The 57,671-nt window shown below is 57.8% G+C and carries 48 protein-coding genes, 2 tRNA genes and 1 pseudogene (1 of these 51 running past the window's edge); 18 read left to right on the top strand and 33 right to left on the bottom strand.

Annotated features, from left to right (window positions below):
- Positions 1–127: 127 nt before the first annotated feature.
- From msrQ to mrcB, 9 genes are all read right to left on the bottom strand, one after another.
- Entirely contained in the window at positions 128–742 is a 615-nt protein-coding gene (msrQ, locus tag FHL07_RS19120; protein ID WP_095020691.1) for a protein-methionine-sulfoxide reductase heme-binding subunit MsrQ, read from the bottom strand.
- Positions 742–1,755, bottom strand: coding sequence for a protein-methionine-sulfoxide reductase catalytic subunit MsrP (gene msrP / locus FHL07_RS19125; RefSeq protein WP_095002582.1), 1,014 nt, complete (start codon positions 1,753–1,755; stop codon positions 742–744). The genes msrQ and msrP overlap by 1 nt, the downstream gene beginning before the upstream one ends.
- Before the next feature lie 63 nt (positions 1,756–1,818).
- Positions 1,819–2,676, bottom strand: a complete 858-nt coding sequence (gene pssA / locus FHL07_RS19130; RefSeq protein ID WP_095002581.1) for a CDP-diacylglycerol--serine O-phosphatidyltransferase — start codon at positions 2,674–2,676, stop codon at positions 1,819–1,821.
- 144 nt (positions 2,677–2,820) lie between these two features.
- Positions 2,821–3,837, bottom strand: a complete 1,017-nt coding sequence (gene ilvC / locus FHL07_RS19135) for a ketol-acid reductoisomerase (protein ID WP_095002580.1) — start codon at positions 3,835–3,837, stop codon at positions 2,821–2,823.
- A gap of 49 nt (positions 3,838–3,886) precedes the next feature.
- Positions 3,887–4,378 carry an acetolactate synthase small subunit gene (gene ilvN / locus FHL07_RS19140; protein ID WP_016783407.1) on the bottom strand — a complete coding sequence of 164 codons (492 nt, stop codon included), beginning with the start codon at positions 4,376–4,378 and terminating at the stop codon, positions 3,887–3,889.
- Between the two features lie 2 nt (positions 4,379–4,380).
- A complete protein-coding gene (locus FHL07_RS19145; RefSeq protein ID WP_095018783.1) occupies positions 4,381–6,105 on the bottom strand; it encodes an acetolactate synthase 3 large subunit in 1,725 nt (574 codons plus the stop codon).
- A gap of 409 nt (positions 6,106–6,514) precedes the next feature.
- Positions 6,515–6,844: a YqcC family protein gene (locus FHL07_RS19150; protein WP_095002592.1), complete on the bottom strand. Its 330-nt coding sequence runs from the start codon at positions 6,842–6,844 to the stop codon at positions 6,515–6,517.
- A gap of 5 nt (positions 6,845–6,849) precedes the next feature.
- Positions 6,850–7,587 carry a tetratricopeptide repeat protein gene (locus FHL07_RS19155; RefSeq protein WP_095002579.1) on the bottom strand — a complete coding sequence of 246 codons (738 nt, stop codon included), beginning with the start codon at positions 7,585–7,587 and terminating at the stop codon, positions 6,850–6,852.
- A 16-nt stretch (positions 7,588–7,603) separates the two neighbouring features.
- On the bottom strand, positions 7,604–9,928 hold the full coding sequence (mrcB, locus tag FHL07_RS19160) for a penicillin-binding protein 1B (protein ID WP_095020690.1): 2,325 nt from the start codon (positions 9,926–9,928) through the stop codon (positions 7,604–7,606).
- A gap of 116 nt (positions 9,929–10,044) precedes the next feature.
- Here mrcB and FHL07_RS19165 point away from each other — a divergent pair, with 116 nt between their 5' ends.
- Both FHL07_RS19165 and FHL07_RS19170 read left to right on the top strand, forming a co-directional pair.
- On the top strand, positions 10,045–11,601 hold the full coding sequence (locus FHL07_RS19165; protein ID WP_095018776.1) for a bifunctional aminoglycoside phosphotransferase/ATP-binding protein: 1,557 nt from the start codon (positions 10,045–10,047) through the stop codon (positions 11,599–11,601).
- A 312-nt stretch (positions 11,602–11,913) separates the two neighbouring features.
- Positions 11,914–12,186 (top strand): TfoX/Sxy family protein, encoded by a 273-nt coding sequence (locus tag FHL07_RS19170; RefSeq protein WP_095002576.1) that lies wholly within the window; start codon positions 11,914–11,916, stop codon positions 12,184–12,186.
- A gap of 221 nt (positions 12,187–12,407) precedes the next feature.
- Here FHL07_RS19170 and FHL07_RS19175 read toward each other — a convergent pair.
- The 3 genes and pseudogenes from FHL07_RS19175 to FHL07_RS19185 all read right to left on the bottom strand — a co-directional run.
- Positions 12,408–13,127: pseudogene (locus FHL07_RS19175) on the bottom strand (heme ABC transporter ATP-binding protein); the annotation flags it as partial.
- Between the two features lie 47 nt (positions 13,128–13,174).
- The gene (locus FHL07_RS19180; RefSeq protein WP_169917069.1) at positions 13,175–14,158 is read right to left on the bottom strand and encodes a FecCD family ABC transporter permease; all 984 of its coding nucleotides are present in this window, start codon (positions 14,156–14,158) and stop codon (positions 13,175–13,177) included.
- 50 nt (positions 14,159–14,208) lie between these two features.
- Positions 14,209–15,084: a heme/hemin ABC transporter substrate-binding protein gene (locus FHL07_RS19185; protein WP_138738790.1), complete on the bottom strand. Its 876-nt coding sequence runs from the start codon at positions 15,082–15,084 to the stop codon at positions 14,209–14,211.
- A gap of 166 nt (positions 15,085–15,250) precedes the next feature.
- Between FHL07_RS19185 and FHL07_RS19190 the strand changes: the two genes are divergently transcribed.
- Entirely contained in the window at positions 15,251–15,589 is a 339-nt protein-coding gene (locus FHL07_RS19190; protein ID WP_138738791.1) for a Rieske (2Fe-2S) protein, read from the top strand.
- Here FHL07_RS19190 and sfsA read toward each other — a convergent pair.
- Positions 15,572–16,279, bottom strand: coding sequence for a DNA/RNA nuclease SfsA (gene sfsA, locus FHL07_RS19195; RefSeq protein ID WP_133144029.1), 708 nt, complete (start codon positions 16,277–16,279; stop codon positions 15,572–15,574). The genes FHL07_RS19190 and sfsA overlap by 18 nt on opposite strands.
- A complete protein-coding gene (locus FHL07_RS19200; RefSeq protein WP_095002570.1) occupies positions 16,279–17,451 on the bottom strand; it encodes a pyridoxal phosphate-dependent aminotransferase in 1,173 nt (390 codons plus the stop codon). Before FHL07_RS19200 ends, sfsA begins: the two co-directional genes overlap by 1 nt.
- 322 nt (positions 17,452–17,773) lie before the next feature.
- Between FHL07_RS19200 and dksA the strand changes: the two genes are divergently transcribed.
- The 14 genes from dksA to FHL07_RS19270 all read left to right on the top strand — a co-directional run bounded on the left by dksA (position 17,774) and on the right by FHL07_RS19270 (position 36,802).
- A complete protein-coding gene (gene dksA, locus FHL07_RS19205) occupies positions 17,774–18,214 on the top strand; it encodes an RNA polymerase-binding protein DksA (RefSeq protein ID WP_016783419.1) in 441 nt (146 codons plus the stop codon).
- Between the two features lie 169 nt (positions 18,215–18,383).
- Positions 18,384–19,271 carry a tRNA glutamyl-Q(34) synthetase GluQRS gene (gene gluQRS / locus FHL07_RS19210; protein ID WP_095025613.1) on the top strand — a complete coding sequence of 296 codons (888 nt, stop codon included), beginning with the start codon at positions 18,384–18,386 and terminating at the stop codon, positions 19,269–19,271.
- Positions 19,272–19,349: 78 nt separating this feature from the next.
- Positions 19,350–19,526, top strand: a complete 177-nt coding sequence (locus FHL07_RS19215; protein ID WP_003176118.1) for a hypothetical protein — start codon at positions 19,350–19,352, stop codon at positions 19,524–19,526.
- Positions 19,510–22,464: a sensor histidine kinase gene (locus tag FHL07_RS19220; protein WP_165446546.1), complete on the top strand. Its 2,955-nt coding sequence runs from the start codon at positions 19,510–19,512 to the stop codon at positions 22,462–22,464. The genes FHL07_RS19215 and FHL07_RS19220 overlap by 17 nt, the downstream gene beginning before the upstream one ends.
- A gap of 22 nt (positions 22,465–22,486) precedes the next feature.
- On the top strand, positions 22,487–23,920 hold the full coding sequence (locus tag FHL07_RS19225) for a sigma-54-dependent transcriptional regulator (RefSeq protein ID WP_095002567.1): 1,434 nt from the start codon (positions 22,487–22,489) through the stop codon (positions 23,918–23,920).
- 735 nt (positions 23,921–24,655) lie between these two features.
- Positions 24,656–26,050: a polynucleotide adenylyltransferase PcnB gene (locus FHL07_RS19230; RefSeq protein ID WP_095002566.1), complete on the top strand. Its 1,395-nt coding sequence runs from the start codon at positions 24,656–24,658 to the stop codon at positions 26,048–26,050.
- Positions 26,051–26,053: 3 nt separating this feature from the next.
- Complete coding sequence (gene folK / locus FHL07_RS19235) at positions 26,054–26,536, top strand: 2-amino-4-hydroxy-6-hydroxymethyldihydropteridine diphosphokinase (protein WP_095002565.1); 483 nt, start codon at positions 26,054–26,056, stop codon at positions 26,534–26,536.
- A gap of 222 nt (positions 26,537–26,758) precedes the next feature.
- Complete coding sequence (gene panB, locus FHL07_RS19240; protein ID WP_095018772.1) at positions 26,759–27,559, top strand: 3-methyl-2-oxobutanoate hydroxymethyltransferase; 801 nt, start codon at positions 26,759–26,761, stop codon at positions 27,557–27,559.
- Complete coding sequence (panC, locus tag FHL07_RS19245; RefSeq protein ID WP_095002563.1) at positions 27,556–28,416, top strand: pantoate--beta-alanine ligase; 861 nt, start codon at positions 27,556–27,558, stop codon at positions 28,414–28,416. Before panB ends, panC begins: the two co-directional genes overlap by 4 nt.
- A gap of 265 nt (positions 28,417–28,681) precedes the next feature.
- On the top strand, positions 28,682–30,346 hold the full coding sequence (gene pgi / locus FHL07_RS19250; protein ID WP_130872502.1) for a glucose-6-phosphate isomerase: 1,665 nt from the start codon (positions 28,682–28,684) through the stop codon (positions 30,344–30,346).
- A gap of 52 nt (positions 30,347–30,398) precedes the next feature.
- Complete coding sequence (locus tag FHL07_RS19255) at positions 30,399–31,268, top strand: oxygenase MpaB family protein (protein WP_138738792.1); 870 nt, start codon at positions 30,399–30,401, stop codon at positions 31,266–31,268.
- A 157-nt stretch (positions 31,269–31,425) separates the two neighbouring features.
- Positions 31,426–32,607 (top strand): acetyl-CoA C-acetyltransferase, encoded by a 1,182-nt coding sequence (locus FHL07_RS19260; RefSeq protein WP_095002560.1) that lies wholly within the window; start codon positions 31,426–31,428, stop codon positions 32,605–32,607.
- A 177-nt stretch (positions 32,608–32,784) separates the two neighbouring features.
- Entirely contained in the window at positions 32,785–33,798 is a 1,014-nt protein-coding gene (locus tag FHL07_RS19265) for a class I SAM-dependent rRNA methyltransferase (RefSeq protein ID WP_095002559.1), read from the top strand.
- 88 nt (positions 33,799–33,886) lie between these two features.
- The gene (locus tag FHL07_RS19270; protein ID WP_138738793.1) at positions 33,887–36,802 is read left to right on the top strand and encodes a DUF748 domain-containing protein; all 2,916 of its coding nucleotides are present in this window, start codon (positions 33,887–33,889) and stop codon (positions 36,800–36,802) included.
- A 253-nt stretch (positions 36,803–37,055) separates the two neighbouring features.
- Here FHL07_RS19270 and FHL07_RS19275 read toward each other — a convergent pair whose 3' ends face one another.
- The 16 genes from FHL07_RS19275 to rlmE form a co-directional block, all read right to left on the bottom strand.
- Complete coding sequence (locus FHL07_RS19275) at positions 37,056–37,409, bottom strand: BON domain-containing protein (RefSeq protein WP_095002557.1); 354 nt, start codon at positions 37,407–37,409, stop codon at positions 37,056–37,058.
- A 287-nt stretch (positions 37,410–37,696) separates the two neighbouring features.
- Positions 37,697–39,802, bottom strand: coding sequence for a polyribonucleotide nucleotidyltransferase (pnp, locus tag FHL07_RS19280; RefSeq protein ID WP_095002556.1), 2,106 nt, complete (start codon positions 39,800–39,802; stop codon positions 37,697–37,699).
- Between the two features lie 224 nt (positions 39,803–40,026).
- Entirely contained in the window at positions 40,027–40,296 is a 270-nt protein-coding gene (gene rpsO, locus FHL07_RS19285) for a 30S ribosomal protein S15 (RefSeq protein WP_016783433.1), read from the bottom strand.
- Between the two features lie 161 nt (positions 40,297–40,457).
- On the bottom strand, positions 40,458–41,375 hold the full coding sequence (gene truB / locus FHL07_RS19290; RefSeq protein WP_095018769.1) for a tRNA pseudouridine(55) synthase TruB: 918 nt from the start codon (positions 41,373–41,375) through the stop codon (positions 40,458–40,460).
- Positions 41,376–41,378: 3 nt separating this feature from the next.
- Positions 41,379–41,780 carry a 30S ribosome-binding factor RbfA gene (rbfA, locus tag FHL07_RS19295; protein ID WP_016783435.1) on the bottom strand — a complete coding sequence of 134 codons (402 nt, stop codon included), beginning with the start codon at positions 41,778–41,780 and terminating at the stop codon, positions 41,379–41,381.
- Positions 41,781–41,938: 158 nt separating this feature from the next.
- Complete coding sequence (infB, locus tag FHL07_RS19300; protein WP_095002554.1) at positions 41,939–44,443, bottom strand: translation initiation factor IF-2; 2,505 nt, start codon at positions 44,441–44,443, stop codon at positions 41,939–41,941.
- Positions 44,444–44,470: 27 nt separating this feature from the next.
- The gene (gene nusA, locus FHL07_RS19305; RefSeq protein ID WP_016783437.1) at positions 44,471–45,952 is read right to left on the bottom strand and encodes a transcription termination factor NusA; all 1,482 of its coding nucleotides are present in this window, start codon (positions 45,950–45,952) and stop codon (positions 44,471–44,473) included.
- Between the two features lie 47 nt (positions 45,953–45,999).
- On the bottom strand, positions 46,000–46,458 hold the full coding sequence (gene rimP, locus FHL07_RS19310; RefSeq protein WP_016783438.1) for a ribosome maturation factor RimP: 459 nt from the start codon (positions 46,456–46,458) through the stop codon (positions 46,000–46,002).
- A 141-nt stretch (positions 46,459–46,599) separates the two neighbouring features.
- Positions 46,600–46,676: transfer RNA gene (locus FHL07_RS19315), tRNA-Met, on the bottom strand.
- Positions 46,677–46,772: 96 nt separating this feature from the next.
- Positions 46,773–46,858 (bottom strand) — tRNA-Leu (locus FHL07_RS19320).
- 29 nt (positions 46,859–46,887) lie between these two features.
- Positions 46,888–47,271, bottom strand: coding sequence for a preprotein translocase subunit SecG (gene secG / locus FHL07_RS19325; RefSeq protein ID WP_003439612.1), 384 nt, complete (start codon positions 47,269–47,271; stop codon positions 46,888–46,890).
- Between the two features lie 2 nt (positions 47,272–47,273).
- Entirely contained in the window at positions 47,274–48,029 is a 756-nt protein-coding gene (gene tpiA / locus FHL07_RS19330) for a triose-phosphate isomerase (protein WP_095002552.1), read from the bottom strand.
- Between the two features lie 65 nt (positions 48,030–48,094).
- A complete protein-coding gene (glmM, locus tag FHL07_RS19335; RefSeq protein WP_095002551.1) occupies positions 48,095–49,432 on the bottom strand; it encodes a phosphoglucosamine mutase in 1,338 nt (445 codons plus the stop codon).
- A gap of 16 nt (positions 49,433–49,448) precedes the next feature.
- Entirely contained in the window at positions 49,449–50,300 is an 852-nt protein-coding gene (gene folP / locus FHL07_RS19340) for a dihydropteroate synthase (RefSeq protein ID WP_095002550.1), read from the bottom strand.
- Between the two features lie 8 nt (positions 50,301–50,308).
- On the bottom strand, positions 50,309–52,216 hold the full coding sequence (gene ftsH, locus FHL07_RS19345) for an ATP-dependent zinc metalloprotease FtsH (RefSeq protein WP_016783442.1): 1,908 nt from the start codon (positions 52,214–52,216) through the stop codon (positions 50,309–50,311).
- 193 nt (positions 52,217–52,409) lie between these two features.
- Positions 52,410–53,060, bottom strand: coding sequence for a 23S rRNA (uridine(2552)-2'-O)-methyltransferase RlmE (gene rlmE / locus FHL07_RS19350; RefSeq protein WP_016783443.1), 651 nt, complete (start codon positions 53,058–53,060; stop codon positions 52,410–52,412).
- Between the two features lie 107 nt (positions 53,061–53,167).
- Between rlmE and yhbY the strand changes: the two genes are divergently transcribed.
- Complete coding sequence (gene yhbY, locus FHL07_RS19355; RefSeq protein ID WP_003439595.1) at positions 53,168–53,476, top strand: ribosome assembly RNA-binding protein YhbY; 309 nt, start codon at positions 53,168–53,170, stop codon at positions 53,474–53,476.
- Positions 53,477–53,755: 279 nt separating this feature from the next.
- Here yhbY and greA read toward each other — a convergent pair whose 3' ends face one another.
- The 3 genes from greA to carA form a co-directional block, all read right to left on the bottom strand.
- Positions 53,756–54,232: a transcription elongation factor GreA gene (gene greA / locus FHL07_RS19360; RefSeq protein WP_016783444.1), complete on the bottom strand. Its 477-nt coding sequence runs from the start codon at positions 54,230–54,232 to the stop codon at positions 53,756–53,758.
- A complete protein-coding gene (gene carB / locus FHL07_RS19365; protein ID WP_095002549.1) occupies positions 54,229–57,450 on the bottom strand; it encodes a carbamoyl-phosphate synthase large subunit in 3,222 nt (1,073 codons plus the stop codon). The genes greA and carB overlap by 4 nt, the downstream gene beginning before the upstream one ends.
- Positions 57,451–57,564: 114 nt before the next feature.
- A protein-coding gene (gene carA, locus FHL07_RS19370) for a glutamine-hydrolyzing carbamoyl-phosphate synthase small subunit (RefSeq protein ID WP_016783446.1) crosses the window boundary here: on the bottom strand, positions 57,565–57,671 show its 3' end. The gene runs 1,030 nt beyond the window's last position; only the last 107 of its 1,137 coding nucleotides appear in the window; the start codon falls outside the window, past its right edge; it ends in the stop codon at positions 57,565–57,567.

Consider the following 57,671-nt stretch of genomic DNA (forward strand, 5'->3'; position numbering starts at 1 on the left):
GACTTGAAGCTGACACCGCCGAAAACCGTCCAACTCATTGAAACTCAAGGAGTTTTCCGTTTCGACTGCGCCGGAAGTGGGGCGAATTATAGGCCGTTTGAATCTAGGGTCAAGCACTAATTTGAACTTAAATCGCAGAAGCTGATTTCTTCTTATATAGACGCGGAATCCGGCTCTTCACCATCGGTATGCGCAGTGCCAGCAGACCTGCACCTATACAGGCATAAATCGACCATTCCTTGAGGTCCGCCCGCACTATCCAGAGCATATGCAGCAACCCCAAGCCCACTACCACATACACCAGACGATGGAGCTTCTTCCAGCGCGTGCCCAAGCGTCGCTGACTGTAGCGATTCGACGTCACCGCCAACGCCAGTAAACACAAGAACCCCAGGCTGCCGACAATAATGTAGGGACGCTTGCTTAGCTCAACACCCAACTGCGACCAGTCAAACCCCAGCACGAAAGTCAGGTAGGCACACAGATGCAGCACCACATAGGCAAAACACCACAAGCCGAGCTGTCGACGCACCGTGACCCAGCCCGACCAGCTCGTCAGTCTATGCATCGGCGTCATGCTCAACGTCACCAACAGCAGTATCAACGTTCCCAGCCCCAGACGATCGACCAACACCTTTCCCGGGTCTGGCCCCAAGGCAAAGATCCAGGCCTCGTACAACCAATACAAAGGCCAGATGGCCACCACGATAAAGACGCCAAGGCGCCAAGGTAGATGCTTCATCAGTAGTTCTTCCGCAGATCCAGGCCTGTATATAAAGAAGCAACCTCATCGGCGTAACCGTTGAACATCTGCGTATCGCGCACATTGGGACTGAACAGACCGCTCGGCAAGCGTCGCTCACGCGCCTGTGTCCAACGCGGATGATCAACTTGCGGATTCACGTTGGCATAGAAGCCGTACTCATCCGCAGCAATGCTTTGCCAGGTGGTTTTTGGCTGATCCTCGACCAGACTGATACGCACGATGGATTTCACGCTTTTGAAACCATACTTCCAGGGCACCACCAACCGTAGCGGCGCGCCATTTTGATTGGGCAATTCGCGGCCATACATGCCCACCGCCAAAATCGCCAACGGATTCATCGCCTCATCCAGCCGTAACCCTTCTACATACGGCCAGTCAATCAATGCAAAACCCGAACGCTGCCCCGGCATGACCTTAGGATCCTGCAATGTTTCAAAACGGATGTACCTGGCTTTGGAGGTTGGCTCCACCTGCTTGAGCAATGCCGAAATGGGAAATCCCATCCACGGGATCACCATCGACCAGGCCTCTACACAACGCAGACGATAAATCCGCTCCTCCAACTGATAAGGCTTCATGAAGTCTTCCAGCGCGTAACGACCCGGTTTGCCCACCTCCCCGTCGACTACCACAGTCCAGGGCTCGGTTTTCAAGGCACCAGCATTTTGCGCCGGATCCCCCTTGTCAGTGCCGAACTCATAGAAGTTGTTGTAGTGGGTCGCATCCTTGAAAGGCGTGATCGCCTCCCCCTTCACCGTGACGGCCTGCCATTTGGTTTGCGCTAGCTTGTCGGCAAACCAGGCTGGAGCCTTGCCCGGCTCAACATCTGCATAGCGCACCGCATCTTCGGCACTGGCCAAACGTGGAAGCGCGCCCACAGCCAATCCGGCAAGCGAACTGCCCAACAATGCACGACGGGATAAATAGAAGGATTCAGGCGTAACGTCCGACTCTTTGCAGTCGGACGCTTTAGGCAGCTTGATGAGCATGACAACTCCGCAGTATTGGAGGGCTGATGCACCAATAGACTACGGAGTATGGGAGAAATTACATCACTCGGCGTTTTTGTTACGACGCAAACGCAGCAAGTACTGGATCGGCCCCGATGCCGCATATGCCAGGAAGGCCAGCAACAGAATGCGCGGCGGATCGCTGAACACAACCGCGAAGACCAGCACCACAGCCAGAATCGCCACAAAAGGAACACGCCCTTTCAAGTCCAGTTCCTTGAAGCTGTTGTACTTGATATTGCTGACCATCAGCATGCCGGCAGCCGCTACGAGCAAGGCAACCAGGAACGACATTTTCGAACCCTGAATACCGTAATCACTGAATGCCCATACGATACCCGCCACCACACCAGCCGCCGCCGGGCTGGCCAGGCCGATAAAGTAGCGTTTGTCCGCTGTACCTACCTGGGTATTGAAACGCGCCAGACGCAACGCCGCGCCCGCAACATAGATGAAGGCAACCATCCAGCCGACCTTGCCCATGTCCCCCAGTGCCCAGCCAAAAGCCAGCAACGCAGGGGCAACACCAAAGGCAACCATGTCCGACAAGGAATCGTACTCGGCACCAAAGGCACTTTCGGTATTGGTCATGCGGGCTACACGGCCATCAAGACCGTCGAGCACCATGGCGACAAAAATGGCGATGGCTGCAAAGGCAAAGTATTTGCTGGCCCCAGCAGTATCACCCGCACTCATGGCACTTTGCGCACTCATGGAACTGATGATGGAGTAAAAACCGGCGAACAGGTTCGCAGTGGTGAAAAGGTTCGGCAGCAGATAGATACCACGATGCCGGACTTTTCGGCCTTCGGCGTCATGCCCTTCTTCGACATGCTCATCGATAGGCAGCAGGCTATCGGCGTCTGAAGCCGCTTTTGGCTCTTCGGGACGTTCGCTCATGGACATTACCTTGCAACGATATGGAAAGTTTCGGTAGAAGCTTGGGGCCAACACGCACCCGCAAACGATCCTGCTTTATACCAGAAGCCGCCGCTTAAACGAAAAAACGCGGCCTAGGCCGCGTTTTCTCTACAGGCTGGGAACTTAGTTCTTTGCCTGGTCAACGATTTTGTTGGCGCCGATCCAAGGCATCATCGAGCGCAGTTGCCCGCCAATGACTTCGATACCGTGAGCGGCGTTGTTGCGACGCTTGGCAGTCATCGAAGGGTAGCCGGTAGCACCCTCGCTGATGAACATTTTCGCGTATTCACCGTCCTGGATGCGTTTCAGAGCGTTACGCATTGCCTGACGGGATTCAGCGTTGATGACCTCAGGGCCAGTCACGTACTCGCCGTATTCGGCGTTGTTGGAGATCGAGTAGTTCATGTTGGCGATACCGCCTTCGTACATGAGGTCAACGATCAACTTCAATTCGTGCAGGCACTCGAAGTAAGCCATTTCTGGCGCGTAACCGGCTTCAACCAGAGTTTCAAAGCCAGCCTTAACCAGTTCAACAGTACCGCCACACAGAACTGCCTGCTCGCCGAACAGGTCGGTTTCGGTTTCGTCCTTGAACGTGGTTTCGATGATGCCGGTACGACCGCCGCCTACGCCCGAAGCATAAGACAGGGCCAGGTTCTTGGCGTTGCCCGACGCATCCTGGTAGATAGCGATCAGGTCAGGGATACCACCGCCACGTACGAACTCGGAACGAACGGTGTGACCTGGCGCTTTTGGCGCGATCATGATCACGTCGAGGTCGGCACGCGGCACAACCTGGTTGTAGTGAATCGCGAAACCGTGGGAGAAGGCCAGGGTGGCGCCCTTCTTGATGTTCGGTTCGATTTCATTTTTGTACAGCGCGGACTGGAACTCGTCCGGGGTCAGAATCATGACCAGGTCCGCAGCGGCAACAGCGCTGGCAACGTCAGTTACTTTCAGGCCATGAGCTTCAGCCTTGGCGACAGTGGCCGAACCCTTGCGCAGGCCAACGGTAACGTCAACGCCGGAATCTTTCAGGTTGCAGGCTTGAGCGTGACCCTGGGAGCCGTAACCGATGATGGCTACTTTTTTGCCCTGGATGATCGAAAGGTCGCAGTCTTTGTCGTAATAAACTTTCATGATTTTCCCTTATATCCAGGCCATTCAGGCCAATTAGCACTTGTTAGTTTTAGATGCTGAGTACTTTGTCGCCACGGGCAATCCCGGTGACGCCACTGCGAACTGTTTCCAGGATCGAGGCGGTTCCAATCGACTGAATGAAACTGTCGAGCTTCTCACTGGTGCCTGTCAACTGCACGGTATACACACTGGCGCTGACATCAACGATCTGCCCACGGAAAATATCCGTGGTGCGTTTGATTTCTGCGCGCTGTGCACCCGTTGCCTTGACCTTGACCAACATCAGTTCGCGCTCGATGTGAGCGCTTTCCGACAGATCCACCAGCTTGACCACTTCGATCAGCTTGTTCAGGTTTTTGGTGATCTGCTCGATCACTTCATCATGCCCCACCGTGGTCAGGGTCAGACGCGACAGGGTCGGGTCTTCTGTTGGTGCCACGGTCAGGCTTTCGATGTTGTAGTTGCGTTGCGAAAAAAGCCCGACAACGCGAGACAATGCGCCCGGTTCGTTTTCAAGAAGCAAGGAAATAATGTGCCGCATGATTAAGTACGCTCCGTCTTGCTCAGCCACATGTCGCGCATGGAGCCATCTTTGATCTGCATCGGATAAACGTGCTCACTGGTATCAACCTGAATATCCAGGAACACCAGGCGATCCTTCATGGCAAAGGCTTCTTCCATTTTCGGCTTGAGGTCTTTCAGATCGGTGATCCGGATACCTACATGCCCGTAAGCTTCAGCCAGCTTGACGAAATCAGGCAGCGATTCCATATACGAATGGGAGTGACGACTGCCGTAGTTCATGTCCTGCCACTGACGCACCATCCCCAGCACTCCGTTGTTGAGGCTGACGATTTTGACGGGCAAGCCGTACTGCAGACAGGTGGACAATTCCTGAATGTTCATCTGAATACTGCCCTCGCCTGTCACGCAGGCAACGTCAGCATCAGGGAAGCTCAGTTTTACCCCCATCGCAGCCGGGAAACCGAAGCCCATGGTGCCCAGGCCTCCGGAGTTGATCCAGCGGTTGGGCTTATTGAAGCGGTAGTACTGGGCCGCGAACATCTGGTGCTGCCCCACATCGGACGTTACATAGGCATCGCCCTTGGTCACTTCGCAGAGCATCTCGATAACAGCCTGAGGCTTGATCTGGCTGCCGTCGCCCTTGTTGTAAGGGAACAGGTCACCGTCTCCGCGCCACTCGTCGATTTGCTTCCACCAGCTGGCAACCGCTTCCGGGTTTGGCTTGTCGCCGATGTCCTTGAGGATGGCGACCATTTCGGTCAGCACGCTCTCAACAGGGCCTACGATCGGCACGTCCGCCTTGATGGTTTTGGAGATGGACGCCGGGTCGATATCGATATGGATGATCTTGGCATTCGGGCAGAACTTGGACGGGCCGTTGATGACCCGGTCATCGAAGCGTGCACCTACCGCAAGGATCACGTCTGCGTTGTGCATCGCCATGTTGGCCGTGAAGCTGCCATGCATGCCAAGCATGCCGATAAACTGACGGTCGGTGCCAGGGTATGCACCCAGGCCCATCAGCGTATTGGTCACGGGCACGTTGAGCATTTTTGCCAGCTCGGTCAGTGGCTCCGAGCCACCGCCCAAAATAACCCCGCCGCCTGCGTAAAGCACAGGGCGCCTGGCCGCCAGCAGCATCTCTGCCGCCTTGCGGATCTGGCCGGAGTGGCCACGCAAGGCCGGGCTGTAGGAGCGCAGCTTGGCTTTTTTCGGGAAAACGTATTCGAATTTTTCGGCCGGGTTGGTCATGTCTTTCGGGATATCGACCACGACCGGACCAGGACGGCCGGATTGCGCCAGGTAGAACGCCTTTTTCATGACTTCCGGGATTTCCGAAGCATGCTTGATCATGAAGCTGTGCTTCACGATGGGCCGGGAGATACCGATCATGTCGGTTTCCTGGAAGGCATCAGTTCCGACCATGGTACTAGGCACCTGGCCCGAAATGATCACCATCGGAATGGAGTCCATGTAGGCAGTGGCAATACCGGTGATGGCGTTGGTAGCACCCGGCCCGGAAGTCACCAGTACTACACCGGCTTTACCGGTGGCACGGGCGTAGCCGTCAGCCATATGGGTTGCAGCTTGTTCATGACGAACCAGGATGTGGGTAACTTCCGGCTCTTTGAACAGTGCGTCGTAGACATGCAGGAGAGCACCACCTGGGTACCCGTAGATATATTTGACACCTTCGTCGCGCAAAAAGCGGACGAGCATCTCACCACCAGACAAAAGCTCCACGTTGTTCACCTCTAAAACGCCAGAATACCGTCCACAAAAATACGAACGGGTCTTAATAGGTTTACTTTTCAGCAGAGCATGAGCGACGGTGGTCGCCGACTACGTCAGCACTGACTGAGCAAGTATTGGGAACTCCCCAAGTATTGCGGGGGTTTCCCACCCAGCGCGAGGTAACGCGTTGCGGGTGTAACAGGTCGGCGCGGGTGTGCGCCTCATGATCTGCTGAGAGAGCCTGCTTCTGGCAGCCCCTCTACAGCGGGAGTTCGATTCTTGTCATTAGGCCTGTCCAAGTCAAGCCATCAATTCAATTTATTTGCATAAATCGACAGGAACGCACAAAAAAACGCGCAAAATGACAGAAGCCAACAAGAAAATGGATGGCTGCCAGTAAAAACTGGCAGCCATGACCTCAGGAGGCAGGGCTGATCAGGTGGTCAAAGTCTTGGAAATGCTTGAGCAAGGGTTTCCAGTTGCCACGACGCTGGGCAAACACATGCTCAGCCATATGCCAAATACCCGAGACACTGGGCAGAGGCTGCCCCCGTTCGACGATGGTTTTCATCTTCGGCAGGAAGATCCACTGCACCCATTGCTCAAAATCCAGGCGATCGACACTGAACGGCTCCAGGCTGGAAAGGTCGTGTTCGGTCGGGACCTTGTCACTCCACAAGCCCTGGGTGCGCATTTCGTGTTCGATCAGCAGCAGGAACCCGGCAACTTCAGATGTGCGTGCATCCATGACCATCAGAGGCTCACCTTGGCTTTTTGACGGGCCAATGCAGCGCCAGCGGCATCACCTTGCTTCTCACGGGCCTGGGCAATCAAACCCCACAAGCTCGCCTGCAAATCCGGACGACCGCTGGCGAACGTCAAACCACGGCGGGCAAACTGCTCAGCCTGGGCGGCATCGCCCTGGGCCATACGCACCTGAGCCAGACGATAAAGCACCTGAGGCTCACGAGGGGCCACGCGCTGGGCACGTTCAAGGCTGGATGAAGCGCCGTTCAAGTCGCCGCTCGCCTGTTGTTGCTGAGCGGTGGTAAGCAGCGCCAGCACCGGGCCATCCAGTTGCTCGTCGGCAGCCAGGCCGCCGCTGTTCGACGGAATGCCGCTGGGGGTAATGGCCGTCGGGGCACTGTAGGCCGCGCCCGGTGTGTAGCTACCCGTGCTGATGGGGGCTGCGGCAGGGCCGGGGGTGATCGGCCCCGGCGTGAATGGCTGGGTGCTGATCGGCGTCGACACACTGGCCGCGCCGCCCGGAATCATCACCACAACCCCCGAGTCCTCGGTAATCGTACGTGCCTGAGCGGCACGCGGCGCAGTGGCCTGTGGATAATTCCCCGCCGTACGCTGGGCCGAAACACGCTCGTTATTCGACACCGCAACACCAGAATCGACCACAGGGATGGACCCCTGCGGCACGCTGGCACAACCATTGAGCAAAGCCAGGGCTGAAACAGCCGCAATCCACAACTTATTCACGTCATACCCTCTTTGCTTAATTCAACCAGCCCTTGACCCAATCCATCACGGCTTCACCGGTGGCGGGCTCTTGCCCACCACAACTGGCACCAGCTGGCGGTTCACTGCCGCGAATATACGGCATCTGTACCGCGCCAGGGCAGCCGGCATCCGATCCTTGACCGGTATGCGGATCAATCCAGGCCTGCACAATGTTATCGGGCTGAGGCATGTCGAGCGGCAGCGGGTCAGCCTTCTTCATAAAGCTGGTCCACACCTGCAAGGCACCGGTTGCCCCCGTGAACGGGGTTTTGCCGTTGTCATCGCGCCCCAGCCAGACCACTGCCAGCAAGTCCTGGCTAAAGCCGGCAAACCAGCTGTCACGGGAATCGTTACTGGTGCCGGTCTTGCCCGCCAACGCGAGACTCTTGGGCAGCACGTTATAAACCGAGCGCCCCGTACCTTCGCGCATCACATGCTGCATGGCGTTCTGGATCAGAAAGATCGAGCCCGGATCAAAGCGTTGCTGGATCTGGAACGGGTAACGTTTGAGCGGCTCGCCTTCGGCTGTCAGCACGCTGCGAATGCCGCGCATCGGCGTATTGAAGCCGCCGTTGGCCAAGGTCTGGTACATGGTCGCCACTTCCATCGGGCTCAAGGCACCAGCCCCCAGCAACATGGACGGGAATGCCGGAAACTCGCGCTCCACACCCAGTCGCGCCAGGGTCTTGAGTACATTAGGCACGCCGACTTCCTGCCCCAGCCTTACCGTACCGAGGTTGTAGGAGTTCATCATGGACTGATAGAGGAAAATCGTACCGTGAGAGCGGCGGTCATAGTTCTGAGGCTTCCAGATCTGACCATCAGCGCCTTTGATCGACAATGGCTCATCCGACAGCCAACTGGTCAGCGTGTACTTGCTCGGCCGCTCAAGTGCTGTGAGATAGACCGCAGGCTTGATCAGCGAGCCAATCGGTCGCACCGCATCCAGTGCACGGTTGAAACCTGCGTAGCCTGGCGCACGACTGCCGATCAGTGCCTGGACTTCGCCGGTTTCAGGGTTGGTCACCACCATGGCGGCTTCCACTTCATCCGCGCCCTTGCGCCCGGCCAGACGCTTGAAGGTCTCGCCCACCGCAGCTTCGGACTTCATCTGCAGGATCGGGTCGAAGCTGGTGAAGATTCGCAGCCCTTCTTCGGTCAAGTCTTCGTCGCGGTAGTCTTCACGCAGCTGACGCTTGACCAGATCCAGGAATCCCGGGAACGAGCTGTCTGCCAGACTGCCGCGCTTGGTCACGCCCAAAGGCATTTTTTTCGCTGCAGCCACTTGCTCGGGCGTTGCAACACCTTGCTGCTCGAGCAGGTCGAGCACCAGATTACGTCGTACAAGCGCACGCTCGGGGTAACGCCGCGGGTTATAGGCCGAGGGCCCTTTAACCATACCGACCAGCAGTGCTACCTGGTGCAACTTGAGCTCGGCCAGCGGCTGGCTGAAGAAGAACTGGCTGGCCAGACCGAAACCGTGCACCGCGCGTTGACCGTCCTGGCCGACAAACACCTCGTTGAGGTACGCCTCAAGGATTTCGCGCTTGTCATAGTGCAACTCAAGCAGCAGCGCCATCATTGCTTCGGTCAGCTTGCGGCTCAGGCTGCGTTCGTTGGTCAGGTAGAAGTTCTTGACCAGTTGCTGGGTCAAGGTACTGCCGCCCTGGCGCATTTGCCCGGCCGAGGTATTGACCCACATGGCGCGTGCAATCGACTTGGGCGACACCCCGAAATGGTGATAGAAGTCCCTGTCCTCGACGGTGACCAGGGTTTCCAGCAGAAACGGCGGTACCTGATCGATATTGATCAGGATCCGGTCTTCAAGGTTTTTCGGGTACATGCCGCCAATCAGCAGCGGCTCAAGGCGCACCACCGGCAGTTTGGAACCATTGGTCGAGGAAAGCTCGGCAACATAGTCGCCAGAAAATCTTACCCGCACCGGCTGCGCCTGCTCGGCACCTTCATAAAACTGAAAGCCACGGGTATTGAGGTCAACCGTGTTGCCATTGACGGATGCCGCGCCCGGGCCGTTGGCCACGCTTTCACGGCGATAACCCAGCGCATCGAGCTCGGTGAGGAAGTCGTTCTTGCTCAGCTTCTGGCCGACGAACAGCTCCAGCGGGCGCGCATACACCTTGGCCGGGATGGTCCAGCGCTTTCCGGAGAATTTCTCCTGAACGATGGCATCCAGATAGACGGCAAAACCTGCCAGCACCACCAGGCCGACCAGACTGAGCTTGATTGCCCAGCCCAGCCAGGGCCTGAGGCCGCCAGAGGGACGTTTGGAACGGGAACGAGGAGATCGGGTACGAGTCATGGCGCGAGATTATACGCACTTTATTCATGTTCATCATGCGCAGCCCGGCGGTTTGCACTCCCGCTGCCAGCCGCCATAATGGCGCATCGAATATTCCCGACCTTGAAGGATCAACCGTGAGCCAGAACCTGATTGCCGCCCTGCAAAACCCGGACCTCTATCCCCATGAAGTCGAAGGATTTCAGGTTATCGAGACGCATATCTCCTGGGTCATCCTTACCGGGCCGTATGCCTATAAATTGAAGAAACCGGTCAACTTCGGCTTTCTTGACTTCACCGAACTCAGTGGCCGCGAACACTTCTGCAATGAAGAGTTGCGTCTCAACCAGCGCCTGACCGAAGGCCTGTACCTGGACGTACTGCCGATCACCGGCAGCGCCGACGTACCAGCATTCGGTGGTGAAGGCCCGGCCATTGAATACGCGTTGAAAATGCGCCAGTTTCCGCAAAGCCAGCTGCTGAGCACACTGCAAGCCAATGGCGAACTGAATGCCGGCCATGTCGACGAAATGGCCCAGCAGATCGCCCGCTTCCACATGCAGGCGCCCCATGTGCCTGCTGCGCACTACCAGGGCACGCCTGAGGCGGTAATGGACCCGGTTCGTCAGAACTTCGAACAAATTCGCCCGTTCCTTTCGGACAAAGCCGACCTGTTGCAACTGGAAGCACTCCAGGCCTGGGCAGAGGCCAGCTTCACCCGCCTCAAGCCGCTGTTCGAGCAGCGCAAGGCCCAAGGCTTCATTCGCGAATGCCACGGTGACATTCACCTGGGCAATGCCACGATGATTGACGGCAAGGTGGTGATTTTCGACTGCATCGAGTTCAACGAACCGTTCCGCTTCACCGACGTCTACGCCGATACCGCTTTCCTGGCGATGGACCTCGAAGACCGCGGTCTGAAATGCCTGGCCCGCCGTTTCGTCAGCCAGTACCTGGAACTGACTGGTGATTATCAGGGCCTGGAGCTGCTGAACTTCTACAAGGCCTACCGCGCACTGGTTCGCGCCAAAGTCAGCCTGTTCAGCATGCCTGCCGAAGCCAGCCCGGTGCAGCGCGCAGCCACTCTGCGTCAATACCGCAACTACGCGAACCTGGCAGAGAGCTACAGCACGATTCCTTCACGTTTTCTGACCATTACGCACGGTGTTTCGGCTGTAGGTAAAAGCTCGGTAGCCATGCGACTGGTTGAAGCTTTGGGGGCGATTCGCCTGCGCTCAGACGTCATCCGCAAGCAACTGTTCGGTCAGCAGACGGCAGAAAACGCAGTCGGCGATGGCATCTACAACGCCGACGCCAGCGCAGCTACCTACAATAAACTGCATGAACTGGCCGGCATCGTCCTGCGTGCAGGCTTCCCGGTGGTGATCGATGCCACCTACCTCAAGCGTGAGCAGCGCGATGCGGCCGCCAAAGTGGCCGAAGCGACAGGTGTTCCTTGCCTGATCCTTGACTGCACCGCCCCGGACGCCGTGATCGAAGGCTGGCTGGCCCATCGCAAGTCCGTGGGTACCGACCCGTCTGACGCCACCCTGGAAGTAGTCAAAGCTCAGCAAGCCAGCCGCGAAGCGCTGGGCGCTGATGAGATCCTGCGCAGCAAGCGTGTTGAAACCCACAACAGCAAAAGCCTCGACACTCTGATTGCCGACATTCGCCAGCGCTTGCCGGGCCTGTAAGGTCCATGTTCGCCGTGGAACCGCAACGGTTTCACGGCGTTTACCTGCGTAACATCGCCCGTTAACACAAATACGACATCAGTTCCGGCGCTGGCGTTTCACAGTCGCCAAGGTCGATTGAATGGCCATGGGCGCTCTACCCTCTTGGGTCCAGGGAACTGATTTGCGCCTTACTACAGCACATTCGCTCAATTCCAACTCCGCCTTGTTCCAAAACCGACTAACGGACTACGAATTTCCTACTGAGCGCTACACTCAATAGAGTCAACATACCCCGTAAACGCTGAGCTCACGCCGTCGCAAGGAGAGCTGATGAACGATGAACTCCAGCATTTGAAAAATCTTGGCAAGACTTCTTCACAATGGCTGCACGCTGTTGGCATTCACAGTGCCGCGGACTTGAAGCGCCTGGGCGCAGTGGATGCCTACCGGGCGGTGAAGGCACGAGGGTTCAGAGCCTCCAAAGTACTTTTATATGCTATCGAAGGTGCCCTGCTGGATGTTCACTGGAACGATATTCCTGCAGAACGCAAAGAGGCCCTCAATCAGCAAGTCGAGCATCTGGCCACACTGAAAAAGGCCTGATACGGCAGGCTGGCAACGAACACGATGAACGGTAAAAAACAGTTGTTGACTTGGTAATGAGAATTGTTATGATTACGCCATCTGGTCGCGAGACCAGTCGATCTTCTGAAAGGCCCTTGGTTCGGACTCTCAGAAAATCTCCTCATCAGGCTAATCACGGTTATTTGACCCGGCTCTTGCCGGGTCTTTTTTTGCCTGTGGAAAAGTGCTTGGGCGTCTGCTCAGCGAGCAATTACCATCGGGCAACCCAGCTCCGGGTGCGGCTGCACTAAAACATCGAGCCCAAACACGGCCTTGAGTTCATCCGGCTGCAATACCGCTTGCGGGCAATCCAGAGCCCGTGGGCGCCCCTGTTCCAGCAAGAGCAAGCGGTCACAGTAACGCGCCGCCAGGTTAAGGTCATGCAGGATGATCAACACCGCGGCGCCGCGATCAGCAAATGCCCGAATGGCCTTGAGCGTGGTGTGCTGATGCAAGGGGTCGAGCATTGAAGTGGGTTCATCAAGCAACAGGGTCTGCCCGTTTTGCCCCGGCCATAATTGCGCCAGTACCCGTGCCAGATGCACACGCTGACGCTCGCCCCCCGATAAGGCCAGGTAGCTGCGCCCCGCAAGATGCTCAACATCGGCGGCCTGCAATGCCTCATGGATTATTTCGGCGTCGCGAGTGCGACCCGTCTGATGAGGCAGTCGGCCCATGCCCACCACTTCTTCAACGCGAAAGGCAAAATCCAGGGTCGAGGTTTGCGGCAGGACAGCGAGGCGTTGTGCCCGCTGCGCGCCCTTCCAGTGGCTCAAGGCCAGCTCATCCAGCCAGACCTGCCCGCCACTCGGCGCCAGCTCCCCGCACAAGGCCGCCAGCAGGGTACTTTTACCCGCGCCATTGGGGCCGAGCACACCCAGTACTTCCCCCGGGCGTACATCAAGGGTGACATCCGCCAGCACGATTTTCTGATCGCGACGGATCTGCAGGTTTTCCGTACGCAGCATCAGTGGCGTCCTCGCATCAGCAAATACAGGAAGAAAGGTGCACCGAGAAACGCAGTAACAATCCCGATTGGCAGTTCGGCTGGCGCCAGCGCCAGGCGAGCGATCAAGTCGGCAAACAGCAACAAGGTGGCCCCCGCCAGTACCGAAGCAGGCAACAGCACCCGGTGATCAGGCCCCGCCAGCAGTCGTACCAGATGCGGCACCACCAGCCCGATAAAGCCAATCATGCCTGCCGCTGCCACAGCGGCCCCCACCCCCAGGGCCGTGCAGAACACCAGTTCGCGCTTCAGGCCTTCAACGTCGATGCCCAGGTGATTGGCTTCGGATTCCCCCAACAGCAGTGCATTGAGCGCATTCGCCCGCCGGGGCAGCCACAGTGCGACCCCCACCGTCACAATCAACAGTGGCCACAGCCGTGCATAGCTGGCGCCATTGAGACTGCCCAGGTTCCAGAATGTCAGAGTGCGCAAGGTCGCGTCATCGGCGAGATAGGTAAACAAACCCACAGCAGAACCAGCCAAGGCTGTCAGGGCAATGCCCGCAAGCAACATCACCGCCACATTGGTCTGACCGTTGCGCCGGCCCAACCGATACACCAGCGCCGTCACCCCCAAACCACCGATAAACGCACACAGCGACAGCAGGTACGGGCCCATCACTTCCGGCAACCCGCCAAAAGCAGCCCCGCCGACAATCGCGATCGCCGCCCCGAGGGCGGCGCCACTGGATACGCCGACCAACCCCGGATCGGCCAGCGGGTTGCGAAACAACCCCTGCATGGCTACACCTGAGAGCGCCAGCACGCCACCCACCGCCAGCCCCAACAAGGTTCGCGGCAAGCGGATCTGCCCCAGGATCAATTCGGCCTGCTCCAGGCCTTCACCCGCAATCGGCACCCCGATCAGGCGCAGTGCCGCGCGCAAGGTGTCAAACAACGGCAGGCTCACCGGCCCCAGCGCCAGCGACAGCCAGATCGACAACAGGCACAACGCGCTCAAACCTGTAAACAGGGCCCGGGGTTTAACCAACGTCCTCATTGGCTGACCGGAGCCGCGGGATAGAACTCAGCCGTCAGTTGCTTCAGACGTTCCGGCAGACGCGGCCCCAGGCCACCCACCAGCAGCGTCGGGTCCAGCTCATAGACACGGCCATTTTTAGCGGCGCGTATAGATGCCAATACCGGGTTTTCTTTCATAAGCGCTTTGCGCGCCGCCTCACCGGTCAGGCTGCGATCGGCAAATACCAGCACTTCAGGGTTGAGCCCCGCCAGCGCTTCCACCGAAAACGGCTTGTAACCGCTGTGGGTCGCCAGGTTATGTCCCCCCGCTTGCGTCAGCAGCCAGTCCGCCGCCGTATCTTTGCCAGCAATCATCGGTTTACCACCGGCATGGCCCAACAGTAGCAATACCCCGGGTGCCTGATGACTGGCTTGTGCGGCCTTGACCTGCTGTTGATGCTCTTCCAGTTGCTGCTGGTAGTCCTTGAACACTTGCGCTGCCTGCGCCTCATCCCCCAGCAGGCGCCCCAAATGCTGCAAGGTGCCCTCAAGGCTGGCAAGGTCTGCCTGGGCCGAAAACATCTCCACCGGCACACCGGCACCGCGAATCTGCAACAACACCGCGGCCGGGCCCATTTCTTCAGTGCCGATCAGCACATCCGGCTTCAGGCTCAGGACACCTTCTGCCGAGAGTTGGCGCTGATAGCCGATACTGGGCAGCGATTTGAGTGATTCAGGATGCTGGCTGGTGGTATCGACCCCAACCAATTTAGACTCCGCACCCAATACGCTGACCCACTCCGAAAGCGCTCCTCCGGCGCTGACCCAACGTTGTGGCAACTCGCCAGCCAGGCTGACATGACTGATCATAAGGCCTGCACAGAACGTAATCAGGCGGGTACTCAGGCGCATACAGAGGCTTTCCTTGAATAAAGAGGGCTCACAATTTTCACGCTGTGAAAACAGCACATGCAGAGCAAGCCGCCATTTGATAATTGTTTGCATTTGCACGTCAACCTGTTAACCCGCTCTGAAACCCGTCATCGACTCAACCGTTTAGCTGTTATTAAGGATTGTCATGAAGTTTTTATGCTCATCGCACGCACTGAGCGAAGGTACCAGCCGTGGCTTTGAGCTGGATGAAGTGCGGCTGCTGATCACTCGCCGGGAGGGCCGGGTGTATGCCTACAAAAACCGCTGCCCCCATCGCGGGGTGGCACTGGAATGGCAACCCGACCAGTTTCTCGACCCCAGCGCCAGCCTGATCCAGTGTTCAACCCACGCAGCATTGTTCCTGATCGAAAGCGGGGAATGCGTGGCCGGGCCTTGCGCGGGACAATTTCTGACAGCCCTTGACTGCCGTGAAGACGGCCAAGGGATCTGGATTACACCGCAAGCCTCAGAGGATGACGCCTAGACGGCGATCAACCACTACAGCATCCGATGTCAGGCTGACCCCATATGCCAGCACCTGCACCCCGGCCGCCACAGCCTCGCGCAGGGCAGCGGCATAACCCGGGTCGATTTCTTCAGCCGGACGCACCGCATCGATCCCCGTCAGGTTGACGCAATACAGCTGCACCGCACGCACGCCTTCCTTCGCCAGGGTCGCCAGCTCGCGCAGATGCTTGGCGCCACGCTGGGTCACGGCATCCGGAAATGCCGCGACACGGGAACCGTCAAACCCCAGGGTGACACTCTTGACCTCGACATAGGCAAAGCCCTGCGGGTACTCAAGGCGAAAATCGATGCGACTTTTTTCCTGCCCGTAAGGGACCTCGCGCTTGAGCGCGGTAAAACCCTCCAGCTCGGTAATCACCCCGGCCAGCAGCGCCTCTTCGATCAAGTGATTGGCGCGCCCGGTGTTCACGCACGCCAGCCGTCCTTGCGGGGTTTGGCTGATTTCCCAGGTACCCGGCAACTTGCGTTTGGGGTCGTTGGAACGACTGAACCACACCTGACCACCCTCGACCATGCAATTGAGCATGGAACCGGTGTTCGGGCAGTGGATGGTCATCAACTCGCCAGCGCTGGTTTCGATATCCGCCAAAAATCGCTTATAGCGCTTGATCAGGCGCCCTTCTTCCAGTTCAGGTGAAAAACGCATCAGCCCTTCCAGCTCTTGAGGCCACGGGCAATCCGCTCAACAGCTTCCTGCAGGCGTGGCAAATTTTGGGTATAGGCAAAGCGTACGTGATGCCCGGATTTGTAACGGCCGAAATCCAGGCCTGGGGTAAAGGCGATGTGCTGGGTTTCCAGAAAATGCTGACAAAACGCGAAGGCATCACCGCCAAACGCGCTGATGTCGGCATACAGGTAAAACGCACCTTCAGGCTCAACCGCAATGCCAAAGCCCAGCTCGCGCAAGGCCGGCAACAGGAAATCGCGACGACGGCCAAACTCGGCCCGACGCTCTTCCAGAATCGCCAGGGTCTGCGGTTCGAAGCAGGCCAATGCTGCGTACTGGGCCATGCTTGGCGCGCTGATATAGAGATTCTGTGCGAGTTTCTCCAGGTCGGCCACTGCCTCAGGCGGCGCCACCAGCCAGCCCAGGCGCCAGCCGGTCATGCCGAAATACTTGGAAAAACTATTAAGCACAAACGCGCTGTCATCAACTTCCAGCACACTCGCCGCATCACAGCCATAGGTCAGGCCGTGATAGATCTCATCCACCACCAGATGCCCATTGCGGGCCTTGACCGCTGCAGACAGGGCTGCCAGTTCGTCACGACTCAACAGTGTGCCGGTCGGATTGGCCGGGGACGCCACCAACGCGCCTACGCTGTCCTGGTTCCAGTGGCGTTCGACCAGTTCGGCTGTGAGTTGATAGCGCACATCGGGGCCTACAGGCACCAGTTGGGCCGCCCCCTCTACCAAACGCAGGAAATGTCGGTTACATGGGTAGCCTGGGTCTGCTAGCAACCAGTGTTTACCCGGATCAACCAGCAGGCTGGAAGCCAGTAACAGGGCACCAGAACCACCGGGCGTTATAAGAATTCGCCCGGGGTCGATATTCAAGCCATAGCGCTGCCGGTAAAACCCGCTGATCGCTTCACGCAGTTCCGGCAGGCCACGGGCGGCGGTATAACGGGTTTTGCCGGCGGCCAGGGCAGCCTGGCCGGCAGCAATGATCGGCTCGGCCGTGGTGAAGTCCGGCTCGCCGATTTCCAGGTGAATCACATCGTGCCCGGCAGCCTGCAACTCATTGGCCCGCGCCAACAACGCCATCACGTGGAACGGTTCGATTGCGCGGCTGCGCGCACTGTATGACTGAGCCATGAGCCTGCCTTCCTGGGTAAGCAAAAAGCCGATTCTACCCAAGCAGTGCTATAAGAGAGAGCTAATTACGGTCTTAGCCCACTTGCCGATAGAACCAAACAACCCGGCCTTTAGTCATAGCTCGACTAAAATTATTAATTAGCCACTAATCTCAAGCACCACAGGCTCTGCACACATACCCTGAGAACGGGCTGGACATGCGGGAGTAGCGCAGCCCGATTTGATCTGGTAAGTTCGCCCGCTTGCAGCCGCAGGGCCGGCAGGTGTCGGTGATGTTGCAATCCTGCGCAATGGATTAGAAGAATGAGAGGCGGTCCATTTCATGCCCACACAAGCAAAGCAACAGAATACTCAACTTAGCGGCTTCGAACCCTACGTTGAAAAGAAGGGTGAAGAGTACATGGGCGAGCCCATGCGTAAACACTTCACCAAGATTCTGCAAAAGTGGAAACAGGACTTGATGCAGGAAGTCGACCGCACCGTTGATCATATGAAAGACGAAGCGGCAAACTTTCCTGACCCATCCGACCGCGCGAGCCAGGAAGAAGAATTCAGCCTGGAACTGCGCGCCCGCGATCGCGAGCGCAAGCTGATCAAGAAAATCGACAAGACGCTGCAACTGATTGAAGACGAAGAATATGGCTGGTGCGAATCCTGCGGCGTCGAAATCGGTATCCGTCGACTCGAGGCCCGCCCTACTGCCGACATGTGCGTAGACTGCAAGACCTTGGCTGAAATCAAGGAAAAACAAGTCGGCAAGTAATCGCCAACTTGACCAGATGGGGCGTGCGAACGCCCCATTTTTGTTTGTGAAATTTCAGTGCCCTGCGTGGGAGCGGGCTTGCTCGCGATAGCATCACCGCGCCAAAGGTTCAAAACCGGGTTGCCCCATCGCGAGCAAACCCGCTCCCACAAGAAATCGGCCCACGTCCATGACTGCACCCTCCTATATCGGGCGCTTCGCCCCAACGCCCAGTGGCCATCTGCATTTTGGCTCGTTGGTCGCCGCCCTTGCGTCATACCTCGATGCCCGCTCCGTAGGTGGCCGCTGGTTGCTGCGCATGGAAGATCTCGATCCGCCGCGGGAAATGCCCGGCGCCCAGGCCGCGATTCTCGATGCCCTTGAGCGCTACGGTTTTGAATGGGACGGCGAACTGGTCCGTCAAAGCGAGCGCCACGAAGCCTATGCGCACGTGCTAAACCGACTGTTCAGCATGGGCCTGGCCTACGCCTGCACCTGTTCACGCAAACAGCTGGAAGGTTACAACGGCATTTACCCCGGCTTTTGCCGCAATGCCGGGCACTCAATGGATAACGCAGCCATCCGCATTCGCGTCCCTGAGCTGGAATATGCCTTCACCGACCGGGTTCAGGGCGAGTTCCGCCAGCACCTGGGGCGCGATGTCGGTGATTTCGTGATTCGTCGCCGCGACGGACTCTATGCCTACCAATTGGCGGTGGTGCTCGATGATGCCGCCCAGGGTGTGACCGATATCGTGCGTGGCGCCGACCTGCTCGACTCCACCCCGCGCCAACTTTACCTGCAAGAGTTGCTGGGTTTGTCACAACCGCGCTATCTGCATGTGCCACTGATCGTGCAGCCTGATGGCCACAAACTCGGCAAATCCTATCGCTCACCGCCCCTGACCCCGGAGCAGGCCACCCCGCTGCTGCTGCGGGCCCTGCGTGCTCTGGGTCAGAAAACAGAGCAACACCTGAACGACGCTACCCCGCGTGAGGTGCTGGATTGGGGCATTGCCCACTGGAACGCCGCCAATATCCCACGCACACTGACCCTCGCCGAGGCGCAATTACGCTGACAGCCCTTGCAGGTTGCCAGCCATCCGTTACCATCGCCGCACGTTTTTGGGCATGCGGCCTGTAAAAGTGAGGGCGGGATGTATATCTATCGATTGGTCCTGTTGCTGGTTGTCGGGATCTACCTGTTTTCTCCCGCCATCATGGATTGGTGGATCGATGCGACAGGCGCCTGGTACCGGCCCTATCTGCTCTGGCTGATTCTGATCGTTGTGACCTTTATTCTGCAGAGCCAAAAAGATGCCGATGAGCTTTAGCCTGACCCAGATGATCCTGATCAGCGCCGCCTACCTGCTGGTGCTGTTTGGCGTGGCCTGGATCAGTGAACGCGGCATGATCCCGCGCGCAATCATTCGTCACCCGCTGACCTACACCCTGTCTTTGGGCGTTTACGCCAGTGCCTGGGCGTTCTACGGCACAGTGGGGCTGGCTTACGAATATGGCTACGGCTTTTTGTCCAGCTACCTTGGGGTTTCCGGGGCTTTTCTGCTGGCGCCTGTGTTGCTTTACCCCATTCTAAAAATCACCCGCACCTACCAGCTCTCATCGCTGGCCGACCTGTTCGCCTTTCGCTTCCGCAGCACCTGGGCCGGAGCCCTGACCACGATTTTCATGCTGATAGGCGTGTTACCGCTATTGGCCCTGCAAATCCAGGCCGTGGCCGACTCCATCAGCATCCTCACCCGCGAGCCGGTGCAACACCGCGTAGCCCTGAGCTTCTGCGCACTGATCACCCTGTTTACGATCTTCTTCGGCTCTCGGCATATAGCCACCCGTGAGAAACACGAAGGCCTGGTATTCGCCATTGCCTTTGAGTCGGTGATCAAGCTGATCGCCATTGGCGGTGTGGGCCTTTACGCGCTTTATGGCGTGTTCGATGGCCCGCAACAGCTGGAAGTCTGGCTGCTGCAGAACCAGACCGCCCTCGCCGCACTGCACACACCGCTTCAAGAAGGGCCATGGCGCACCCTGCTGCTGGTATTTTTCGCCTCGGCCATTGTGATGCCGCACATGTATCACATGACCTTCACCGAGAACCTCAACCCGCGCGGGCTGGTCAGCGCCAGCTGGGGCCTGCCGCTGTTCCTGTTGCTGATGAGCCTGGCCGTGCCGCTGATCCTGTGGGCCGGCCTCAAGCTGGGCGCCACCACCAATCCGGAATACTTCACACTCGGTATCGGTATTGCCGCCAACAGCAAACCCCTGGCGCTGCTGGCTTATGTGGGCGGGCTTTCGGCCTCCAGCGGGCTGATTATCGTCACCACCCTGGCGCTTTCGGGCATGGCCCTCAACCACCTGGTGCTGCCGCTTTATCAACCGCCCGCCGAAGGTAATATCTACCGCTGGCTGAAGTGGACCCGCCGCGCCCTGATCGTTGCCATTATCATGGCCGGCTACGGCTTCTACCTGCTGCTGGGCGCCGAGCAGGATCTGGCCAACCTCGGCATCGTGGCCTTTGTCGCCACGTTGCAGTTTTTGCCGGGCGTGCTCTCGGTACTGTACTGGCCGACGGCCAACCGACGTGGCTTTATTGCCGGTCTGCTGGCCGGGATACTGGTGTGGATGGCGAGCATGCTGTTCCCGCTGATCGGCAACTTCCAGGGCTTCTATATCCCGTGGTTGAACATGATCTATGTGCTGGACGATACCAGCTGGCACATGGCAGCCATCGCCTCGCTGGCGGCCAACGTGCTGATGTTCACCCTGATTTCCCTGTTCACCAACGCCAGCCCTGAAGAAGCCAGTGCCGCCGAAGCCTGTGCTGTGGATAACGTACGCCGCCCGCAACGTCGCGAGCTGCACGCGGCCTCCCCGCAGGAGTTCGCTACTCAGCTGGCCAAACCTCTGGGCGCCAAAGCGGCGCAAAAAGAAGTCGAACAGGCGCTGCGTGACCTTTTCCTGCCTTTCGATGAACGTCGCCCCTATGCCTTGCGACGCCTGCGCGACAGGATCGAAGCCAACCTTTCCGGCCTGATGGGCCCCAGCGTCGCACAAGATATGGTCGAAACCTTTTTGCCCTACAAGTCCGGCGGCGAAAACTACGTTACCGAGGACATTCACTTTATCGAAAGCCGGCTTGAGGACTACCACTCACGCCTTACCGGGCTGGCAGCCGAGCTCGACGCCTTGCGCCGTTATCACCGCCAGACCCTGCAAGAGTTGCCGATGGGCGTGTGTTCACTGGCCAAGGATCAAGAGATCCTGATGTGGAACAAGGCCATGGAAGAGTTGACCGGCATCCCGGCCCAGCGCGTGGTGGGTTCGCGCCTGGGTACCCTGGGCGATCCATGGCGCGAGTTGCTGCAAGGTTTTATCGACCTGCCGGACGAACACTTGCATAAGCAGCACCTGGCCCTTGATGGCCAGACCCGCTGGCTCAACCTGCACAAAGCCGCCATTGACGAGCCGCTGGCACCGGGTAACAGCGGCCTGGTGCTGCTGGTCGAAGACCTGACGGAAACCCAGATGCTCGAAGACAAGCTGGTGCACTCCGAACGCCTGGCCAGCATTGGGCGGCTGGCGGCAGGGGTGGCTCACGAAATCGGCAACCCGGTCACCGGCATTGCCTGCCTGGCGCAGAATCTGCGCGAGGAACGCGAAGACGATGGCGAATTGACCGAAATCAGCAGCCAGATACTTGAACAGACCAAACGCATCTCACGCATCGTCCAGTCTCTGATGAGCTTCGCCCATGCCGGCAGCCATCAACACAATGACGAGCCCGTCTGTCTGGCCGAAGTAGCCCAGGATGCCATTGGCCTGCTGGCCCTGAACCGACGCAATTTCGAAGTGCAATTCTACAACCTGTGCGACCCGGACCACTGGGTCGACGGCGACCCGCAGCGGCTCGCCCAGGTATTGATCAACCTGCTCTCCAACGCCCGCGACGCGACGCCTGCCGGCAGTGCCGTACGGGTCAAGAGCGAGGCCAGCGAGCACACCGTCGACCTTATCGTGGAAGATGAAGGCACTGGCATTCCGCAGAACATCATGGACCGGTTGTTCGAACCGTTTTTCACCACCAAGGACCCTGGCGAAGGTACAGGTCTGGGCCTTGCACTGGTCTATTCCATCGTTGAAGAGCATTATGGACAAATCACCATCGACAGCCCGGCTGACATTCACAGCCAACGCGGAACCCGTATCCGGGTGACACTACCGCGTCATGTCGAAGCGACGTCCGCTGTGAACTGAGACCGTCGAGAGAACCGAATCAATGCCGCATATTTTGATCGTCGAAGATGAAACCATCATCCGCTCCGCCCTACGCCGCTTACTGGAGCGCAATCAATACCAGGTCAGCGAGGCTGGCTCGGTGCAAGAGGCGCAGGAGCAGTTCAGCATCCCGTCGTTTGACTTGATTGTCAGCGACCTGCGCCTGCCCGGCGCTCCGGGGACCGAGCTGATCAAGCTTGGCCAGGGCAAGCCGGTGCTGATCATGACCAGCTATGCCAGCCTGCGCTCGGCCGTGGACTCGATGAAAATGGGCGCGGTGGACTACATCGCCAAACCTTTTGATCACGACGAAATGCTGCAAGCGGTGGCGCGCATTCTGCGTGACCGGCAAAACACCCAGAGCGCGCCGGCCGAACGCCCTGCCAAAGCAGGCACCGCTGACAAAAACACGGTGGATAACAGCAACGGTGAAATCGGCATCATCGGTTCGTGCCCGCCAATGCTGGACATGTACAGCAAGATTCGCAAAGTAGCGCCCACTGACTCCAATGTGCTGATCCAGGGTGAATCCGGCACAGGTAAAGAGCTGGTAGCCCGCGCCCTGCACAACCTGTCGCGCCGCGCCAAAGCACCGATGATCTCGGTCAACTGCGCGGCCATCCCGGAATCCCTGATCGAGTCCGAACTGTTCGGCCACGAAAAAGGCGCGTTTACCGGCGCCAGCGCTGGCCGTGCCGGTCTGGTTGAAGCGGCCGATGGCGGCACGCTGTTCCTCGATGAAATCGGCGAATTGCCGCTTGAGGCCCAAGCCCGACTGCTGCGCGTGCTGCAGGAAGGCGAGATTCGCCGGGTTGGCTCGGTACAGTCGCAAAAGGTCGATGTTCGCCTGATTGCCGCGACCCACCGCGACCTGAAAAGCCTGGCCAAGGTAGGCCAGTTCCGCGAAGACCTGTACTACCGCCTGCACGTTATCGCGCTCAAGCTGCCTGCGCTGCGTGAACGTGGCGCTGACGTCAACGAAATCGCCAACGCCTTCCTCGCCCGCCAAAGTGCTCGCGTGGGTCGCACCGACCTCAAATTCGCCCCCGATGCCGAACGGGCGATCAGCCATTACTCATGGCCGGGTAACGTGCGCGAGCTGGAAAACGCTGTTGAGCGCGCGGTGATCCTCTGTGAAAGCCCGGAAATCTCGGCTGAACTGCTGGGTATCGATATTGAACTGAGCGACCTGCAAGACGATGACTTCATCGGCCTGGCCCCGCAGCAGAGCATCAGTAACGGTAACACCAGCCTTGATCCCACCGAGGACCTGTCACTGGAAGACTACTTCCAGCACTTCGTCCTTGAGCATCAGGACCATATGACCGAGACCGAACTGGCTCGAAAACTGGGGGTCAGCCGCAAATGCTTGTGGGAGCGACGTCAGCGTCTGGGAATCCCGCGACGCAAAACCGGCGTGCCAAGCGAGGGCTAGGTAACAGCGCCAGAGGTAACCAACTGTTACCTCTGTTAAATCACGTAACAAAAGCCGGGGCTTACGGTAACGATGACCCGGCTTTTTTTTGCCCGGAAAAAGGCCAAAACCCTGAAAACCCCTTATTTTGCTGGGCCGCACAAAAGTTGGCACGCACCCTGCTATATGTATTCGTACAAGAACAATAAGAATCACAGCAGCACACAATAAAAATAAGACGTATCGGCTCACGCATAACAAGAACAACACGGCGGAGGCGCAGCTAACTGATTGTTTTGGAGAGGTGTTGTAAATGGGGCTTGCCCCGCGACCAGGCAGAGAACAACAAAAACTGCACTTAAAGCAGAGCCTGAACTGGTTGGATCATTGATCACATCAACGCAGCGACCAAAGCAATCCGTTTGCTCTTATCTCCCGATTGGGAGGGTTGCACAGGCAAGACCTTTGTAACCAGGGCGATTAACAAAAACAAAAAGCCCGCAATCAATAATAAAAATAGAGCACGCAACTAATTCTGGGGGAGCTTCGGCTCCCCTTGTGGTTTCTGCGATTTAACAAATCCCCTAGCAACCGTCTAAACCGCGCCTCTTACAGCTATTTATGCTTACGGCTTGCAGCTTCGCTCGCAAGAGCGGCTAAGCGTCCTACACCATCCCCTGACTAAATGCTAGAATCCCCGCCCATCATGCGGTCATTCTTCGTTTTGGCCGAACATTCCTTCAAACAGTGCATCCCATGCTGAAGAAGCTGTTCCAGTCATTCCGTTCTCCCAAGCGTCGTACGCAACAACTGCGCAGCACCCCTGAAGTGCTCAACAGCAGCCAACACTCGCTGCAACGTGCCCAGTTCAGCCGCTACGCGGTCAATATCGTCGAACGCCTGCAGAACGCCGGTTACCAGGCCTATCTGGTTGGCGGTTGCGTACGCGACATGCTGCTCAATATCACGCCAAAAGACTTTGACGTCGCCACCAGCGCCACGCCCGAGCAAGTGCGCGCCGAATTTCGCAATGCGCGAATCATCGGTCGTCGTTTCAAGTTGGTGCATATCCACTTTGGCCGCGAAATCATTGAAGTCGCGACCTTCCGTGCCAATCACCCGCAAAACGACGAAGAGGAAGACAGCAACCAGTCCTCGCGTAACGAAAGCGGGCGCATCTTGCGCGACAACGTCTACGGCACCCTTGAAGAAGACGCCCAGCGTCGTGACTTCACGATCAACGCCCTGTACTACGACCCGGTCAGCGAGCGCATCCTCGATTACGCCAATGGCGTACACGATATCCGCAACCGCTTGCTGCGCCTGATCGGCGACCCGCAACAGCGCTACCAGGAAGACCCGGTTCGCATGCTGCGCGCCGTGCGCTTTGCCGCCAAGCTCAACTTTGGTATCGAAAAGCACACCGCCGAACCAATCCGCGAACTGGCGCCGATGCTGCGGGAAATCCCTTCCGCGCGCCTGTTCGAAGAAGTGCTCAAGCTGTTCCTCTCCGGTAACGCTTCCGACACCTTCGAGATGCTGGTTGACCTCGAGTTGTTCGACCCTCTGTTCCCGGCCAGCGCCGAAGCACTGGAGCACAACCCGACCTACACCCACACCCTGATCAGCGAAGCCTTGCGCAACACTGATCTGCGCATCAAACAGGGCAAACCGGTGACCCCGGCCTTCCTGTTTGCCGCCCTGTTGTGGCCCGCGTTGCCTGCACGCGTATTGCGCCTGCAAGATCAAGGCATGCCGCCCATTCCTGCCATGCAGGAAGCCGCCCATGAACTGATCGCCGAGCAATGCCAGCGTATTGCTATTCCCAAGCGCTTCACCATGCCGATTCGCGAGATCTGGGACATGCAGGAGCGCCTGCCGCGTCGCAGCGGCAAACGCGCCGACATGTTGCTCGACAACCCGCGTTTCCGTGCCGGGTATGACTTCTTGCTCTTGCGTGAAAGCGCCGGCGAGCAGACCAATGGCCTGGGCGAATGGTGGACCGACTATCAGGACGCCAATGACAGCGGCCGCCGCGAGATGATCCGCGATCTGAGCAACGCCAAGGATGACGGTACCGGTCCTGCACCGCGCAAACGTCGCCGTACCAGCGGTGCCAAGCGTAAACGCAGCGCCGCAGCGGACGAGTAAGCGATGGAACGCGTCTACATTGGAATGGGCAGCAATCTGGCTGACCCGGCGGATCAATTGCGCAGTGCTGTCCAGGCCCTGGCGCAATTGCCGGACTCCCGACTCATCGGGGTTTCAGCATTTTATCAAAGCGATTCGCTGTTGCCTGGCCAGCCGCGCTACACCAATGCCGTAGCGGCCATCGACAGCTCGCTGGCGCCGCTGGACCTGCTCGATGCCCTGCAGGCCATCGAACTGGACCAGGGACGCGAGCGTCAAGAGCGTTGGGGCCCGCGCACTCTGGACCTGGACATCTTGCTATTCGGCGATCGCCTGATCGACGAGCCCCGCCTTAAAGTTCCGCACTACCACATGCACGCCCGGCCTTTTGTGCTGTATCCGCTGGCCGAACTGGCGCCAGCATCGCTGAAACTCTCCGATGGCCGCACGCTCGCGCAATTGCTCGATGACTGCCCATTTATCGGGCTTGAGCGAATCCCCTCTTAAGCTGAATCGAATCAATACCCGGGTAACACCATTGCGGTAACACCCGGAATTGACTTCCAGTGCCCTCGTCACGACTATAGGCATCCCGCAGCCATCCACAGGATGGTGCAATGTGAAAAGCAGGCTTTATAAGCGCCCTCTATAAAGGTGTGCCTGTTCATAACGATGAATCACACGCGTTACTCGCAGTGGTTACCACACTGCCTGACGAGGATCCTTTTCATGCCAGCTATTACCCTGACCACCCTGCAAGGCCTTAAGCAAAAAGGTGAAAAAATCACCATGCTGACGTGCTATGACGCCACCTTCGCCCACGCCTGCAATCAGGCCGGTGTTGAAGTGCTATTGGTAGGCGACTCCCTGGGCATGGTTCTACAAGGGCATGACAGTACATTGCCTGTGACGACCGCTGACATGGCCTACCACGTGGCCTGCGTCAAACGCGGTAACCAGGACGCTCTGATCCTGGCGGACATGGCCTTTATGGCCAACGCCACCCTGGAACAAAGCCTCAACAACAGCGCGGTGCTGATGAAGGCCGGCGCGCATATGGTCAAGGTCGAAGGCGCCGTGTGGCTGGCCGAGTCGATCCGGGCCATGACTGAACGCGGCATCCCCGTGTGCGCGCATATGGGCCTGACCCCGCAGACCGTGAACGTGCTGGGGGGTTACAAGGTACAAGGCCGCAACGAAAACCAGGCGCGCCAGATGCGTGCCGATGCCATTGCCCTGGAACAGGCAGGGGCGGCCATGCTGTTGCTCGAATGTGTACCCAGCGAACTGGCAAAAGAGATCACCCACGCGGTCAAGATCCCGGTCATCGGCATCGGCGCCGGCAGTGACACCGACGGCCAGGTCCTGGTGCTGCACGACATGCTGGGCCTTTCACTGACCGGCCGCGTGCCCAAGTTCGTGAAAAACTTCATGAGCGGCCAGCCCGATATCCAGTCCGCCCTGCGCGCCTACGTCACTGAAGTCAAAGCCGTCAGCTTTCCTGCTACCGAACACGGATTCTCTGCATGAACACAGTTAAAACCGTTCGCGAACTGCGCGCCGTCATCGCCCGCGCACGCCGTGAAGGCAAACAGATAGCACTGGTCCCGACCATGGGCAATCTGCACAGTGGCCATGGCGCACTGGTAACCACCGCCGCACAACAAGCCGATTTCGTGGTGGCGAGCATTTTCGTCAACCCGCTGCAGTTTGGCGCCAACGAAGATCTGGATACCTATCCGCGCACCCTGGCAGCCGACCAGGAAAGGCTTCTGCAGGCAGGCTGTGACTTGCTGTTTGCCCCGACCGTTGAAGAAATGTACCCCAACGGCATGGACGGCCTGACCCGTGTTACTGCTGCCAAATTAAGCAATGAACTGTGCGGCAGCCGTCGCCCGGGGCATTTCGATGGTGTGACCACCGTGGTCAGCAAGCTGTTCAACATGGTTCAGCCCGACCTGGCGATCTTTGGGCAAAAAGACTACCAACAGCTGGCAGTCATTCGCGCAATGGTCAACGATCTGAACTTCCCGATCCAGATCATCAGCGAACCCACCGTGCGCGCCGAAGACGGCCTGGCCCTGTCCTCGCGCAATGGTTACCTGAGCGAAGAGCAGCGAGCCCTGGCGCCAGCCCTGTACCGTCACCTGAGTGAAATGGCGCGCGCCATCGAAGCCGGTGAGCGCGACTACCCGGCCCTGGTGCGCCAGCATCTGGCGCAAATCGAAGCCATTGGTTTTCGTCCGGACTACCTGGAAGTGCGCCACGCACAGACCTTGCTACCGGCGCAGGCGACTGATCGCGACCTGGTAATTCTGGTTGCGGCCTTCCTGGGTGCCACCCGTTTGATCGACAACGTACATCTTAATCTCGACAGCGCGCTCTGACAGAGTCGCCTGTGCGGAACCGCGGAATGACCCGCACTCCATAAAGAAACACTGAAACGTTTCACCTGCTGTGACGTAACTGTGACAAAAGTTACTTCTCGGTGTCAGACAAAGCCAAGACAGAAGCAGGCGCGAAGGTTACTGTAATCGCCCTGCTTCCAGTTAACGTGCAGAATCAGACCGACCGAACGCCTGAACAAGAAAAACCAGGCGCAGGTGTTTTCAGTGTCCAAAGGCAGTTCAAGCAAAAAGGATATCCGCAGCGATGGCGTACTACCGCACCCCTCACGACGTTACCGCTCTGCCCGCTTGGCAAGCGTTGAAACTTCACCGTGCCAGCATGCAAAACTTCAGCATGCGTGACGCGTTTAACAGCAACCCGAAACGTTTTGAAGAATTCACCCTGAGCAGCTGCGGGCTGTTTCTGGACTACTCGAAAAACCTGATCACCAACGAGACCCGCGACCTTCTGGTCGACCTCGCCAATGAGGTCGACCTCAAAGGCGCGATCAAATCGCTGTTCGGCGGTGAAATCGTCAACGCCTCCGAAGGTCGCCCGGCCTTGCACACCGCGCTGCGTCGCCCGGTTGCCGACAAACTGTCGGTCAACGGCGTGAACATCATGCCCGAGGTGCATAAAGTCCTGAACCAGATGACCGAGCTGGTCGGCCGGATTCACGACGGTCTGTGGCGCGGTTACACCGAGAAGCCAATCACCGACATCGTCAATATCGGCATCGGCGGCTCGTTCCTCGGCCCTGAGCTGGTTTCTGAAGCGTTGCTGTCCTACGCGCAAAAAGGTGTGCGCTGCCATTACCTGGCGAACATCGACGGCAGTGAGTTCCATGAACTGACCGCAAAACTGCGCGCCGAAACCACGCTGTTTATTGTTTCGTCAAAGTCCTTCAATACCCTCGAAACCCTGAAAAACGCCCAGGCGGCACGAGCCTGGTACCTGGCTCAGGGCGGTTCGGAAGCTGAGCTGCATCGCCACTTTATCGCCGTGTCGAGCAACAACGCGGCAGCCGTGGCATTCGGCATTCGTGAAGAGAACATCTTCCCGATGTGGGACTGGGTCGGCGGGCGTTACTCGCTGTGGTCAGCCATCGGTTTGCCAATTGCCCTGGCCATCGGCATGTCCAACTTCAAAGAGCTGCTGTCCGGTGCCTACAGCATGGACCAGCACTTCCAGACTGCTCCGTTCGAGCAGAACATGCCGGTACTGATGGCCGCACTGGGCGTGTGGTATGGCAACTTCTGGGGCGCGCAAAGCCACGCGATCCTGCCGTACGACCACTACCTGCGCAACATCACCAAGCACTTGCAACAACTGGATATGGAATCCAACGGCAAGAGCGTGCGCCAGGACGGCACTCCGGTGTCAACCGATACTGGCCCGGTGATCTGGGGTGGAGTGGGCTGCAACGGTCAGCATGCGTACCACCAATTGCTGCACCAAGGCACCCAACTGATCCCGGCCGACTTTATCGTGCCGATTGTCAGCTTCAACCCGGTGTCCGACCACCATCAATGGCTGTATGCCAACTGCCTGTCGCAAAGCCAGGCGCTGATGCTGGGTAAAACCCGCGCAGAAGCCGAAGCTGAACTGCGCGACAAGGGCATGAGCGAAGAAGAAGTTAAAAAACTGGCACCGCACAAGGTGATCCCGGGCAACCGCCCGAGCAATACCCTGGTGGTGGAACGCATCAGCCCGCGCCGTCTGGGTGCACTGGTTGCGCTGTACGAACACAAAGTGTTTGTGCAAAGCGTGATCTGGGGCATCAACGCCTTCGACCAATGGGGTGTTGAACTGGGCAAGGAGCTGGGCAAAGGCGTATACAACCGTCTGACCGGTATCCAGGAAGAGCCTGCCGACGATGCGTCGACCCAGGGCCTGATCAACTACTTCCGCGGCCGTCACCGCGGGTGATTGATAGCCAGCCAGTTTTCATCGACTGGCTGGCACCATCGAGAAAGGCATAATGGAATTTATCCGCCGCCCCATCGAGCGCCAGATCATGAGCCTGACCGGGCTTTCCCTCGGCAAGCTCGACCTCGAAAACCCCAAGGGCGACCCCGGCCTGTTCGGCCCGGACTCCATCAGTTGGCAGGTCCACGGTGACTTCACCAGCATGCTGATTGGCGGCATCAGCGCCTTGATGCTGCAAGCCTTGCACCCACTGGCCCTGGCCGGGGTGTGGGACCACTCCAGTTTCCGCGAAGACATGCTGGGTCGGCTACGCCGCACCGGGCAGTTCATTTCAGGTACCACCTTCGGCGCCACTGGCGATGCCAACTGGCTGATCGACAAAGTGCGCACCATCCACCTGCAAGTCAGCGGCACCGGTCTCGATGGCCGCCCCTATGCGGCCAGCGACCCCGAGCTGCTGACCTGGGTGCATGTGGCCGAAGTCAGCAATTTTCTCGCCGCCCACCTGCGCTATCGCAACCCGCATTTATCCGCTGAAGATCAGGACCGCTACTACGACGAAATCGCCATGATCGCTGAACGCCTGGGCGCCACCCACGTACCGCGCTCACGTCAGCAAGTAGCCGATTACCTCGACAGCGTTCGCCCGCAATTGCTTTGCGATGAGCGCAGCAGTGAAGTCATTCGCCTGCTGCTCAACGCCCCTGCCCCCAGCCTGCTGGCCAAACCATTTGGTGCATTGATGATGCAGGCCGGGATCGATTTACTGCCCGACTGGGCCAGCGATCAATTGGAGCTGCATCAAGGCCCGATGGTTCGCAAAGGGGTGCGGGCCGGGGTCAACAGCACCGCGCCAATCCTGCGCTGGGCCGTACGCAACGGTTCGGTACAACGGGCGCGACGGCGCATGGGGCTTGGCTGAAAACCGCTACGTTGGCATCGCGGGCAGGCCCGCACCCACAGGATCTGTGGTGCTCTTGTGGGAGCGGGCCTGCCCGCGATGAACTCAACACCGATTTATGCCACCATGCCCGCCTGAATCCGGACACAACACTCCAAGAATAAAGAGGACTCAAGCAATGCAAGACGTCGTAATCGTTGCGGCTACCCGCACCGCCGTTGGCAGCTTTCAAGGTTCGCTGGCCCATGTACCTGCCGTGGAACTGGGTGCCGCCGTCATTCGCCAATTACTCGCACAAACTGGCCTGGATGGCGCCCAGGTCGACGAAGTGATCATGGGTCAGGTACTGACCGCCGGTGCCGGGCAAAACCCTGCCCGCCAGGCGGCAATCAAGGCCGGCCTGCCGTTTGCGGTACCGGCACTGACCCTGAACAAGGTTTGCGGGTCGGGCCTCAAGGCCCTGCACCTGGGGGCCCAGGCCATTCGATGCGGCGATGCCGAGGTGATCATCGCCGGCGGCCAGGAAAACATGAGCCTGTCCAACTACATCATGCCCGGTGCCCGCACCGGTCTGCGCATGGGCCACAGTCAGATCGTCGACACCATGATCAGCGATGGCCTGTGGGATGCGTTCAACGACTACCACATGGGCATTACCGCCGAAAACCTTGTGGCTAAATACGACATCAGCCGTGAAGCGCAAGACGCCTTCGCCGCCGCCTCACAGCAAAAAGCCACTGCGGCGATTGAAGCCGGGCGCTTTGTCGATGAAATCACCCCCGTCCTGATCCCGCAGCGCAAAGGCGATCCGATCGCATTCACTACCGACGAGCAACCGCGCGCTGGCACCACCGCCGAATCGTTGGCAAAACTGCGTCCCGCATTCAAAAAAGACGGCTCTGTCACCGCAGGTAACGCCTCCTCACTCAATGACGGCGCAGCCGCGGTCATGCTCATGAGCGCCGCCAAGGCCAAGGCCCTGGGCTTGCCGGTGCTGGCCAAAATCGCGGCCTACGCCAATGCCGGCGTGGATCCGGCCATCATGGGCATCGGCCCGGTCAGTGCCACCCAGCGTTGCCTGAGCAAAGCCGGCTGGACTTTGCAGCAACTGGACCTGATCGAAGCCAACGAAGCCTTCGCCGCACAAGCGCTGGCCGTGGGCCAGGAACTGCAATGGGACGCGAGCAAGGTCAACGTCAATGGCGGCGCAATTGCCATTGGCCACCCTATTGGTGCGTCAGGTTGCCGGATCCTGGTGACCCTGCTTCACGAAATGCTCAAGCGCGACGCCAAAAAAGGCCTGGCCACCTTGTGCATCGGCGGTGGTCAGGGCGTAGCGCTGGCGATCGAGCGGGAGTAATGCAAAACGTGTAGATACTCTGTTGCCGGTCAAGCCATCCTGTGGGAGCGAGCCTGCTCGCGAACGACCTTCGCGAGCAGGCTCGCTCCCACAGCGGCTACAAGAGCAACGCAGCAATAATCACCAGCCCTATTCTGCTAAACTGCCGCGCCTTATCTGTCCCCCAAGGCGCAATGCATGTCTTCCTTGAATCAGGCGCTGCGCGCCGCCCTCGATAATCGTCACGACCTGTTGGCCGAGCTGCACGCCCAAGGCACCGACTGCTATCGCCTGTTCCACGGCAGCCAGGAAGGCGCCGGCGGCCTGACCATCGACCGCTACGGCCCGCAACTGCTGGTACAAAGCTTTCATCAACGTCTTGAGCGCGATGATTTGCTGCAACTGCACGAAGCCATCAATCGCCACCTGGGCCTCGACCTGCTGCTGGTCTACAACGACCGCTCCCAGGGCAACTCGCGTATCGATCGCGAAGACACCGTGTACCGCGCCGAAGACGCCGCCCTTGAAGACACCGTCGGCCACGAATGGGGCCTCAAGTACCGGGTGCGCGGCCGCCATGCCGGGCAAGACCCGCTGTTGTTTCTCGACCTGCGCAACGCCCGTGGCTGGGTCAAGCAGCACAGTGCCGGCAAAAGCGTGCTCAACCTGTTCTCCTACACCTGTGGTGTTGGCCTGAGTGCCGCTGCAGGTGGAGCCAGCGAAGTCTGCAACCTCGATTTCGCCGAAGGCAATCTGGCGGTTGGTCGCGAAAACGGCCTGCTGAACCCTGAACTGCCAAAAATGAAATTCGTACAGTCCGACTATTTCGCGGCCATCCGCCAATTGGCCGGTCTGCCAATCATTCAGCGTCGTCACAAGCTGCCTGCCTACCCGCGCATGGATCAGCGTGAATACGACCTCGTGCTGCTCGACCCGCCTGCCTGGGCCAAGAGTGCCTTCGGCACGGTCGATCTGCTGCGCGACTACCAAAGCTTGCTCAAGCCGGCCGTACTGACCACCGCACCAGACGGCGTATTGATCTGCTGCAACAATCTGGCAAAGGTCAGCATGGACGACTGGCGCGAGCAGGTTTTGCGTTGCGCCGAGAAAGCTGGCCGCCCGGTTCGCGACTGGCAGGTCATGAGTCCGGCCAGCGATTTCCCGTCCCTGGATCAGCAGCCACCGCTGAAAACCCTGATCCTTCAGTTTTAATCCATTCTCCCAATACGGCGTTCGTCTCGGAACCAGAAACGCGTGCCATACTCCAAGGCACTTCCGACTGCTATAGACGACGCCCCACATGCTCAAAGGATTGATCCGCGCCCTTGGCGCCGTGCTGATTGCCATCGCACTTTACAGCGTGCTTGGGTTCCTGATCTTGCCGGGCATCGGCCTGCGCATCATCAACCAGCAACTGGCCAACTACGCCACGGTGCCCGCCAGACTCGACCGGCTGGAGTTCAACCCCTTCAGCCTTGAGCTGACGCTGTGGGGGTTCAGAGTCGGCGAACCGGGCAAGGAACAGGTCGGCTTCGAGCGGCTGTACACCAATCTGCAAGCCGACAGCCTGTGGACAAAAGCCCTGCACCTGGCCGACGTGCAGCTGGATAAACCGAAAACCGAGCTGCTGTTCAACAAGGACGGTACGCTCAACCTGACACAACTGTTCAAGCTGCCCGAGAGCGAGCCCACCCCGGCCGATCCCGAGAGCAAACCGTTCCCGCTGCGTATCGACAACATCAAGCTGGCGGGTGGCTACCTGCACTTCACCGATATGCGTCCCAGCGAACCCATCGAATTCCTCTATGACACGATGGACCTGGAGCTGAAAAACCTCAGCACCCTGCCCGATGACAACGCCGATATGACCCTGGTGGCCGCAGGCCCTGCAGGCGGGCGGATCGACTGGACCGGCACCCTGAGCCTGGTACCCATCACCTCGACCGGCAAACTGAAAGTCACCGACGGCAAGATGAAAGTCTGGTGGCCCTATGTGCGCGATGCATTACCGCTGGCCCTGGAAGATGGCGTACTGAATTTCAGCACCGACTACACCCTGAACCTGTCCAAAGAAACCGAAATGCTCCTGAGCAATGCCACGGCCAGCATCGCACCGCTCAAGATCAATGCACCCGATGGCCGCCCGCTGGTGCGTCTGGAGCGCCTGGATGTCAGCGACACCAGCGTCGACCTGGCCAAACAGGAAGTGGTGGTCGGCAAGATCAACAGCCAGAACCTCGAAACCTGGGCCGCCCGCGAAAAAGACGGCCAGCTTGACTGGCAAAAGCTGTTTGCCAGCCAGCCCGACAAACCATCGACCAAAACCGAAGAAGTGGTGACCGTCGAAGCACCGAAACCGGCCCCGGTGGCGCCGAGCAAACCCTGGGCCGTGCTGCTAAAGGATGTCGACCTGCGTGACTATCGCATCCACCTTGCCGACAAGGAGCCCAAAACCCCGGTGGAGCTGGAGGTCGGCCCGCTGAACCTGAACCTGAAAAACTTCGACAGCCTGAACCGTTCTCCTTTCACCCTCAACCTCGACACCGGCGTGGGCAAGCAAGGCAAACTCACCGCCAGCGGCGACGTCAGCCTGAGCCCGGTAAGCGCCAGGCTCAAGGTCAACACCAAAGATATCGACTTGCGTATCGCCCAGGCCTATATCGACCCGTTTATCCGCCTTGAGCTGCGTAGCGGCATGCTTGGCAGCGACCTGGCGGTTGATCTGAAAAGCACCGCCCCCCTGGCCTTTACCGTGGCCGGCCGCGCCCAGATCGATCAACTGCACACATTGGACACCCTGAAAAACCGCGACTTCCTGAAGTGGCAAAAACTGGTGCTGGAGGATCTGAAGTACCAGCACGGCGATAGCCTCTCGCTTGCACGGGTCAATTTCGAAAAGCCCTATGTGCGCTTCATGATCAACGATGACCGCACCACCAATATCGATGACCTGCTGATCCCGCAACCTGCAGGCAGTACGTCGGCCAAAGGCACGGCCAGCAAGGAAAAACCGCTGGGCATTCACATCGGCGCAATTGCGATCAACGATGGTTCGGCCAATTTCGCCGACTTCAGCCTGACACCCAACTTCCAGACCGCGGTTCAACAGCTCAACGGCCTGATTGGCACCATCGACAGCCGTAACCCCAAACCTGCCCCGGTCAATATTGCAGGCAAGGTCGACCGTTATGCGCCGGTGACCATCAAGGGCAGCGTCAACCCGTTTGACCCGATGGCCAGCCTGGATATCGCTACCAGCTTCAAGCGTGTCGAACTGACCACATTGACCCCCTACTCCGGGAAGTTTGCCGGTTACCGCATCCGCAAGGGTCGTCTCAACCTCGACCTGCATTACCTGATCACCAACGGCCAGCTCAAGGCCGAGAACAAACTCGTGGTCGAACAATTGCAGCTGGGGGAAAAGGTCGACAGCCCGGACGCCGTGGATCTGCCGATCAAACTGGCGATTGCCTTGCTCAAGGACACGGACGGCAAGATATCCATTGAACTGCCCATCAGTGGCGACCTCAACAACCCGCAGTTCAGCGTGATGCCGATTATCTGGCAAACGGTACGCAACCTGGTGCTGCGTGCCGCCCAGGCGCCCTTCAAGTTCATTGGCGGGCTGATCAGCGGCGGTGGAGCCGAGGACCTGGGCACCGTGTCATTCGCCCCAGGATCAAGCGAGCTGAGCCCTGAGGCACAAAAAGCCCTGACCACACTGGCCCAGGCCCTGAAAGAACGCCCGGCCTTACGCCTGGAGATCGAAGGTACGGCCGCACAGAGCAGCGATGGCCCTCTGATCGCCAAGGAACGTCTTGAGCGCGAGTTCCAGTACACCTACTACAAGATTCTCCAGCGCCGTGGCGACAAAGTACCGGCCAGCGCCGGCTTGCTCACCGTGCCGGACGATGAGAAAGGCCCGTTACTTGAAGGTATCTACCGCACGCGTCTCAAGCAGCAACCGCCTGCTGAATGGAAAGACCTGAGCCGTGACGAGCGCGCGGCCAAAATGACCGCGGCACTGATCGACTTCTGGAGCAAAAGCGAAGTGTTGTTGCGTCAGCTGGGGCAAGACCGTGCAAGCAGCATCAAGGACTACCTGGTGGACAAGGGCGGGCTGGCGGATGACCGCGTGTACTTTATCGATGCCACCCTGGGCCAAGCCGAGAGCGACGGCCGGGTAATCTCGCCACTGCATCTGGATAGCGAATAATGCACAACGTCGCTGATTTGTAGCAGCTGCCGAAGGCACGAGGCTGCGTTCGGCAGCTGCTACGCGGATTTTCGTAGCCCCAATCCCAAATAGACCCAATCCCAAAATAGAACAGCCCCCGACGCAAGCGCCGGGGGCTGTAATGGCCACATCCGTGTGGCCGTCGCATGAACCTTTTAAACAATGCCTGCAGGCGTACTGCTTCAATCACCTGCCAGAACCTTGTTCCCCCGGTTCTACGAGAAAGGGTGCTTTATTCCGCTTTCAGACCATCAGCCGATACAGCTTTAACGCCTTTGATCTTTTTGGTGATCGCAACAGCAATCTCTTTTTGCGCTTCAGTCACCGGTACCATCGAGGACAGGGAAACAACGCCTTTGTTGGTTTCTACCTTGATGTCCGTGCCCGGAATGCCTTTTTCAGTGACCAGGTCAGCTTTTACTTTGGTAGTGATCCAGGTATCAGAAGTAGCTTCCTTGGCTTTGGTTACTTCGCCTGCAGCCACCACCATGGGTGCCTGGGTGGTCGCCTGGGCAGCAAATGCAGCATTGGCCATAGTCAGGGTCAGAGCGGTGGCAGTTGCGGCAGCGATAGCGAACTTCTTCATACGAGTAACTCCTGTCTTCTTTAGAATCTGCGCCGTCTTGCAGCAGCAGGGTTATCAGTACTATTGCAGGCCGCGTGCCAACTTTTAAAAACAAATAAACCTATATAAATCAACAACTTACAAAATAGCCAAAATTGCCCCGTCGTGCAAAATGCATGGCGCCGGTTAATTCTGCATGCAAGTTGCGGCTTTCGACTCGTGGCCTATGGCCCTATGGTGCTGACTTTGCTCCAGGCATAAAAAAAGGACCCCGAAGGGTCCTTTTTCAAAGCAGGTGTCGAGAGCGATTAAGCTTCCGAAGCCTTGGCAGCAGCGACGTCCTTGATGGACAGCTTGATACGGCCGCGGTTGTCCACGTCCAGTACCAGTACTTCCACTTCCTGACCTTCTTTCAGAATGTCAGTCACTTTCTCAACGCGAGCATCGCTCAGCATGGAGATGTGAACCAGGCCGTCTTTGCCCGGCAGGATGTTTACGAATGCGCCGAAGTCGACGATACGCTCAACCTTGCCCACGTAGATCTTGCCGATCTCGGCTTCAGCGGTGATGCCCAGAACGCGCTGACGCGCGGCTTCTGCTGCTTCCTTGGACTCGCCGAAGATCTTGATCGAACCGTCGTCTTCGATATCGATCGAAGCCTTGGTTTCTTCACAGATTGCACGGATCGTCGCGCCGCCTTTACCGATAACGTCACGGATTTTGTCGGTGTCGATTTTCATCGCGATCATGGTCGGAGCGTTGGCCGACAGTTCGTTGCGCGATACGGCAATGATCTGGTTCATCTGGCCCAAGATGTTCAGGCGAGCGTCCAGGGCCTGGCCCAGAGCGATCTCCATGATTTCTTCGGTGATGCCCTTGATCTTGATGTCCATCTGCAGCGCGGTAACACCTTTGGCGGTACCGGCTACCTTGAAGTCCATGTCGCCCAGGTGGTCTTCGTCACCCAGGATGTCGGTCAGAACAGCGAACTTCTCGCCTTCTTTAACCAGACCCATGGCGATACCGGCAACCGGCGCCTTCATCGGCACACCGGCATCCATCAGTGCCAGGGAAGCACCGCAAACCGATGCCATCGAGCTGGAACCGTTGGATTCGGTGATTTCCGATACAACACGGATGGTGTACGGGAACACGTCGGCAGCAGGCAGCATGGCTTGAACCGAACGACGGGCCAGACGGCCGTGACCGATTTCGCGACGACCAGCACCACCCATGCGACCACACTCACCTACCGAGAACGGAGGGAAGTTGTAGTGCAGCATGAACGGGTCTTTTTTCTCGCCTTCCAGGGTGTCCAGCAGTTGCGCGTCACGGGCAGTACCCAGAGTTGCAACAACCAGCGCCTGAGTTTCACCACGGGTGAACAGGGCCGAACCGTGGGTCTTCGGCAGAACGCCAACTTCGATGTTCAGAGGGCGAACAGTCTTGGTGTCACGACCATCGATACGCGGCTTGCCGTTAACGATGTTTTCGCGAACGGTGCGGTATTCGATTTCGCCGAATGCAGCTTTAACTTCGCTGGCAGAAGGCTGGCCTTCTTCACCGGACAGCTTGGCAACAACCTGATCCTTCAACTCGCCCAGACGCGCGTAACGGTCTGCCTTGACGGTGATGGTGTAAGCCTGGGAGATCGCTTCGCCGAACTCGGCACGGATAGCGCCCAGCAGTGCGGTCGCTTCCGGGGCAGCAGCCCAGTCCCAAGTTGGCTTGGCAGCTTCGGCAGCCAGCTCTTTGACAGCCTGGATAACCACCTGGAATTCGTCGTGGGCGAACAGTACGGCGCCCAGCATCTGGTCTTCGGTCAGCTCTTTGGCTTCCGATTCAACCATCAATACGGCTTCCGAAGTACCGGCAACAACCATGTCCAGGCTCGAAGCGGCCAGTTGCTCGTAAGTCGGGTTCAGCAGGTAACCGGTGCTTTCGTGGTAAGCAACGCGGGCAGCGCCGATCGGACCATCAAAAGGGATGCCGGAAATGGCCAGGGCAGCCGAAGTACCGATCATCGCAGCGACGTCCGGATCGGTTTTCTTGCTGGTGGACAGAACGGTGCAGACAACCTGCACTTCGTTCATGAAACCTTCTGGGAACAGCGGACGGATCGGACGGTCGATCAGACGCGACGTCAGGGTTTCTTTCTCGGAAGGGCGACCTTCACGCTTGAAGAAACCGCCAGGGATTTTACCCGCGGCGTAGGTTTTTTCCTGGTAGTGAACCGACAGAGGGAAGAAACCCTTGCCTGGATCCGCTTGCTTGGAACCGACCACAGTCACCAACACGCTGACGTCGTCGTCAACGGTGACCAATACTGCGCCGGAAGCCTGACGGGCGATACGGCCAGTCTCGAGAGTAACGGTCGACTGACCGAACTGAAATTTTTTGATAACCGGGTTCACGGTGTCCTACCTTCTTTGTGGCTCTTGGGGAACGGGTTTCTTGCGAAAGTCATATGCAACATCGGGTATTGGCCCGACTCAAGATGCTTACGAAAACAGCCCTATAGGCAAGCTTTCGTAAGAATCCGGGTAGTCCAGATAAAACTTGAGGCTGGAAGCCTGCCATGAGACTGCGGGAAACCCGCAGACACACGACAGACAACCAGCCTCTAGCAACATCGCTATTAGCGACGCAGACCCAGGCGAGCGATCAGCGCTTTGTAACGCTCAACGTTCTTGCCTTTCAGGTAGTCCAGCAGCTTGCGACGCTGGTTTACCATGCGGATCAGACCACGACGGGAGTGGTGATCTTTGCTGTTAGCTTTGAAGTGACCTTGCAGCGTGTTGATGTTAAAGGTCAGCAGTGCAACCTGCACTTCTGGAGAACCTGTATCACCTGGAGCTTGCTGGTAGTCTTTTACGATTTCTGCTTTGTGTTCAACTGTAAGTGCCATTTGGCTTTCCTTTCAATTAGGGCCTGCTTGCGAACAAGACAGATCCAATAGGCCGAGGACAAATCCTCGTATTTAAATGTGAGATGTGACCGTGCCTAATAACAGCCACCCTCATTCCAGTCTGCGCCGGTAATACTACACCCGATGCAGCCTGGTTCCGGTCATTCCGACCGAATCAGTCGACGCGGCGCAATACGCCCGTCTTCGCTCACTTCACCGATACCGATAAAGCGACCGTTGTGATCCTGTACCCGCACCATACCGAACTTCGGAGCATCCGGAGCACGCACCGGTTGACCATTGAGCCAATAAAACGAGCTGGCTTCCGAGAAGTGCAGCAATGGCCAGTCGAGCAAACCGCTGTCCGATGGCATCAGGAAGCGATCAACCGCTTCATTGCCGCCTTCGGCATGCACCGCCTCCAGCTCTTCCAGGGTAACCGTCTGGGCCAGGCTGAAAGGTCCGGCGTGGGTACGACGCAGTTCTGCAACGTATGCCCCGCACCCCAATTGCTCACCGATATCTTCCACAAGGGTACGGATATAGGTGCCTTTGGTGCAGTCGACGGCCAGGCGCGCAGTGTCGCCTTCGCTGGCCAGTAATTCGAGGCGGGTAATAGTAACAGAACGCGGTTCACGCTCCACCACTTCGCCTGCACGGGCCAGCTTGTAAAGCGGCTGTCCGTCACGCTTGAGCGCAGAGTACATCGGCGGTATCTGGCTGATTTGCCCACGAAAATTGGGTAAAACAGCTTCAATATCGGCGCGACCAACGGTCACCGGGCGAGTCTGCAAAACCTCGCCTTCAGCGTCTGCCGTGGTCGTGGTCTTGCCCAATTGCATCAGGGTTTCATAACCCTTGTCGGAATCGAGCAGGTATTGCGAAAACTTGGTGGCTTCGCCAAAGCACAGCGGCAATACACCGCTGGCCAATGGATCGAGGCTACCGGTGTGCCCTGCCTTCTCGGCATTGAGCAGCCAGCGAACTTTCTGCAGGGCCGCATTGGAAGTAAACCCAAGTGGCTTGTCCAGCAGGATGATGCCGCTGACGTTACGACGGATACGCTTGACCTGAGCCACCGGTTACTCCTTGGTGTCTTCGGGAGCAGTGGTTTCAGGGTGCTGATTGTCTTCAGCCACTGCACGCTCGATCAAGGCGGACAGATGAGCACCACGCACGACGCTTTCATCGTAGTGGAAGTGCAACTGCGGAACGCTGCGCAGCTTCATTTCACGCGCCAGTTGCATGCGCAGGAAACCCGCTGCCGAGTTCAGCACCTTGATGCTCTGGGCGATATCTTCAGCGCTGTCCTGACCCATCACGGTGATGAAGATCTTGGCGTGACCGACGTCACGGCTGACTTCAACAGCAGTAATGGTGACCAGGCCCACGCGCGGGTCTTTGACTTCACGACGGATCAGCTGTGCCAGCTCGCGCTGCATCTGATCGCCAATACGTTGGGTACGGCTATATTCTTTTGCCATGTCTTGTTACCTGTTACTCACCCATGGGAAACCCATGCGGTCTGAAAGCGGCAAACGCCCGGCACGACAGAAGCCGGACCGGGCGTTGCGTTTAGAGTCCAGGCCGAGCGCTGCGCATTTGCATGCGCGGGCTCGTCCTCGCTCTTGAGGCTCGCGAGTTAGAGGCTGCGAGCAACCTGGACCTTCTCGAACACTTCGATCTTGTCACCGACTTTAACGTCGTTGTAGCTCTTGACGCCGATACCGCATTCCATGCCGGCACGCACTTCGGACATGTCATCTTTGAAGCGACGCAGGGATTCCAGCTCGCCTTCGTAGATAACGATGTCTTCACGCAGTACGCGGATTGGACGGTTACGGTGAACAACACCTTCCAGCACCATGCAACCTGCAACCGCGCCGAACTTAGGCGAACGGAACACGTCACGGACTTCAGCGATACCCAGGATGTTCTCCCGAACGTCGCTGCCAAGCATGCCGGTAAGGGCTTTCTTGACGTCTTCGATGATGTCGTAGATGACGTTGTAGTAACGCATGTCCAGGCCTTCCTGCTCGACAATCTTGCGAGCGCCGGCATCGGCACGCACGTTGAAGCCAAACAGTACAGCGTTGGAGGCCAGTGCCAGGTTAGCGTCGCTCTCGGTGATACCACCGACACCGCCGCCCACTACGCGCACTTGCACTTCGTCGTTACCCAGGCCGCTCAGAGCGCCCTGCAGAGCTTCCAACGAACCACGGACGTCAGATTTGAGGACGATGTTAAGCGTCTTCTTCTCTTCCTGGCCCATGTTCTCGAAGATGTTTTCCAGCTTGCCTGCGTGAGCACGCGCCAGTTTCACTTCGCGGAACTTGCCTTGACGGAACAGGGCAACTTCACGTGCCTTCTTCTCGTCGGTCATTACGCTCATCTCGTCGCCAGCATCTGGCGTACCGTCCAGGCCGAGAATCTCGACAGGGATGGATGGACCGGCTTCCTTGATAGGCTTGCCGTTCTCGTCGAGCATGGCGCGGATGCGGCCGTAGTTGGAGCCGACCAGTACCATGTCGCCTTGGCGCAGGGTACCGTCTTGAACCAGAACGGTAGCAACAGGACCGCGGCCTTTGTCCAGACGGGACTCAACCACTACGCCACGGCCAGGAGCCGATGGAGTTGCCTTGAGTTCCAGAACTTCAGCTTGCAGCAGTACGGCTTCGAGCAATTCGTCAACGCCGGTACCCATTTTCGCCGAGACCGAAACAAACGGAGTGTCACCACCCCACTCTTCCGACGTCACGCCGTGAACGGACAGTTCGCTACGAATGCGATCGAGGTCAGCACCTGGCTTGTCGATCTTGTTCACTGCAACAACCAGAGGCACGCCAGCGGCTTTCGCATGCTGAACGGCTTCGATGGTCTGCGGCATTACGCCGTCGTCTGCAGCCACAACCAGAATCACGATGTCAGTCGCCTTGGCACCACGAGCACGCATTGCGGTAAACGCAGCGTGACCCGGGGTATCGAGGAACGTGACCATGCCGCGTTCGGTTTCAACGTGGTACGCACCGATGTGCTGGGTAATACCACCGGCTTCGCCAGCCGCTACCTTGGCACGACGGATGTAGTCGAGCAGGGACGTTTTACCGTGGTCAACGTGGCCCATTACGGTCACAACCGGTGCACGGGAGAACGACTCGCCTTCGAACTTCAGGGACTCGGCCAGGGAATCTTCCAGGGCGTTGTCGCTGACCAGAGTCACTTTGTGGCCCAGTTCTTCAGCAACCAGTTGGGCAGTTTCCTGATCCAGTACCTGGTTGATGGTTGCTGGAGTACCCAGCTTGAACATGAACTTGATGACTTCGGCAGCCTTGACCGACATCTGTGCGGCCAAATCGCCGACAGTGATGGTCTCGCCAATCTGCACGTCACGAACTACAGGGCCGGTTGGGCTCTGGAAACCGTGAGCGTTGCGCTTCTTCAGCTTGCCCTTGCCACGACCACCGCGACGGAAGCTGTCGCTTTCTTCGTCGGAAGTGCGCGGAGCAACACGTGGAGTCGGTGCTTTTTCTTTAACCGAGGCACGATGCGGAGCGTTTTTGCGATCGCCGTCACCACTGCCGCGACGATTGTTATCGTCTGCGCGTGGTTTGTCCGGGCGACGCTGTTCGTCACGCTTGCGTGCATCAGCGGCTGGAGCCGGTGCTGGCGCTGCGGCTTGCACAGGTGCAGGCGCTGCAGCGGCCGGAGCCGGTGCTGCAACAGGAGCAGATGCAGGCTGGCGGCGCGCTTCTTCTTCGGCGCGACGCTTGGACTCTTCTTCAGCCTTTTGACGTGCGGCATTTTCTACTGCACGACGTTCATCCATCTCACGTTTGCGCTCGGCTTCGATTTCTTCCGGGCTTTGCTGTACGAAGACTTTCTTCTTGCGTACTTCAACGCTGATGCTTTTGCTGCCAGCTACACGCAGGGTACTGGTGGTTTTACGCTGCAAAGTGATCTTGCGCGGTTCTTCCACTTTAGCCTTGTGGCTGCTTTTAAGGTGAGTCAGCAGAGCCTGCTTCTCACTATCGGTTACATTCTGCTCGGCGGCGTTGTGCGGCAGACCTGCCTCACGCATCTGCTGCAACAGGCGCTCAACCGGTGTTTTGACCTCATCGGCCAGTTGTTTCACCGTGACTTGCGTCATGCATTTCTCTCCTCAGGCCGCGCCTAATTACTCGAACCAATGGGCTCGGGCGGCCATGATCAACTTGCCGGCACGATCATCGTCAATGCCGTCGATGTCGAGCAGGTCGTCAATAGACTGCTCGGCCAGGTCTTCGCGGGTAATTACGCCGCGCACCGCCAGTTCCATCGCCAAATCCTTGTCCATACCCTCAAGCGAGAGCAGGTCTTCGGCCGGATGGGCGTCTGCCAGCTTTTCCTCAGTAGCGATGGCTTTAGTCAACAGTCGATCCTTGGCGCGAGCGCGAAGCTCGTTGACGGTATCTTCGTCAAAGCCATCGATGTTGAGCATTTCTTCCACCGGTACGTAGGCAATCTCTTCCAGGCTAGTAAAGCCTTCATCAACCAGTACCTGCGCCAGGTCTTCATCAACTTCCAGCTCTTCGATGAAGTTGCGCAGGATATCGCCGGTTTCTGCTTGCTGCTTGGCCTGGATGTCCGATTCGGTCATCACGTTCAGGGTCCAGCCGGTCAACTGGCTGGCCAGACGTACGTTCTGACCGCCGCGACCAATCGCCTGGGCCAGATTGTCTGCGCCAACGGCGATGTCCATTGCATGGGCATCTTCGTCGACGATAATAGCCGCCACTTCTGCTGGCGACATTGCGTTGATCACGAACTGCGCCGGGTTGTCATCCCAAAGGACGATATCCACTCGCTCTCCGCCCAATTCGCCGGACACTGCCTGGACACGCGAACCGCGCATACCAATGCAGGCACCTTGCGGATCAATGCGTTTGTCTTTCGAGCGAACGGCTATTTTAGCGCGTGATCCAGGATCGCGGGAGGCCGCCATCACTTCGATCAGGCCTTCGGAGATTTCTGGCACTTCAATGCGGAACAACTCGATCAGCATCTCTGGCGCTGTACGCGACAGGATCAGCTGAGGACCGCGGTTTTCAGTGCGGATTTCCTTGAGCAATGCGCGAAGGCGTACGCCAACACGGAAAGTCTCACGCGAAATGATGTCTTCACGGGCCAGCAACGCTTCAGCGTTGTTACCCAGGTCAACGATCACATTGTCGCGGGTCACCTTTTTAACGGTGCCGGAAATGATTTCGCCCAGACGCTCACGATAGGCATCGACTACTTGAGCACGCTCGGCTTCGCGAACTTTTTGCACGATGACCTGTTTGGCCGTCTGTGCAGCAATTCGACCGAATTCGATAGAATCGATTTTCTCTTCGATAATATCGCCGGCTTTCGCGCCTGGCTGTTTCGCCTGGGCCTGGTCTACAGCCAACTCGTATGCTGGATCATCCAGATCTTCGTCTTCGACCACAGTCCAGCGACGGAAAGTCTCATAGTTACCGGTGTGGCGATTGATTTCCACACGCAGTTCGACTTCGTCTTCAAAACGCTTTTTAGTAGCGGTGGCCAGAGCCAGCTCCAGCGCTTCAAAAATAACGTTTGCCGGTACGCCCTTTTCATTGGACACCGACTCAACAACCAGCAGTACTTCTTTGCTCATCGTACGCCTCGCCTTTCGCAAGCCATTGGATCCGCGGGATCCGCGTCTCAGTCAAAACTGGGAATAATGTTGGCCTTGTCGATCATATCGATCGGCAACAGGAACTCATGGTCTTCAACCTGCACCACGATGTCCTGCTCTTCTACGCCGCGCAGAAGGCCCTGAAAGTTGCGTCGCCCTTCAAAAGGCGAGCGCAGCTTGATCTTCACTTGCTCACCGACAAATTGGGCAAACTGTTCAAGGGTGAACAGCGGGCGTTCCATGCCAGGAGAAGAAACTTCAAGGGTGTATTCAACAGCGATAGGATCTTCGACATCCAGAACGCCGCTGATCTGACGACTCACGATAGCGCAGTCATCCACCAGTACGCCGCCTTCCTTGTCGATATACACACGCAACATTGAATGGCGGCCTTGAGCCGAAAATTCAATACCCCAGCATTCATAGCCAAGGGCCACGACCACCGGGGCCAACAAGTCCTGCAACTGTTCTAGCTTGCTCGACACCTGAACCCCCTAGTGCATGTTTGTGCATGCTGTGCAAAATGAAAAAATGGGCGAAGCGCCCATCTCTGAAACGTCGTTGAATACCGACGCTATAAAGTGTCCAGCTAACAAAAAGCCCCTGAAAAGGGGCTCCGCTGAAACTGGTTGCGGGAGCCGGATTTGAACCGACGACCTTCGGGTTATGAGCCCGACGAGCTACCAGACTGCTCCATCCCGCGACAAAGCTGGAGCGGAAGTATACGGTTGATCCCGTGACGGGTCAATCCAACCTTCCACATACAAGAAAGCCCGCTACTGCGGGCATTCTTGATAATTGGTACCGAGAAGGGGACTCGAACCCCTACACCCTATGGGCACAACCACCTCAAGGTTGCGTGTCTACCAATTCCACCACCTCGGCAATACAACGTTTACATCATGAAACCCGTTTTACTTTTGCTCTTGAGCTGGAGGTACGTCAGTCGCAGGAGTTGCCGACTTTTGCTCTTGAAGCACCGGAACATCATCTGAAGCCGGCTTTTGCACTGGAACTTCCAACACCGCTGGATTTGGCAAACCTACTTGAGTCAGCTGTTCAGCCTTCTCTTTAGCAAAGTAACCTAACCCCAAGCTGGTTATGAAAAAACCTGCGGCAAGTATAGCAGTAAACTTACTAAGAAAGGTAGAGGAACCTTGGCTTCCGAACACAGTATTTGATGCACCTGCGCCGAAAGATGCTCCAGCATCCGCTCCCTTGCCCTGTTGCAGCAAAACCAGGGCAATTACACCCAATGCTGTCAACAGATGAAACACAGTTACGACGTTATCCAGCATTTTCAGTTTCCTGCGGCACGAATGATCGCACCGAACTCATCTGCATTCAGGGAAGCCCCGCCAATGAGTCCCCCATCGATATCCGGCATGCTGAACAGTTCGACCGCATTGGCCGCCTTCACGCTGCCGCCGTATAGAAGCCGCACACCTTGTGCCACTTCAGAATTCTTTTGCGCCAGCTGTGCGCGAATGGCCGCATGCACATCTTGCGCTTGCTGTGGTGATGCGGTCAGCCCGGTGCCAATGGCCCAGACCGGCTCGTATGCAATCACGGCATTTACAAAAGCATCAATACCAAACTCGTCAATCACGGCATTCAGCTGACGCTCTACCACTTCCAGCGTTTGCCCCGCTTCGCGCTGCTCCAGGGTTTCCCCTATGCACAACACTGGCGTCAAGCCTGAGGCTTGGGCCGCTGCAAACTTGCGATTGAGTGTCTCGTCCTGCTCACCCAGTATCAGGCGGCGTTCGGAGTGCCCCACAAGCACCAGCTTGCAACCTGCGTCGGCCAACTGACTAGAGGAAATCTCGCCAGTCAGCGCGCCCTGCCCCGACTCCACTGCAGCATCCTGAGCACCGACCGAAATCGCTGCGCCTTGCAAGCCATTGATAACACGATCAATAAATAGCTGAGGCGGAAAAACTGCAACATCAACATCGTTTGGCAGGACCAGACCACGCAGACCGTCGATCAGCTCAGCGACGCTGGCGCGGGTACCGTGCATCTTCCAGTTACCAGCTACCATAGTGCGACGCATGCTTTACCTCGTCGGTCAAAGTGGGCGCAGATGTTACCCAACCAAATCAAAGCTGGCAAGCCGAATCAGACACAAACTTCACTTACCAGTTTTGCCAGCTCTTCGGCGTAGCCGCGAACCATGTTTTCGTCATCGCCTTCGACCATCACGCGCACCAAAGGCTCTGTTCCGGACTTGCGCAACAACACACGACCACGGCCATTCATGGCAGCCGTCACTCGCGCGCACGCCTCCTTCACCGCCGGGTGCTCGACAGGGTCGACGCCACCGGCAAAACGAACATTCAGTAACACTTGCGGGCACTTGCGCAGCGCCTGACGCGACTGGGCCAGGCTTTCATCGCGACGACGCAAGGACAACAACACCTGCAGCGCAGCAATGATCGCATCGCCAGTGGTGGTGTGGTGGAAGCACACGATATGCCCGGAGTTCTCGCCACCCACCAGCCAGTTACGCTCTTGCAGGGCCGCGATAACGTAACGGTCGCCCACATTGGCGCGTACGAACTCGATACCCAGGTCAGCCAATGCCAGCTCAAGGCCAAGGTTGCTCATCAGCGTACCGACAACGCCACCCTGCAATTTGCCACGCTCGTGCAGGTCACGGGCAATGATAAACAACAGCTCATCGCCATCGACCACGGCACCGGTATGGTCAACCATCAACACGCGATCGCCGTCGCCATCAAAAGCAATACCCAGGTCCGCACCTTCAGCCACCACGGCAGCCTGCAACTGACCCATATGGGTCGAACCGCAGTTTTCGTTGATGTTCAGGCCATCAGGCTGCGCCGACAGAACAACGACTTGAGCACCCAGCTCCTTGAAAACACTTGGCGCAACCTTGTAGGTAGCACCGTGGGCGCAATCGAGAACAATCTTCATACCGCTGAATTTGGTGCTGCTTGGCACGCTGCTTTTACAGAATTCGATATAACGGCCCGGCGCATCATTGATCCGCGAGACCTTGCCGAGCTTGTCGGAATCGACAACGGTCATCGGCGCATCCAGCAACTCTTCGATCATCAGTTCAACGTCGTCAGGCAGCTTGGTGCCCTCGCCGGAAAAGAACTTGATGCCATTATCGTCGTGGGGATTGTGCGAAGCGCTGATCACGATGCCCGCTTCCGCATGGAAGGTACGTGTCAGGTAGGCAATGGCCGGTGTCGGCATAGGCCCCAGCAACATCACATCAGCCCCGGCAGCCGACAAGCCCGCTTCAAGAGCCGACTCAAACATGTAACCCGAGATGCGGGTGTCCTTGCCTACCAGGATCCGGCAAGCGCCCTTGCTGCGAAACGCCATGCCCGCTGCCCAACCCAACTTGAGCATAAAGTCAGGGGTAATCGGATAAACGCCGACCCGACCACGAATACCGTCGGTGCCAAAATACTTCTTTGTCATAAGTGCTCCATCATTCTTAGTCGGCGGAATCTACCGCTGCGATCATCCGTACCACATCAACTGTTTCGGCAACATCATGGACGCGCAGAATGCGCGCACCCTTGGTCATCGCCAATGCTGCAAGCGCCAGGCTGCCATAGAGACGCCCTGCAACTGGCCGGTTCAGTGTCTGCCCGACCATGCTTTTACGTGACACGCCCACCAGCAAAGGCCGACCCAGCGCATGCAAGGCCTCCATATGCTTGAACAGGCTCAAATTGTGCTGCAATGTCTTGGCAAAACCAAAGCCCGGATCGAGCACGATGCGTTCGGCCCCAATGCCAGCAGCAGCGCAACGCGCCATGCTGTCAGCGAGAAACGTCGACACCTCGCCCACCAGGTCTTCGTAATGCGGGTTGTCCTGCATGTCTCCAGGCTCACCGAGCATATGCATCAGGCATACCGGCAAGCCTGTCGCCGCAGCGGCCTGCAAGGCCCCTTCACGGCGCAGCGAGCGCACATCATTGATCAACCCTGCTCCCAGGCGCGCAACCTCGGTCATGACGATTGGCGCGGATGTATCGACCGAAATAATCACATCCAGTTCCCGGGCAATTCGCTCGACAACAGGAGCAACCCGGTCGAGCTCTTCCTGCGGCAATACCACAGGAGCTCCGGGGCGCGTTGACTCACCGCCAACATCAATCAGGGTTGCACCCGCCTGCACCATCGCCTCTGCATGGCGCAGAGCCGCATCCAGGGCAGCAAAGCGGCCGCCATCGGAAAAGGAATCAGGGGTGACATTGAGGATGCCCATAACATGCGTATGGGCCAAATCAAGAACCCGGTTGCCGCAAGGCAACCGGGTTGAGGACTGAACAGAAGTCATTTCAAGCCTTATTGATCAGCAGCAGGGCCGCCGATAGGTGTTTCCGGGCGCTCGGTTTTATCCAGCGTAGGGGCAGTCGGGGTACCCGAGTTGCCATCTTCCCAGTCACGCGGCTCACGTGGCGGACGACCCGCCATGATGTCGTCGATCTGATCGGCATCGATCGTTTCGTACTTCATCAACGCGTCAGCCATTGCATCCAGCTTGTCGCGATTTTCGGTCAGGATCTGCTTGGCCGTGTTGTAGCACTGATCAATGATGCTGCGCACTTCCGAGTCGATCAGCTTGGCTGTCTCGCCCGACACGTTTGCAGACTGACCACCGCCACGACCCAGATAGGACTCTTCGTCTTCGGCATACATCAGCGGGCCGAGCTTCTCGGACAAGCCCCACTTGGTCACCATGTTGCGGGCAATCTGGCTGGCTCGCATGATGTCGTTGGAAGCGCCGGTGGTCACACCGTCAAAGCCCAAGGTCATCTCTTCAGCGATACGGCCGCCATACAGCGAGCAGATCTGGCTGATCAGCGCACGCTTGGACAAGCTGTAGCGATCTTCTTCCGGCAGGAACATGGTCACGCCCAGGGCGCGGCCACGAGGAATGATCGACACCTTGTAGACCGGATCATGCTCAGGCACTACGCGACCAACGATAGCGTGACCCGCTTCGTGATAGGCCGTGTTGCGCTTTTCTTTATCGGACATGACCATCGATTTGCGCTCGGCGCCCATCATGATCTTGTCCTTGGCCAGCTCGAACTCTTTCATTTCAACAACACGCTTGCCGGTACGCGCCGCGAACAGGGAAGCTTCGTTGACCAGGTTGGCCAGGTCGGCACCCGAGAAGCCCGGGGTACCACGTGCAATAACAGCCGGCTGGACGTCGTCGCCCATTGGCACTTTACGCATGTGTACTTTGAGAATCTGCTCGCGACCACGGATGTCCGGCAAGCCAACCACCACCTGACGGTCAAAGCGACCTGGACGCAGCAGCGCAGGGTCAAGCACGTCAGGACGGTTGGTGGCGGCAATCACGATGATGCCGTCATTCATCTCAAAGCCGTCCATCTCAACCAGCAACTGGTTAAGGGTCTGCTCGCGCTCGTCATGACCGCCGCCCATACCGTTACCACGGTGACGGCCGACAGCGTCGATCTCATCGATAAAGATGATGCAAGGCGCGTGCTTCTTGGCCTGCTCAAACATGTCACGAACACGGCTTGCACCAACGCCCACGAACATTTCAACAAAGTCGGAACCGGAAATAGTGAAGAACGGTACCTTGGCCTCACCCGCAATCGCCTTGGCGATCAGGGTTTTACCCGTACCTGGCGGACCCACCATCAGTACGCCGCGAGGGATACGCCCGCCCAGACGCTGGAACTTGCCCGGATCGCGCAGGAACTCAACCAGCTCGCCCACTTCTTCCTTGGCTTCATCGCAACCTGCCACGTCAGCCAGGGTCGTCTTGACCTGGTCTTCCGACAGCAGCCGCGCCTTGCTCTTGCCAAAGCTCATCGGGCCGCCTTTACCGCCGGCACCGCCCTGCATCTGGCGCATCATGAACATGAAGACCGCAATAATCACCAGGATCGGGAAGCTCGCAACCAGCAACTGGGTCCAGATGCTTTGTTGCTCAGGCAATTTGCCTTCAACGGTGACGTGGTTATCCACCAGGTCGCCGATCAAACCGTTGTCCTGAATCGCCGGACGGATGGTTTTGAAGGTATCGCCATCGCTGCGTTTGCCGGTAATCACGTAGCCATCCACGGCAACGCGCTCGACCTTGCCATCCTTAACTTGCTGGATGAAGTCGGAATAGTTGAGGGTTTGTGGCTCGTTTGGACTGGAGAAGTTGTTCATCACTGTCACCAGGACAGCGGCGATGATCAACCACAGGATCAGATTCTTTGCCATATCGTTCAATTAGCTACCCTCTGAAGCACAAGCCCCGCTACTGAAGCGTGCTTCGCATGATATTCACCGGCATAACTTACTACATTGCCTACAACCCTTGCAGGCTCCGTCTGTAACCCTTTGTGAAACTTTGCCTACACAATATTCGTTATGCCAGATCTGTAAAGCGATTCAAAAAAATCTATCGCCCTTGTTACAGACGTTCATCACTGGCCGAACCTTCAACACCGCGGAAGCCGCGCCCCAGCAAATACTGCTCGCGGGACCTGTCTCGCGACGAGGACGGCTTGCGCATCTGTACCTTGTCAAACAGCTTGCGAATGTCCTTGTGGTACTGATCGAAGCCTTCCCCCTGGAAAACCTTAATCAGAAAATCACCACCTGGACGCAGGACGCGACCGGCAAGATCCAGTGCCAATTCGCACAGAAACATCGCCCGCGGCATGTCGACAGCTGCCAATCCACTCATATTGGGGGCCATATCTGAAATCACAAGGTCTACTTGTGTATTTCCGACGGCCTCGAGGATCTGAGCAAGCACGGCGTCCTCGGTAAAGTCGCCCTTGATGAAGGTCACATCAGGGATGCTGTCCATGTCCAGGATGTCGGAAGCAATCAAACGCCCCTGACCACCGATCAGACGACTGGTCACCTGCGACCAGCCACCCGGGGCTGCACCCAGGTCGATAACGGTCATACCGGGACGAATCAGCTTGTCGCGCTCCTGGATCTCCAGCAATTTGTAGCTGGCACGGGAGCGATACCCGTCTTTTTGCGCCATTTTGACGTACGGGTCGTTGAAATGTTCTTTCAGCCAGTTAAGGCTAGTCTTGGAACGGGCCACGGGCCACCTCAAAAATTTTAAACGGGTCGTGATTAACTGGGCGGTCTGGGACTCGCTCGGGTAAACTGGCCGCCGCTTTTTACAAGATCAGACACAGGGGTCAGATTATGCCGCTCACTCAAGAGCAGAAGAAACAGTACAAATCCATTGGCCACCATCTGAAACCAGTTTTGACTGTGGCTGACAATGGTTTGACTGAAGGTGTTTTAGCCGAACTCGAACGCGCATTGGGCGATCACGAGCTGATTAAAATCAAAGTCAACATTCTGGATCGCGAATCCCGCCTGGAGGCCATTGCAGAACTGTGCAAGGCCGGCAAAGCGGAACTGGTACAGGTTATCGGCAAAATGGCGCTTCTGTACCGCAAGAACGTCAATGTAAACAAGCAACTGTCGAACATCCACCGTTTCAAGTGATGTAGACAAGGGTCAAGGGTGCGCCTGGCGCGCCCTGAAACTCTTCCAGGGCCAAAGCCCGAGAGTCATGCAAGCACTGCCCGCGCAACGCATCAGGCAGCCAGAGACGCCCAACGCACTACTTCCCCAATTGCTCCATGCCACTTCAACAGCTTCGCTGCCAACCGCATTGCGGCCAGCACCGGCAAACAATTCTGTGTGCAACAACCACAGGCCGCCAACCCGGAACACCCGGGCCGACCGCCAAAAAAGTGCGCCCGCACACGGCGGGCGCTCTTCTTAGATGTGACTTACTTTGACAATTTCGTACTCAATGACGCCGCCCGGTGTTTTCACCGCCACCACATCACCCTCTTCCTTGGCAATCAAGGCACGGGCAAGTGGCGAACCAACGGAGATCTTTCCGAGCTTGAAGTCAGCCTCATCTTCACCAACGATCTGGTAGGTCACGCTTTCGTCAGTTTCAACGTTGGCGATCTCGACCGTGGTACCGAAAATCACTTTACCGGTGTGAGGAATAGTCGTTACATCGATGATCACCGCGTTCTGCATGCGGCCTTCGATGTCACGGATACGCGCCTCAACCATACCCTGCTGCTCACGGGCAGCATGGTATTCAGCGTTTTCTTTAAGGTCGCCCAGCTCACGCGCCGTGCCGATATCCTGGCTCAGCTTGGGACGAACAACCTTGGTCAGATGTGCGTGTTCTTCTTCCAGGGCTTTGGCGCCCTGGACCGTCATTGGGTACTTGATCATGCCTTTAATCCTGCGTGTAGATCCTGCAAGCGACGTACGGTTTTTTCAGGACCGAATTTAAGCGCTTCACAGATCGCTTCGCCAGCAGCAATAGTCGTGGTGCAGTAGATCTTGTGCTGCAGCGCGTTGCGGCGAATGGAATAGGAGTCAGCAATCGACTGACGTCCTTCGGTAGTGTTGATGATCAAGGTTACTTCGTCGTTCTTGATCATGTCGACAACGTGCGGACGACCTTCGGTCACCTTGTTCACACGACGTACTTTCAAGCCTGCTGCTTCGATGAACTTGGCAGTGCCAACGGTCGAAACGATTTCAAAGCCCAGGTTGATCAGGTCGCGGGCAACGCCGGCCACCAGCGGCTTGTCGTCGTCGCGCACGCTGATGAAAGCAGTACCGCCAGTCGGCAGCACTTCGCTTGCACCCATCTGGGCCTTGGCAAACGCTTCGCCGAAGGTATCGCCCACGCCCATCACTTCACCGGTGGACTTCATCTCAGGGCCGAGAATCGGGTCAACACCCGGGAATTTGGCGAACGGGAAGACCGCCTCTTTCACGCTGTAGAAGTTAGGAATGATTTCTTTGGTGAAACCGATTTCCTTAAGGGTTTTACCGGCCATTACGCGAGCTGCGATCATCGCCAGGGAAACACCGATGCACTTGGAGACGAAAGGAACGGTACGCGATGCACGCGGGTTCACTTCGATCACGTAGATATCTTCGCCTTGCAGAGCCAATTGCACGTTCATCAGGCCGACAACGCCCAACTCCAGAGCCATTTTCTTGACCTGCTCGCGCATCTCGTCCTGGATGTGCAGCGGCAGCGAGTACGGCGGCAGCGAGCAAGCGGAGTCACCGGAGTGAACGCCAGCCTGTTCGATGTGCTGCATGATTGCGCCGATCACTACATCAGTACCGTCGCAGACAGCATCCACGTCCATTTCGATGGCGCAGTTGAGGAAGTGGTCCAGCAGCACGGGGCTGTCGTTGGACACTTTCACTGCGTCACGCAGGTAGCGCTTGAGCTCGTCTTCTTCGTAAACGATTTCCATCGCACGGCCGCCCAACACGTAGGAAGGACGAACAACCAGCGGGTAACCGATCTTGCCAGCGGCACGAATGGCTTCGTCTTCGCTGCGCACAGTAGCGTTAGGCGGCTGACGCAGGTTGAGGCGCTCAACCATCTGCTGGAAGCGCTCACGGTCTTCTGCACGGTCGATCGCGTCAGGGCTGGTACCGATGATCGGCACGCCGGCTTCTTCCAGGGCACGCGCCAGTTTCAGCGGGGTTTGGCCGCCGTACTGGACGATCACGCCTTTTGGCTTCTCGACACGCACGATTTCCAGCACGTCTTCCAGGGTTACGGATTCGAAGTACAGACGATCCGAAGTGTCGTAGTCGGTGGAAACGGTTTCCGGGTTGCAGTTGACCATGATGGTCTCGTAACCGTCGGCACGCAGCGCCAGAGCGGCGTGAACGCAGCAATAGTCAAACTCGATACCCTGGCCGATACGGTTCGGGCCACCGCCCAGAATCATGATCTTGTCACGATCCGAAGGGTTGGCCTCGCACTCTTCCTCGTAGGTGGAGTACATGTAGGCGGTGTCGGTAGCGAACTCGGCTGCGCAGGTGTCAACGCGCTTGTAGACCGGGAACACTTCCAGCTTGTGGCGGTGGCGACGCAGGTTCTTCTCGGTCACACCCAGCAGAACGGCCAGACGCGCGTCGGAGAAGCCCTTGCGCTTGAAGCGGTACATGGCGTCGCGATCGATCGACGACAGGGCCATGGTCTTGATTTTTTCTTCGTCCTTGATCAGATCTTCGATCTGTACCAGGAACCAAGGGTCAATCATGTTCATGCCGAAGATATCTTCAACGGTCATGCCGGCGCGGAACGCGTCAGCCACGTACCAGATACGCTCGGCGCCCGGCACGGTCAGCTCGCGCTTGAGCACGGCCATGCTTTCCGGGTTGCTCAGGTCCAGCTTTGGATCAAGACCGCTGACACCTACTTCCAGACCGCGAAGGGCCTTTTGCAGGGATTCCTGGAAAGTCCGGCCGATGGCCATGACTTCGCCCACAGATTTCATCTGTGTGGTCAAACGGGCGTCAGCCTTGGCGAACTTCTCGAAAGCGAAGCGCGGCAGCTTGGTCACAACGTAGTCGATGGACGGCTCGAAGGACGCAGGCGTAGCGCCGCCGGTGATTTCGTTTTGCAGCTCATCCAGGGTGTAACCGATCGCCAATTTGGCAGCGATACGAGCGATCGGGAAGCCGGTGGCTTTCGATGCCAGCGCCGACGAACGCGATACACGCGGGTTCATTTCGATCACGACCATACGGCCGGTGTCCGGGCAGATACCGAACTGAACGTTGGAACCGCCGGTTTCAACGCCGATCTCACGCAGTACCGCCAACGAGGCGTTACGCATGATCTGGTATTCCTTGTCCGTCAGGGTCTGTGCCGGAGCAACGGTGATCGAGTCACCGGTGTGCACGCCCATCGGGTCGAAGTTTTCGATCGAGCAAACGATGATGCAGTTGTCTTTTTTGTCGCGGACAACCTCCATCTCGTACTCTTTCCAGCCGATCAGGGATTCGTCGATCAGCAGCTCTTTGGTTGGCGACAGGTCCAGACCACGGGTGCAGATCTCTTCGAACTCTTCACGGTTGTAAGCAATACCGCCACCGGTGCCGCCCATGGTGAAGGACGGACGAATGATGCACGGGAAGCCCAGTCGCTCGAGGACCGCATTGGCCTCTTCCATGGTGTGGGCGATACCGGAGCGCGGGCAATCCAGGCCGATGGACTTCATGGCCTTGTCGAAACGCGAACGGTCTTCAGCTTTGTCGATGGTGTCAGCGTTGGCGCCGATCATTTCTACGCCGAACTTCTCGAGCACGCCTTCGCGCTCCAGGTCCAACGCGCAGTTCAGAGCTGTCTGGCCGCCCATGGTTGGCAGCAGTGCATCCGGACGCTCTTTTTCGATGATCTTGGCAACGGTCTGCCACTTGATCGGCTCGATGTACGTGGCGTCAGCCATGTCCGGGTCGGTCATGATAGTGGCAGGGTTGGAGTTCACCAGGATGACGCGGTAACCCTCCTCGCGCAGGGCTTTGCAGGCCTGGGCGCCGGAGTAGTCGAATTCACACGCCTGGCCGATAACAATCGGGCCAGCGCCGAGAATCAGGATGCTTTTTATGTCTGTACGTTTTGGCATGGGTTTGTCACTCAAATCCGCAGGTCAGTCGGCAAGCTGTCAATCAGGTTCCTGAAGCCCCCTGGGGGCCACCGAGATTCGGGGCCGCCACAGGGCGCTGCAAAAGGAGGCTGATTAACGGCGCTTGGCCATCTCATTGATGAAGCGATCGAACAGCGGTGCAACGTCGTTCGGGCCAGGGCTTGCTTCAGGGTGACCCTGGAAGCTGAAAGCGCTTTTGT

The sequence above is a fragment of the Pseudomonas sp. FSL W7-0098 genome, from assembly GCF_005930585.1.
GTDB classification, from domain to species: domain Bacteria; phylum Pseudomonadota; class Gammaproteobacteria; order Pseudomonadales; family Pseudomonadaceae; genus Aquipseudomonas; species Aquipseudomonas bubulae.

Excerpts from the sequence above, each read along its gene's own strand:
- infB (WP_095002554.1), bottom strand. The coding sequence starts at position 44,443 with ATGACGCAAGTCACGGTGAAACAACTGGCCGATGAGGTCAAAACACCG.
- yhbY (WP_003439595.1), top strand. The coding sequence starts at position 53,168 with ATGCCGCTCACTCAAGAGCAGAAGAAACAGTACAAATCCATTGGCCAC.
- ftsH (WP_016783442.1), bottom strand. The coding sequence starts at position 52,216 with ATGGCAAAGAATCTGATCCTGTGGTTGATCATCGCCGCTGTCCTGGTG.
- FHL07_RS19185 (WP_138738790.1), bottom strand. The coding sequence starts at position 15,084 with ATGCGCCTGAGTACCCGCCTGATTACGTTCTGTGCAGGCCTTATGATC.
- panC (WP_095002563.1), top strand. The coding sequence starts at position 27,556 with ATGAACACAGTTAAAACCGTTCGCGAACTGCGCGCCGTCATCGCCCGC.
- nusA (WP_016783437.1), bottom strand. The coding sequence starts at position 45,952 with ATGAGCAAAGAAGTACTGCTGGTTGTTGAGTCGGTGTCCAATGAAAAG.
- secG (WP_003439612.1), bottom strand. The coding sequence starts at position 47,271 with ATGCTGGATAACGTCGTAACTGTGTTTCATCTGTTGACAGCATTGGGT.
- panB (WP_095018772.1), top strand. The coding sequence starts at position 26,759 with ATGCCAGCTATTACCCTGACCACCCTGCAAGGCCTTAAGCAAAAAGGT.
- pgi (WP_130872502.1), top strand. The coding sequence starts at position 28,682 with ATGGCGTACTACCGCACCCCTCACGACGTTACCGCTCTGCCCGCTTGG.
- tpiA (WP_095002552.1), bottom strand. The coding sequence starts at position 48,029 with ATGCGTCGCACTATGGTAGCTGGTAACTGGAAGATGCACGGTACCCGC.
- FHL07_RS19230 (WP_095002566.1), top strand. The coding sequence starts at position 24,656 with ATGCTGAAGAAGCTGTTCCAGTCATTCCGTTCTCCCAAGCGTCGTACG.
- FHL07_RS19150 (WP_095002592.1), bottom strand. The coding sequence starts at position 6,844 with ATGGATGCACGCACATCTGAAGTTGCCGGGTTCCTGCTGCTGATCGAA.
- ilvC (WP_095002580.1), bottom strand. The coding sequence starts at position 3,837 with ATGAAAGTTTATTACGACAAAGACTGCGACCTTTCGATCATCCAGGGC.
- pssA (WP_095002581.1), bottom strand. The coding sequence starts at position 2,676 with ATGAGCGAACGTCCCGAAGAGCCAAAAGCGGCTTCAGACGCCGATAGC.
- FHL07_RS19275 (WP_095002557.1), bottom strand. The coding sequence starts at position 37,409 with ATGAAGAAGTTCGCTATCGCTGCCGCAACTGCCACCGCTCTGACCCTG.
- folK (WP_095002565.1), top strand. The coding sequence starts at position 26,054 with ATGGAACGCGTCTACATTGGAATGGGCAGCAATCTGGCTGACCCGGCG.
- rbfA (WP_016783435.1), bottom strand. The coding sequence starts at position 41,780 with ATGGCAAAAGAATATAGCCGTACCCAACGTATTGGCGATCAGATGCAG.
- msrQ (WP_095020691.1), bottom strand. The coding sequence starts at position 742 with ATGAAGCATCTACCTTGGCGCCTTGGCGTCTTTATCGTGGTGGCCATC.
- carB (WP_095002549.1), bottom strand. The coding sequence starts at position 57,450 with ATGCCAAAACGTACAGACATAAAAAGCATCCTGATTCTCGGCGCTGGC.
- FHL07_RS19215 (WP_003176118.1), top strand. The coding sequence starts at position 19,350 with ATGTATATCTATCGATTGGTCCTGTTGCTGGTTGTCGGGATCTACCTG.
- FHL07_RS19200 (WP_095002570.1), bottom strand. The coding sequence starts at position 17,451 with ATGGCTCAGTCATACAGTGCGCGCAGCCGCGCAATCGAACCGTTCCAC.
- sfsA (WP_133144029.1), bottom strand. The coding sequence starts at position 16,279 with ATGCGTTTTTCACCTGAACTGGAAGAAGGGCGCCTGATCAAGCGCTAT.
- mrcB (WP_095020690.1), bottom strand. The coding sequence starts at position 9,928 with ATGACTCGTACCCGATCTCCTCGTTCCCGTTCCAAACGTCCCTCTGGC.
- folP (WP_095002550.1), bottom strand. The coding sequence starts at position 50,300 with ATGACTTCTGTTCAGTCCTCAACCCGGTTGCCTTGCGGCAACCGGGTT.
- glmM (WP_095002551.1), bottom strand. The coding sequence starts at position 49,432 with ATGACAAAGAAGTATTTTGGCACCGACGGTATTCGTGGTCGGGTCGGC.
- FHL07_RS19255 (WP_138738792.1), top strand. The coding sequence starts at position 30,399 with ATGGAATTTATCCGCCGCCCCATCGAGCGCCAGATCATGAGCCTGACC.
- greA (WP_016783444.1), bottom strand. The coding sequence starts at position 54,232 with ATGATCAAGTACCCAATGACGGTCCAGGGCGCCAAAGCCCTGGAAGAA.
- FHL07_RS19170 (WP_095002576.1), top strand. The coding sequence starts at position 11,914 with ATGAACGATGAACTCCAGCATTTGAAAAATCTTGGCAAGACTTCTTCA.
- ilvN (WP_016783407.1), bottom strand. The coding sequence starts at position 4,378 with ATGCGGCACATTATTTCCTTGCTTCTTGAAAACGAACCGGGCGCATTG.
- FHL07_RS19260 (WP_095002560.1), top strand. The coding sequence starts at position 31,426 with ATGCAAGACGTCGTAATCGTTGCGGCTACCCGCACCGCCGTTGGCAGC.
- FHL07_RS19270 (WP_138738793.1), top strand. The coding sequence starts at position 33,887 with ATGCTCAAAGGATTGATCCGCGCCCTTGGCGCCGTGCTGATTGCCATC.
- rpsO (WP_016783433.1), bottom strand. The coding sequence starts at position 40,296 with ATGGCACTTACAGTTGAACACAAAGCAGAAATCGTAAAAGACTACCAG.
- gluQRS (WP_095025613.1), top strand. The coding sequence starts at position 18,384 with ATGACTGCACCCTCCTATATCGGGCGCTTCGCCCCAACGCCCAGTGGC.
- msrP (WP_095002582.1), bottom strand. The coding sequence starts at position 1,755 with ATGCTCATCAAGCTGCCTAAAGCGTCCGACTGCAAAGAGTCGGACGTT.
- FHL07_RS19190 (WP_138738791.1), top strand. The coding sequence starts at position 15,251 with ATGAAGTTTTTATGCTCATCGCACGCACTGAGCGAAGGTACCAGCCGT.
- dksA (WP_016783419.1), top strand. The coding sequence starts at position 17,774 with ATGCCCACACAAGCAAAGCAACAGAATACTCAACTTAGCGGCTTCGAA.
- FHL07_RS19220 (WP_165446546.1), top strand. The coding sequence starts at position 19,510 with ATGCCGATGAGCTTTAGCCTGACCCAGATGATCCTGATCAGCGCCGCC.
- FHL07_RS19225 (WP_095002567.1), top strand. The coding sequence starts at position 22,487 with ATGCCGCATATTTTGATCGTCGAAGATGAAACCATCATCCGCTCCGCC.
- FHL07_RS19265 (WP_095002559.1), top strand. The coding sequence starts at position 32,785 with ATGTCTTCCTTGAATCAGGCGCTGCGCGCCGCCCTCGATAATCGTCAC.